The sequence below is a fragment of the Sphingobium cupriresistens genome (assembly GCF_004152865.1).
GTDB classification, from domain to species: Bacteria; Pseudomonadota; Alphaproteobacteria; order Sphingomonadales; family Sphingomonadaceae; genus Sphingobium; species Sphingobium cupriresistens.
In genome coordinates this window covers 1-57,421 of sequence record NZ_SEOO01000023.1, presented here as the reverse complement: position 1 = coordinate 57,421, position 57,421 = coordinate 1, and the positions used below count along the sequence as shown (strand labels likewise).

The following is a 57,421-nucleotide window of genomic DNA, read 5'->3' as shown; positions in this document are numbered from 1 at the left end:
CACCTCATCGACGGTCACGCCATGCAGCGATGTCAGCAGCGTCGCGGGCGTATCGATCACCACGCCGTCCTTGGAAACGCGCCCTTCCTCGATCATCCGCTCGATTTCGCGGCGGGAAGCGACCCCGGCGCGGGCCAGCAGCTTGGCGATGCGCTGCGGCTCGCCCTTGCCGTCGCTCGCCGCCGCGGCGCGGGCCGGGTGCGGATTGGCGGCATGGACCGGCGCAGCGCCCTTGACCCGCGGCTTGCGCGGCGGATAGGATTTGGCGGCGCCGAAGCGAGGCGCATCGCCCCCTGCGCGATCGGGTCGGGCGCGATCAGGCCGACCCCGATCCGTCCGGGGACGATCAGTCCGTTCGCCTTCGTTGCGGGGGGAGCGCGGCTTGTCGATGGTGTCGCGTGGCCCCGCGCTGCGTGCAGGGCGCGATGGTGCGCCGTCGGCCTTGGCCCGATCGGGGCGAGTCCTGCCGCCGCTCGGCCGATCCGTCCGGCTATCGTCCTTCTTCTCGAAACGCGGCTTGGCGTCGCCCCGGCGGCTCTCGCTCCGCCGCCCGTCATCCTGTCGCCCATCCCCCTGACGCGGCGCAGCGCCACGTCCAGTGGGCGCGCCGGGACGCCCGCCCGATCCGCTCCGGCCGGGGCCGGCGGGACGTTTCGGGCCGCCTGGTCCTGCCCTGCGGGGCGGTCCTGATTTTTTCGGCGGTTCCAAGGGCGGGTTCCTTTTCATGGGCACTGGCACTTCCCATATGGGTGCAAAGCCAGCAACAGGCTGAAATGTGCCGCTCCGGCGCTTGGGCGAGGGGGCTATGCCTCCCAGCAGGCAACCCGGTGCGGGGGCGCGGCGTTTCATCGGGTGCATGGCGGAATCAGGGCGGATCGGCAAATGTTTTTCGGGCTGGTGAAAGAGGGAGGCGCGCACCTGTCGCGCCGTAAGGCGATCCGCACCGTGCTGGTGGTGGAGGATGAGGCGCTGGTCGCCTTCGATAACGAACATGCGCTGGAGCAGGCGGGCTACCGGATAGCGGCGACGGTGGACGATCATGACCATGCGGTGCGGGTCATGGACAGCGGCGGCGTGGACCTGGTGATCGCCGACGTCGCCCTGCATGGCGAGAAGACCGGCATCGACGTCGCCCGTCACGCTGGAGCGCTGGGCCTGCCGGTCCTGTTCGTCACCGCCCGCTGCCCGATGGAGGCGCGCGCTCTGGCGGTGGGCTGCCTCGCCAAGCCCTATGCGCCGCGCGATCTGGTCGCGGCGATCGGCGTCGTCGATGCGCAGTTGCGCGGCGCAAGGCGGCCCAAGCTGCCGCCGGGGCTCAGCCTGTTCGCGCCCGCGGGCTGATCGGCGCACAGGACGCTTGCCTGGCGGCGATCAGGCCATATGGTGGCGCGCAATTCGACGCCACCGGGGACGCACGCCAAAATGACCGACGCCATAGAGGGCCGCAGCAGCTGGCTCGACGCCGTGAAACCCTATGTCGAAAAGGCGCCGCTGGCGGCCTTTTTCCTGGGCGTCTCGTCAGGCTTTCCTTATGCGATGATCGGCGCGACGCTGACCACGCGTCTGGCGCAGGACGGCATCGACAAGAAGGCCGTTACCGCCTTCACCCTGGCGTTCCTCGTCTATAATCTCAAATGGCTATGGGCCTGGGTGGTCGATGGCGTGCGGCTGCCGATCATCGGGCGGCTGGGGCAGCGCGTGTCCTGGCTGCTGCTGGCGGGCGCTCTGGTCATGGCGGCGGTCGCCAATCTGGCGCTGGTCGATCCGACGTCCAGTCTCTTGCAGACCGCCTATGCCGCCATTCTTGTCGGGGCGGCGGGCGCGACTTACGACATCGTCATCGACGCCTATCGCATCGAAACGCTCAAGCCCGAACAACTGGGCGTCGGATCGGGCATGTCGCAATATGGCTGGCGCATCGGATCGGTGGCGGCCGGTTCTCTAGCGCTGATTCTCGCGGCTCGGGTCGGCTGGCAAGGCGCCTATCTCGCCTGCGCCGCCTTTGCGTTGCCAGCGATGCTGACTGGCCTCATTCTCGGCGAACCGGAACGGCATCGCGATCCTGTCGTCCGGCGCGGCATGGGGGAGGTGATGGCGTCGATCACCGGGCCGCTGCTCGAATTTTTCCGGCGCAAGGGCGCGCTCCTAGTCCTGCTCTTCATCCTGCTGCACAAGATCGGCGACACGCTGGCGAACCTGACCTTTCGGCTTTTGTTCGACGATATGGGCTACACCAATGACGAGATCGTCATCTACGATGTCGGCATCGGCTTCTGGGCCTATCTGATCGGCATCTTCATCGGCGGCATCCTCTATGCCCGCATGGGCATGAAGCGATCCGTGCTGTTCAGCCTTATCCTGATGGGCGTGTCCAATTTCAGCTTCGCCGCGCTGGCCGCGTTGGGGAAGAGCAATTGGGGCATGGCCGGGGCGATCGGGTTCGAAAATATCGCCAGCGGCATCGGCGGCGTCACCGTGGTCGCCTATTTCTCGGCCCTGTGCGACCTGCGTTTCACCGCCGCGCAATATGCGCTGATCTCGGCGGCGGCGAGCATCGTCGGGCGCTTCCTGACCGGCACGACGGCGGGCGGCCTGATCGAGCGCTTCGGCTATGTCGATTTCTATCTGCTCACGACCGCGCTCGCGGTGCCGGGCATCCTGCTCTTCTGGCTGATGATGCGCGCCGGCCTGATCGACGCCAGCGTCGGCACCGCCGCGACCATCGACCCTGCCGATCAGCCCGCGGCGTAGAGATCCAGCGGCCGGCCCAGGTCGCTATGGGCCTGCGCCACCGCCTGCAGGCAGGTCAGCGCGCCCAGCGCATGATCGTTGCCCAGCAAGGCGCTCACCTGCCCAAAGGCAGCGTTGGGATCGCGCAGCGCGTCGCCCGTCGCCTGCATCATCAGCGCCTCGTCCGCGGTCATGCGCGCGCAGCAACAGGGGGCGACCAGGATCTTGCGGCTCGACGCGCGCGCCAGTTCCAGCATCATCGCGCGCATCAGCACCAGCGGGCGGCGATAGCTCCGGCCGAACGCGCCTAGCATCGCATTGGCGGCGTGGGCATCATTGACCCCAGCGGTCGCCATCCGTCGCATCACGAACAGGAACAGGCGATTGCCATAGCCGCCCGGAATGGGCCGGGGCAGGTCGAGGGGGGAAGTCTCTCCATAAGCCATAGAATCGCGCCTTCTGCATAGGTCAGAGGCTCATTCTACGCTATTGCGAGTCAGTCGCAAGTGTAATTAGTCGGGCAATTGCTCGTTCAGTCGCAAAATTTCCCCGGCCAGATAGAGCGAACCGCCGATCAGCAGCTTGGGCGCGGTATCGCCGGAGGCCCCGCACGTCGCGGCGATGCTGTCAATCGCCTGGCGCGCATCGTCATGGGCGGTGCAACCGACGCCCCATTGGGCGGCGATGGCCGCGAAGCGGGCGGGCGGGTGATGGTCGTGGCCCGGCACCGGCAGGGCATGGATATGGGCGATCTTACCTGCGAAGGGGGCGAGGAAGGCGTCCACTTCCTTGTTCGCCAACATGCCGATGACGAGCTGGAGCTTGTGCCCCTCCAGCCGATCTGCGGTGAAGAAAGCGCCGATCGCCTCGCCCGCGCCGGCATTATGCCCGCCATCGAGCCAGGCGGTGGCATCCTGCGGCAGGGCGTCCAGCAACGGCCCCCGATCCAGCCGCTGCAACCGCGCGGGCCAGTGCGCCCACAGCGGCGCGGCCTTCAGCGCAGCCTCGGACAAGGGCACCGCGCTTTGATGGCGCAGCATGGCGAAGGCGAGCGCGGCATTCTGCACCTGATGCGCGCCGGCCAGCCGTGGTATAGGCGTTTCCAGCCGACCCTGCTCGTCGCGATAATGCATCCGGTCGCGATAGATGGCCGCGTCCCAGCCATCGCCCTGTCCGATCCAGCGGGTGGACGCGCGGGCGGCGGCGTCCATCATCACCGGGAAGAGCGATTCGGCATAGCGCTGCGTCACCAGCGCTGCGCCGGCCTTGGCGATGCCGGCCTTTTCCGCGGCAATCTGCGTCAGCGTGTCGCCCAGAAACGCTTGATGGTCGATGCCGAGCTGGGCGATGCCGCATACCGCCGGGTCGACGATGACATTGGTCGCGTCGAGCCGGCCGCCCAGGCCCACTTCGATGATGCAGGCGTCCGCAGGATGTTCGGCGAAAGCCAGGAAGGCGGCGGCCGTCGTTACCTCGAAGAAGCTGGCGTTGACGCCTTCCGCGATATCAAGAACCCGTTCAAGATAACGCGCGAGCAGCGCGTCGGAAATGAGCTGGCCCGACACGCGGATGCGTTCGTTGAAGCGCACGAGATGCGGGGAGGTGAAGACATGGACCGTCTTGCCGTCCGCTTCCATCGCCGCGCGCAGGAAGGCGCAGGTCGATCCCTTGCCGTTGGTGCCCGCGACATGGAAGATCGGTGGCAGGGCGCGGTGCGGATCGCCCAGCCGCTCCAGCAGTCGGGTGATGCGTTCCAGCCCCAATATGTCCGCGCCGGGCGAGAGCGACCAGAGCCGGTCGAGTTGCGCTTGCACTTGTGCATCGTCCGAAACCGCATGGTCGGCCATGGCGCGCCCGTCCCCCTTTAGCGCGAGCGCTGCTTCAATCCGCCGCGCGAGGAGTCAGATAGCCGATCACCCGCGCCAGCGTGTCGCGCAGTTCGCCGCGATGGACGACCATGTCGATCATGCCGTGGTCCAGCAGATATTCGGCGCGCTGGAAGCCTTCGGGCAGCTTTTCGCGGATCGTGCTTTCGATCACGCGCTGGCCCGCGAAGCCGATCAGGGCATTGGGTTCGGAAATCTGGATATCGCCCAGCATGGCGTAGCTGGCCGTCACGCCGCCGGTGGTCGGATCGGTCAGCACGACGATATAGGGCAGGCCAGCCGCGTGCAGCTTCTGGATCGCCACGGTCGCGCGCGGCATCTGCATCAGGGAGAGAATACCCTCCTGCATCCGCGCGCCGCCGGCGGCGGTAAAGATGACATAGGGGCATTTATGGGCGATCGCATCGTTGACGCCCTGGATGAAGGCCGCGCCCACGCCCATGCCCATGGAGCCGCCCATGAAGGCGAAATTTTGTACGCCCATCACCAGCGGCACATCGTCGATCGCGCCGCGCGCGTTGATGAGCGCGTCCTGGTCCCCGGTCGCCGCGCGCGCAGCCTTGATCCGGTCGGGATAGCGTTTGGAATCCCGGAATTTAAGCGGGTCTTCCTGCACATGCGGCGTCGGCAGCAGGATGAAGCCGGCGTCCAATATATGTTCGAACCGTTCCGACGGGCCGATGCGGCCATGATGATCGCAGCGGGGGCATACGGACAGATTTTCTTCCCATTCCTTGATGAAGATCATCTCGTTGCAGGACGGGCATTTGTGCCACAGCGTTTCGGCGGTGGTTTCCTTCTTGGTGAAGGGCAGGGCGTTGCGAACGCGGTTGATCCAGCTCATGCGGCGGTCTCCCGAATATGAAGGGCGTCGCGCAGCGTGGCGACGAAGTCCTGGACGAAGGGCGCGGCGGCGTCGCCATGCGACCCGATGATATCGACGATGGCCGAGCCGACGACCACGCCGTCGGCGATCCGGCCGATGGCGGCAGCCTGTTCCGGCCCGCGTACGCCAAAGCCGACCGCGACCGGCAGGTCGGTGGCGGCCTTCAGCTTATCGACGGCGATTTCGATATTGGCCTGCGCCGCCGACTGCTTGCCGGTGATGCCCGCGACCGAGACATGGTAGAGGAAGCCGCTGGCGCCATCGAGCACCGCGGGCAGACGCGCCGCGTCGGTCGTGGGGGTAGCCAAGCGGATGAGGTGAACGCCGGCTGCGCGCAGGGCAGGGCCGATCTCGGCGTCTTCCTCCGGCGGGATATCGACGCAGATCACGCCATCGACGCCAGCCGCCTTGCACTGATCGGCGAACCAGTCGGCGCCGCGGATCAGCATCGGATTGGCATAGCCCATCAGGACGATCGGCGTGTCGGCATGACGCGCGCGGAAATCGGCGGCGAGGGCGAAGATATGCTTGGTCTTCGTGCCCGACCCCAGGCTGCGCAGGTTCGCCAGTTCGATCGCCGGACCATCAGCCATCGGATCGGTGAAGGGCATCCCCAGTTCGATGATGTCTGCGCCGCCCGCGACCAGCGCATCGAGGATGGCGGGGGTCGATGCGACATCAGGGTCGCCAGCGGTGACGAAGGTGATGAGCGCGGCGCGGCCCTGCGCCTTGCAAGCGGCGAAGCGGGAAGCCAGACGGTCCATATTCACATCTCCACTCCCAGCGCGTCGGCGACGGTGAAGATATCCTTGTCCCCCCGGCCCGACAGGTTGATGACGATGATCTTGTCGGCATTTAGCGTCGGTGCGATCTGTTCGGCGGCGGCAACCGCATGGGCGGATTCGAGCGCGGGGATGATTCCTTCCAGCTTGCTGAGCGTCTGGAAGCTCGTCAGCGCCTCTTCATCTTTGATCGGCATATATTGGACCCGGCCGATCTCGTGCAGCCAGCTATGTTCCGGCCCGATGCCGGGATAGTCTAGGCCAGCAGAAATGCTGTGCGCTTCCGTGATCTGGCCGTCTTCGTCCTGGAGCAGATAGGTGCGGTTGCCGTGCAAGATGCCCGACACGCCGCCGGCCAGCGAGGCGGCGTGTTTCCCGTCCAGCCCTTCGCCGGCCGCTTCCACGCCGATCATCGCAACTTCTGGGTCGTCCAGAAAGGGGTGGAACAGGCCGATGGCGTTGGAGCCGCCACCGACCGGCGCGATGAGCATGTCGGGCAGGCGACCTTCAGCCTCCATGATCTGCGCACGGGTTTCCTTGCCGATGATCGACTGGAAATCGCGGACCAGTTCGGGATAGGGGTGCGGGCCGGCCGCCGTGCCGATGATGTAGAAAGTATCATGCACGTTCGACACCCAGTAGCGCAGGGCGTCGTTCATCGAATCCTTGAGCGTGGACGACCCCGAATGAACCGGGATGACTTCCGCGCCCAGCAGCTTCATGCGGAAGACGTTGGGCTTCTGCCGCTCGACATCCTTCGCGCCCATGAAGATCTTGCATTCCATGCCGAACAGGGCGGCGACGGTCGCGGTCGCGACGCCGTGTTGGCCTGCACCGGTTTCGGCGATGACTTTCTTCTTGCCCATGCGGCGGGCGAGCAGCGCCTGGCCGATGCAATTGTTGATCTTGTGCGCGCCGGTATGGTTCAACTCTTCGCGCTTCAGGTAGATTTTCGCGCCCTTGCCTGCGGGAGCCTTGGCGCGGAGCGCCTCGGTCAGCCGCCCAGCATAATAAAGTGGGTTGGGGCGGCCGACATAGCTACGCAACAATTCGGCGAACTCGGCGTCGAAGGCGGGATCGGCCTTGGCGGTCTTGTAGACCTTCTCCAGTTCCAGGATCAGTGGCATCAGCGTTTCGGCGACGTAGCGGCCGCCGAACGCGCCGAAATGGCCGCTGGCGTCGGGCTGCGATCGCAGGCTGTTGGGCAAGCTCAGTGTGTCGGTCATGGTGTCAGTCTTTCCGGGACAAAATAGGGCGTTCGCTTCGATGAAAGGGAAGCGATCAGCGCCATCGTTGTCCAATGCGCATCACGAAGGATGTCTGCGTCAACATGCGGACACCGCTTTGCAGAAGGCCATGATCTTGTCCACACTCTTGATGCCCGGCGCGCTCTCGACGCCGGACGAAATATCGATCAGGCGCGCGCCGCTGATGCAGATCGCCTCGACGACATTGTCGCTCGAAAGCCCCCCTGAAAGCCCCCATGGCGCCGGGATGGCCAACCCGCGCAGCAGCGTCCAGTCGAAGCGAAGCCCCATGCCACCGGGCAGCGCCGCGCCGTCGGGCGTCTTGGCATCGAACAGCAACAGGTCGGCCGCGCCCACATAAGCGCTGGCGCTATCGATGTCGGCGCGGGTCTTTACCGCGATCGCCTTCCACACCGGCAGGCCGAACCGCGCGCGGATGGCGGCGACGCGCTGCGGGCTTTCCTTGCCATGCAATTGCAGCGCGGTGAGGGCGCCGGCGCCGACCAATTCGCCCAGCATCTCGTCGGTCGGATCGACGACGACCGCGACCCTTTCGATATGGGCCGGGGCATGGGCGGCCAGGCCGCGAATCTGGTCGGCCTCCACATGGCGCGGGCTTTTGGTGAAATGGACGAACCCGATATGGCTCGCCCCGGCGCTGACCGCCGCGCCCACCGTTTCGGGCGTGGACAGACCACAAATCTTGATCGCGAGTCGGGACATGCTGCGGGCTTTAGCGGGGAAGCGCGCGCAAGTCACATGGCGGTCGCGGTCAGGTCCATATCATGCAGCGCCAGCCATTGGTCGGCATGGGCGATGCAGGCTGCGCCCAGGAAACGGTCGAGCGTCGCGACGATATCCGCGTCGCTCATGTCGCGAGGATCGAGCGGCGGATGCCAATGCAGCGCAAAATGCGGGCCTTTTGTGCGCACCAGATAAAAGGGCAGGAAGCGCGCGCCGACCTTGCGCGCCAGGCGCAGCGCGATCGACAGGTTGCCCGACGGCTCGATCGACCGGCCGAAGGTGGGGAACCAGACCTGACGCTCGCGTCGTTCGTCGGCCAATATATAGAGGGTCGCCCGGTCCTTTTGGGTCAGGTGCTTAAGGACGCCGCGTGCCGCGCCGCCGCCGCCGATCGCTTCGCCCATATAGCTGGAGCGCGCCCTTTTGAGTTGGGCGGCGATCCTGGGGTCTTCGGGGTCTTCATAGACGCCAAGGCCGGGTCGGTCGGTCGACCATTTGATATAGGCGGCCAGCAGATCCCAATTGCCCAGATGGCAGGTGAAGGCGACCATGGGACCGGGACCTTCCAAAACCGCCTGGTACCCGACCCGGTCGATTACGGTGACATGAGCGTCGTTCACCAGCCGATCGATATTGGCGAGTTCGGCCATGGTGCGTCCGATATTCGTCCAGCGGCGTGTCAATATGGCTTCCCGATCGGCATCGGGTAGGTCGGGGCGCAAAAGGGCGAGGTTGGCGCGCGCGCGCGCGTCGCGCAATTTCATATTGCGGCGTGCGACATGGGCCGACAGCCAGCCCCCGAACCAGGAGGCCAGGCGGGCGGGCAGCAACCGCATCACGATGAAGAGAAAGGGGTTGGAGAGCATCGCCCAAGCGTCATACAGCAGCGTGCATGACGGTAAAGAGGCGTGGGCGTTGTGATGATGTTGTGGGTCTGGTTCTTGTTACAGGCGCTGACTGTGTTGGGCGTCGTCAATTATGGGCGCAACCTGCCCAAGGACCGGAAAGAGGAAGCGCCCGATGGCGTCGTGCTGATCCTCAGCGTCCGTGACGATTGGGATGGCGGCGATGAATTGATCGCGCGGTTGAAGGCGCAAAGCGCGCCGTTCCGCCTGTTGCTGGCGACGTCGGGCGCCTGCCCGGCGGCCGAGGCATTGCGAGCGCGGGAGGGCGACTGGGTGCAACTCGTCGCAGCGGGGATGGCGCAGGATGAAGGACGCAAGGTCCACAAGTTGCGCGCGGCCCTGCGAGCGTTGCGTGCCGACGATCGCTACCTGGTCTTCATCGACGCCGATATCGAGCCGCCGACGCGGCTGGTCGGGCGGCTGCTTTTCCCGCTGGTGCGGGGAAAAGCCGACATCGTCACTGGCTATCGCCTGCTGCTGCCGGAAAGCGGAGCGGTGGCGACCTTGGTCGGCGCGGTCGAGTTGCAGTTGGCGACGCTGCCGCGGTTCGCCAGCGCGACCATGCCCTGGGGCGGGGCCATGGCCTTGACGCGGGCGGTGGCGGATCGGCTGGACCTGGGCGCGGCGCTGGCCGGTCGCCTGTCCGACGACATGACGATCGGGCTGGCGGGCTGGCGCGCGCAATTGCGGCTGCGGCCGGTGCGCGACCTGCTGGTGGCGAGTCCGCTGGAAGGGCGCATCGCCGACCTGCTGGATTTCGGCGTTCGCCAGTACCGTCATATCGCCACCAACAGCATCGGCATGTGGGGCCTGGCAACCGGCGTGGTCGCGGTGCAGGCGGCCGCTTGGGCCTGGGCGCTGGGCTGGGGCGGCTGGATCGCGGTCGCGATCGGCTATGGCGCTGCGTGGAGCCGGGCGCTGGTGCGGCGATCGATCATCGGCGCGGTGCTGGAGCCGAAACAGGCGGTGAAGGCGCGGCGATCGCTGCTATGGGATATGGTGGCGCCCTTCGCGGTGACATGGGCGCATCTGGCGGTGCAGGCGATGGCCGTCATGTCCAACCATATCCGCTGGGGCGGCTGGGACTATCGGGTCAGTCGCGGCCGCGTAACGGGGATGCAGCGCGTTCCCTGATCAACACATGCCGGCGGATCAAAATCCTGCCGGAAACTGGTGCCGCCCATCGTCGCCGATGCGCAGCACGACCTTGCCCGCAACCGCGCTGATCGGCAGGTCGGCATAGAGATGGGGGAATAGCGCGCCGCCGCGCGATTCCTCCCATTTGATCGTATCGCCGAACGGCGCCAGATCGATCATCAGCATGACCAGCCGGTCCTGCCCGGCAAAATGCTTGGCCACCGTCTCGGCCGCCTGGTCGCGGGTCGACATATGGATATAACCGTCCGTCAGGTCGATCGGCGCGCCTTTGAACACGCCGTCGGCCTTGAACTGTTCATATTGCTCCGCCGTCAGCACCTTGTAGGCGAACAGGTCGCTCATGCTACCGGCGTAGCCTCGGTCGGTTCGGCCTCCTCGCTTTCCTCGATCTTGGCGGCGCTCACGACATGTTCGTCCTTGGCCACATCGAACAGGCGGACGCCCGCCGAATTGCGGCCGATGACGCGCAGGCTGTCGAGGCCCATACGGATCAACTTCGCCTGGTCGGTGACCAGCATCAACTGATCGGCCTGGGTAGCGGCGAAGCTGGCGACCACGGGGCCGTTGCGGCCGATATTGTCGATATTGGTGATGCCCTGACCACCGCGCCCGGTGCGGCGATAGTCATAGGCGGACGACAGCTTGCCATAGCCATTGGCGCAGACGGTCAGAATGAACTGCTCATTTTCCCGCATATGGACGAACATGGCCTGATCGGCCATTTCGCCCTCCTTTTCCGGCTTCCACGGGGCGAAACGCAGATAATCCTCGCGCTGTTCCTGCTCCGCGCCGGACCGATGCAGGATCGACAACGAGATCACCTCGTCATCATTTTTGAGCGTCATGCCACGCACGCCGGTGGAAGTGCGGCTCTGGAATTCGCGCACGTCGGTCGCGGCGAAGCGGATCGCCTTGCCCTGGCGGGTAGCGAGCAGAACGTCATCCTCTTCGGTCAGCAGCGCCACGCCGATCAGGCGATCTTCGCTACCCTCATCGAAGCGCATCGCCAGCTTGCCGTTGCTTGGCACATTGGCGAAGGCGTCCATGCTGTTGCGTCGAACTGTCCCGTTCGCTGTCGCGAACATGACGTGCAGATCCTTCCAGCTATCCTCGTCTTCGGGCAGCGGCAGCACGGTGCGGATGGTTTCGCCGGGGCCGAGCGGCAGCAGGTTGACCATCGGCCGACCGCGCGTCGCCGGGCCGCCTTCGGGCAAGCGCCACACCTTCATGCGATAGACCTTGCCGGCGGTTGAGAAGAACAGCACCGGCGTATGGGTCGACGTCACGAACATTTCGGTGACGGCGTCCTCATCTTTGGTCGCCATGCCGGACCGGCCTTTGCCGCCGCGCGCCTGAGCGCGGAAGCTTTCGAGCGGGGTGCGCTTGATATAGCCCTGCACGGTGACGGTGACGACCATCTCCTCGCGCTCGATCAGATCCTCGTCCTCGATACCGTCGGCGGCGGCGGTGATCTCCGACAGGCGCGGGGTCGCAAATTCCTTTTCGATCGCCTCCAACTCTTCGCGCATCACCGCATAGAGTTTCACCCGGTCGCCCAATATGGCGAGATATTCGGCGATCGCCTCGGCCAGTTCGGCCAGTTCCTTGCCGATTTCGTCGCGGCCCAGAGCGGTCAGGCGATGCAGGCGCAGGTCCAGGATCGCGCGGACCTGAATGTCGCTCAACTTGTAGATGTCGCCATGGACATCCGTCTCGATCGCTTCGACCAGGCGCAGATAGGGGGCGATCTCGCCGATCGGCCATTCGCGCGCCAGTAGCCTTTCGCGGGCTTCGGCCGGGCTGGACGATCCGCGGATGATCTTGACCATTTCGTCAAGATTGCTGACCGCGACGACCAGGCCCAGCAAGATATGCGCCCGGTCGCGCGCCTTGTTCAGTTCGAACTTGGTGCGGCGGGTGATGACCTCTTCACGGAACTTGACGAAGGCTTCGATAATTTCGCGCAGGCCCAGCAATTCGGGGCGGCCGCCACGGATCGCCAGCATGTTGGCCGGGAAACTCGACTGGGCCGGCGTGTTGCGCCACAACTGGTTCAGCACGACTTCGGGGGTCGCGTCGCGCTTCAGGTCCATGACGATCCGCACGCCTTCACGGCTGGACTCGTCGCGAATGTCGCTGATGCCTTCGATCCGCTTGTCCTTGGCGGCTTCGGCGATCTTTTCAACCAGGCCGTTCTTGCCGACCTGATAGGGGATGGCGGTCAGGACGATCGACTGGCGGTCGCCGCGCCCTTCCTCGACCACATGGCGCGAGCGCATCATGATGGAGCCGCGGCCGGTATGATAGGCGCTGCGCGCGCCCGACTGGCCCAGGATCAGCGGCGCGGTGGGGAAATCGGGACCGGGGACGATGGCGATCAGTTCGTCGGTCGTGATGCCGGGATTGTCGATATAGGCGAGGCAGGCGCGCAGCACTTCGCCCAGATTATGCGGCGGGATGTTGGTCGCCATGCCGACCGCGATGCCACCCGCGCCATTGACCAGCAGGTTGGGGAAGCGCGCGGGCAGAACCTGCGGCTCGCTTTCCGATGCATCATAGTTGGGCGTGAAGTCGACCGTGTCCTTGTCGAGATCGTCCAGCAGCGCCGTCGCGACCTTCGCCAGGCGCGCTTCGGTGTAGCGCATGGCCGCTGGCGGATCGGGGTCCATGGAACCGAAATTCCCCTGACCGTCGATCAGCGGAACCCGCATCGACCAGTCCTGAGTCATGCGCGCCAAGGCGTCGTAGATCGAACTGTCGCCATGCGGGTGATATTTACCCATCACCTCGCCGACCAGGCGCGCAGACTTGCGATAGGGGCGGTTGTAGACGAAGCCCGATTCCTGGGCGGAGAACAGAATGCGGCGATGGACCGGCTTCAAACCGTCGCGCACGTCCGGCAGGGCGCGCGCCACGATGACGGACATGGCATAGTCGAGATAGCTGGCCTTCATCTCGTCCACGATGGAGATGGGGCTGATGTCCGAAGGGTCGGCGAGGACAGTCTCGTCGGTCAATGCGATTCTCTTTTTTCAGGATGGATTCTGTTGCCCAACCCCTAGCCGAGCGAAACAAATCTGTCACCCCTTGGCCAAGCCTGCGCGCCGGTATGTGTAGCCGAGGCGTTATGGGGAGGCGATATGTTCGCAAGTGGAACGAAGCGGCTGTATAACGGTTGCAAAATCCGACGATATCGGCTTGTTCAATGGCCGTTCACGCGCCGTCCCCTAATCGGCGCCCAACCGCGAAAGGTCGCCTGCTGTTCCCCCATCAGGCGCGCAAGAGGAGATGATGATCATGCGTTTTGTTACCCCGGTGGCGCTCGCGCTGGCTTTGGCTATGACCGGTGGCGCGATCAGCGCCCCTGCCTTCGCCGCGAAGAAGGAAGAGAAGAAGGCCGGCCCGAAGCTCAACGTGTCGCCTGACGTCATCAAGGCGCTGCAAACCGCGCAAAAGGCTTCCGAAGCGCAGGATTTTGCGGGCGCCAAAGCCGCGCTGGCCGAAGCGGACAGCAAGGCCACGTCGAATGACGACAAATATCAGATCGGCGCGATCAAGCTGAACACCTCGATCGCCGCCAAGGACACGGCCTTGCAGAGCGAAGCGCTCAACCAGATGCTCGATAGCGGCCTGACCCCGCCTGAACAGGCAGGCCAGTTCAATGCGATCGCCGCCGATCAGGCGATGGCCGCGAAGAATTACGACGTGGCGATCCAGCGCGGCCAGGCGGCGCTTGCCGCCGGATACAAAGCGGAATCGGTGCAGCCCACCATCGCCCAGGCCTATTTCGGCAAGGCGGGCACCGGCAATGGTTCGGTCGAGCCGGCGCGCGGCTTCAATCAGCAGGGTCTGACGGCGCTGAAGGCCGCGGCTGATGCGATGAAGGCGGCGGGCCAGCAGGTTCCGGCCCAATGGTATCAGATCGGCGTCAGCCGGGCCGAGGCGGCCAAGCTGCCGGACGTGACCGAATGGGCGAAGATGGCCTATCAGGCTGAACCGAGCGGTCAGAATCTGCGGACACTGGTGCGCCTGTTCCAGCGCGCCAACCCCAATATTTCGAACCGCGAAAATCTTGACGTTCTGCGTCTTCTGTCGGTTTCGGGCGGCCTGGTCATTGCGGCCGACTATACCGAATATGCCGAAATGGCCTCGAAGACCGGCATTTATGGCGAGGTCAAGACCGCCATTGACGCTGGCCGGTCCAAGGGCGTGCTGAACGCGACCCAAGGCGCTGACGTCTATCAGACCGCCGTGCCGAAGATCGCAGGCGACAAGAGCACGCTGGGTGCGGCCGAAGCCGACGCGCAGAAGGCTGCCAACGGCAAGATCGCAGCCGCCACCGGCGACGCTTATCTTGGCTATGGCGATTACGCCAAGGCTGCGGCCATGTTCGAACTCGCCAAGCAGAAGGGCGGCGTGGAAGCGGACGAGATTAATTCGCGACTTGGCATCGCCAAGACGCTGGGCGGCGACACGGCTGGCGCCAAGGCCGCGTTTGAAGCGGTGCAGGCCGGTTCGCGCAAGCAGGTCGCTGGCCTGTGGCTTGCCTATCTGGGCACCAAGGGGGCCTGATGATTATCCATGGGCGCGTGCTGGCCGCGCGCCCATGGGCTTTGAAGACTATATTTTTGGGGGAGCCGGGGCGGCCCATGCGCATCGATATCAAGATTTCCCGCCTGCCGCTGGCGGCGCTGGCGGCCGCCATTGCGGTCGTCGCAACGCCTGTGGCAGCAAAGAAGAAAGCGCCGGTCGTGGTCGGCCCGCCGATCGAAATGTCCGACGGTTTTCGCGCTGGCGCGCAAGCGGCCGAAGCGGCGCTCAAGGCGCGTGATGTGGCGACGGCGAGCGCCCGCATCGCATCGCTCATCCCCACCAATGATTTTGAATCTTATGTGGCGGCAGGCATGCGCTTCCAACTCGCTGCGCAACGCCGCGACGTGCAGGCCGAACGTATCGCCCTGACCGACCTGTTCAAGACCGCGGCCCTGCCGCGCAGCGAAGCGCCGCGGTTGCGCTATGTAGCGGCCTATCTGTCCTACATGGTCGGCAATTATACGGACGCCACCGCGCAGCTCGATTACGCCAAGACGCTGGGGTATGACGGCATCGACGCAACCATGTTGCGCGCCGATATCGCTTTGCGCCGCAACAAGCCCAAGGACGCCCGCCCCTTCGTGCAGGAAGCCATAGCCCGCCACAAAGCGTCGGGTCAGCCGGTGCCGCTGGCCTGGATCGATCGGGCGATCTCCATGGCCTATCAGGCCGGTGACTGGACTGAAGTCGGGCAACTCTACCGCGACCGGCTGAACCAGCGGGATGGCAAGGAAGAATGGCGATCCGCGCTGGTTAATTACCAATCGGCCGCTGAACTGGAGCCGCAACTGCAGCTCGATCTTTACCGTCTGCAGGCGGCCAATGGCGCGATGGCGAGCGAGCGCGACTATCAGGCCTATGCGCAGGCGGCGGAGAAATCAGGCTATTATTCCGAAGCCAAGGCGATCATCGAATCCGGCCGCAAGGCGGGCAAGTTGACTCCGACCCAGAGCGTGACCAGCCAGTTGCTCAAGAGCGTTACACCCAAGGCGACGAAGGAAATCGTCGCTCTGCCCGCAATGGCGAAAAAAGCGGCGGTGGCAGGCAATGGCAAGGATGCGCTGGCCGTCGCGGACAGCTATTTCTCGCTAGGCCAATTCCCGCAGGCGGTCGAACAATATCGGCTGGCGCTGAGCAAGGGCGGGATCGACGAAGGGCGCGCCAATGCGCGGCTGGGCGTGGCGCTGGCCCGGTCCGGCGACCTGCCCAGCGCCCAGGCGACCCTGGCGCGGGTCAGTGGTCCCTGGACCGCAATCGCGGGTTTCTGGACCGCCTGGGCGCAGCATCAGGATCGCAAGGTCGGCTGACGCGCCGGACCCCCTGCGCCGTCCGGGTTCAGACGGGCAGGGGGACGCCGGGCTGGTTCTTTGATGTGCGGATGGTGAGCGACGTCTTGACGCTGACCACATTGGGCGCTGGCGTCAATTTCGACGTCAGGAACTGCTGGAAGCTTTGCAAGTCGCGCGCCACCACTTTCAGGATGAAGTCGATTTCGCCGTTCAGCATGTGACATTCGCGCACTTCGGGCAGCGATGCGACATGGTCCTGAAACGCTTTCAGATCGGCCTCCGCCTGGCTTTTCAGGCTGACCATGGCGAATACGGTGATGGTGTAGCCAAGCATCGCCGGATCGACGACGGCATGGTAGGATTTGATCGCGCCAGCTTCCTCCAGCGCTCGCACGCGACGCAGGCAGGGCGGCGCCGTCAGACCGACTTTGCGCGCCAACTCCACATTGGTCATCCTGCCGTCCTGTTGCAGTTCGCCCAGGATCTGCATGTCGATATCGTCGATATTGGGGCCGGCCATTATTTCGCTTATTTCCTGTCCTGTTTATGCGACCCATCATAATAATGTTTCAGGGCAATGCAATTGTCCCACTATGCGACGGTCGCTTTCGTTCGCGGCATCGGGGCCTTTTCCTTTACTCGTGGAGCGCCTATCGATGACCGGGGCCGTATCCGTGCGCGGCGGGGCACAGGCTGATAACTCGCATGATTTGGGGATTTTGGTGCGTTTCGACGATCTCATGCAGACAGTGCTGGCGGCGCAGGACCGTAGCGGGCTGGGCGCGGTGACGTTGTGGCGCCAATGTGTCGACCTCCTTGCCCAGCGCGATAGGCCGGATCGGCCCGCCATGGCCGCGTCGGCGCGTGGCGCGCTGCTCGACCGGCTGTCCGCGCTACGGCCGCAACTGACTGAAACGCAACGAATCGCGACGGTCGTGGAATTGGGCGGTCGCCTGCGCTCGCCCAGCCTGGTCGCCTTCTTCGCCAATGATCGGCCCTCGATCGCCGCTGCCGCCACTGCGCGGGCACAGTTGCCGGAAACGGCCTGGATCGACCTGCTGCCGCATCTGACGCCCACGGCGCGCGGCGTGCTGCGCGGTCGGCGCGATATCGGTCCGGCAACGCGGCAGGCGCTCGAAGCCTTCGGCGCGCATGATCTGGTCCTGTCCACCGCGCGTCAGGACATGATCGGCGACAGCGACATGATCCTGACGCCGGAGATGCTGGCGAAACCTGATCCCTCGCCCGTCGAGCCAAGGGCATCCGCGAAGGTGACGCCGCTTCGCCCGCAACCGGGCGACGAAGGTCAGATCCGCAACCTGGTCGATCGGATTGCGCGCTTCACAAGCGCGCGCAAGCCGCCCGAAGCCGCCAATGGCGACGCTTTTCCCGACAGAGAGGCCGCGCCCCGCGACTTCACGTTCGAAACCGATGCAGAGGGCATCATCCTGTGGATCGATCAGGGACCGCGCGCGGCGTTGATCGGGCTGATGCTGGGCGATGTCGCGCTCGAAGGCGGCAGCGGACCCGACGCCCATGTCGCCGGCGCTTTCGCGCGCCGCAGCGGCTTCCAGAATGGGCGCTATACTATCGTCGGCGGGGCCATGGCGGGCGAGTGGCGTCTGTCCGCAACGCCCTTTTTCGACACCCGCTCAGGCCGTTTCCAGGGCTATCGCGGACAGGCGCGCCGTCCTTTCCTGCATGAAGTCGCCAGCGAACCCAAGCCCGCAGCCATGGCCATTGCCGGACTGTCGGCCGACTCGTTGCGGCAATTGGTCCATGAATTGCGCACGCCCCTGAACGCCATATTGGGCTTTGCCGAGATCATCGAACAGGAATTGTTCGGCGCGGCCGGCATCCAATATCGCGACATGGCGGGCAAGATCGCGGTTGATGCGCGCCACCTGCTCGCGGCGTTCGACGATCTGGATCTGGCGGCCAGGGTGTCGCGCGGCGACGGCGAGACCATGCCCCAGCTTATCGACCCGGCGCTGTTGGTGACGCAGATCTCGACGCGCTTTGCCGATCAGGGCGCCGTCGGCATCGACATCGCCATCGCACCAGGCCTGCCGCAGGTGCGGATCGATCCGGTGCAGGGCGAACGGATGGTGCAGCATCTGCTGCGCACCGCCATTTCGGTCGCGCCGGTCGCCGAACCGGTGACTGGCGCCTGCTGGTTTCAGCCGGACGGCGCGGCCGGGCGGGTTGTCTTCGCGATCGACCGCCCCTCCACCCTGGTCGGCATGGACGAGGCGCAACTGCTAGATCCGGGCTATGACGCCAGCGGCGATTGGGTCGATGGTCCGTTGCTGGGCCTGGGCTTTTCGCTGCGGCTGATCCGCGGCTTGGCCGCCACGTGCGGCGGCGGACTGACGATTGAGCCGGGACGGCTGCTACTGACCATCCCCGCGGTCGCGGTCGCCAGCGGTCTGGCCGATCACGCCTGAAGGGCTAGGCATGAGGCCAAGTCTGAAGGGGGCAGGGAAACCCTATCGCAACCATTGAGCGATAGAGATGCGACATGACTGCTCAACTTCATGATGGCAATCTGCTCCGGCCGCCGCTGGCGCAGGACATGATCGCCCTCGATCCCGCCTTCGGCGCCCGTTTCATGCTGTTCGTCGATACCGAGGAAGAGTTTGACTGGAATGCGCCGTTCAGCCGCGCCAGCAATCGCGTCACGGCCCTGCCGGGCATGGCGCGCGGTCAGGCCTATTTCGCCGCCGCTGGGGTCAAGCCTATCTATGTCACCGATTATCCAGTGATCGACAGCGATGCGGCGGCCGCAATGATGGGACAATGGGTTAATGATGGCGCGGCCGATATCGGCGCGCACCTCCACCCCTGGGTCAATCCGCCCCATGTGGAGGATGTGAACGCGGCCAACAGCTATGTCGGCTTCCTCCCCGAAGCGATCGAGCGCGCCAAGCTGGAGGCGCTCTGCCAGCGCATCGAGGAACGGTTCGGCCGTCGCCCCATCGCCTATCGCGCCGGGCGCTATGGCGTTGGCGCCAGCAGCGCACGCTTGCTGGAGGAGGCGGGCTTTCGCCTCGACAGTTCGGTCCGCAGCCGGTTCGACTATAGCCACCAGAATGGCCCCGATTTCCATGGCCTGCCACAACATCCTTATTGGGCGGGACCGACCCGGTCGCTGATCGAATTGCCGCTGTCCACGGCCTTTGCCGGGCTGCTGCGCGGCGGCGGCGAGCGCCTGTATCGCGCGGCGCAGGCGATGGGGCCGCTGGCGGGAGCCCTGTCGCGCGTCAGGATGCTCAGCCGCATCCCGCTGACGCCTGAAGGTGTGCCGCTGCATGAGGCGATATCGGCGATCGACGCGCTGATCGATGAAGGCGTGCGCGTGCTGAATTTCAGCTTCCATTCGCCCACGCTGGAGCCTGGACATACGCCTTATGTCCGTAATGAAGGCGATCGGACGACCTTTTACCGCTGGTGGGACGGCGTGCTGACCCATCTGGAGCGCCGCGGCGTTACCGCCGCCAGCCTGGATCAATTCATTGCCGCAGTCCCTATGCGCGGACGGGCTTGCCAAGCGGCGTGATGCTGCCTATCGGCAGCGCAGGTGGGGCCTGTAGCTCAATTGGTTAGAGCTGTCCGCTCATAACGGATAGGTTGCGGGTTCAAGTCCTGCCGGGCCCACCAAAACTACCATCCAGACTATGCCATGCTATCAATAATCCCTTGTAAAACAAAGGATTATACGGCCATTAGCGTTCAGAATGGTCCATAGCAGTTTGAAACTGTTCACGAATGGGGGGGTAGATTTGGGGGTGTCGGAGCTCCGATTTTGGGGTATTTTCCCGATGGCACTCACACATAATCAGATTGCAAACGCCAAGCCCGCATCACTGGATTATAAATTGTTTGATTCGCAAGGCTTGTTCCTGATCGTCTCGCCGGCGGGATACTGGCCTGCTGCCGGTTTGGCGGACACCAAGATAGGCTCATTCAAGCTACACCAGCTTGTGTTTCGAAATCGATGGGGCTGACATACCCCAAGGTCGAGTGTCGGCGTGTCGGATTGTAAAATCTCTCGATATAATCGAACATATCGGCTCTGGCCCGATCTCGCGGCCGGTAGACCTTCCTCCTGATCCGCCCGGTTTTGAGAGAGAAGAAGCTTTCCATCGCGGCATTGTCCTTCATCAAGCGCTGGAACTGCTCGCTGGTATATTGGCTACCCTGGTCCGAGTGGTGCAGCAGGGTATCGGCTTACCACGGCGCCAGATCGCCATGATCAGGACATCCGTCACCAACTGGGCCGTCATGGTGGCGCTCATCGTCCAGCCCACCACCCGGCGGGAGAACAGGTCGATGACGGCGGCGACATAGAGCCAGCCCTCGGCTGTCCAGCTCCGGCATATATTTCGGTGGCTCCATGCCGCGTCAATCGCTGGTTCCTGCGCATGGATGATTGCGTCCAAGAAACGAAGCGATCAAGTCGGCGACTTGTCCGGGGCGCTCCATTTGGACGAAATGCCCTACGCCTTCCAATATGACCGGCGGCGCAGCTTGAGGGAGCATCGAGGTCATTTGTTCGACCATCGATTTCATTCCGGGGAAATGGAGGACTATGTCGCGATCACCGCTGATATAGAAAGCTGGAACATCAACCGCGATGTCGGCCCATCCGGCGAGCAGTTCCCAGTTGCGATGTAGGCTGCGATAGGTATTGAGCGCGCCACGAAAGCCCGTCCTGGCAAAGGATGACGCATAGATATCCAGTTCCTGCTCGGTCAGCAGATTGGCCGATGTCGGGGGTTCGTCCAAGCCGTCGATCAGGCGTCCGTTCGCCCCCAGCCGCATGATGGGAACATCCGTGCCGGGCCGTCCGCCCCAATTGGTATAGAACAGCCTGCGTAGAAAGGCTTTCGGATCGCTATCCAGCTCCCGCTCGGCGACGCCCTCCTGCAGAAAGTAGAGCATATAAAAGTCGGGCGGCGCATTGGCCGCGAGTAACTGAGGCAGGCTTGCGTCACCGCGCGGCGTAAAGGGGATGGACAGCGAAACGATAGCGCCAAACCGATCCGGGCGCAGCCGCACGATCGTCCAGCCGACTTCAGCACCCCAGTCATGCCCGACCACCGCCACCTGCACATGGCCAAGATGATCGAGCAACGCGATCAGATCGCCCAAAAGGTCGAACCCGCTCGCTTGGTCTGGGCCTGGGGCGGCCTGGCTGTCGCCAAAACCGCGCAGATCGGGTGCTATGACGCTGTAGCCTGCGGCCACCAAATGCTCCATCACCGGGCGCCAACCGATCCAAAGGTCGGGAAATCCGTGCAGCAGCAATATCGCCGGCCCTTGGCCAGCGGTGACGAAATGATAGCTGAGACCGTTAAGTTCAGCTTTATGGTGGACAAATTCGACCATGATTTCAACGCGCCGACAGAAAGGCGTTGAAAAATTCTGTTAGTTCGCCGCGCGCTGTCAATGGCAGCACATTGGCGACATATTGGTCCGGCCTGACGATCACCATGCAACCGCTATCCCGATCAATCCCGCGCATGGCGTAAATATCTTCGCCTGATTCAATGTCGGGGCAGAAGATCTTTTCCCGATCCCTGAGAGCGAATTTCCCTTTTTCAGGCAACAGGAAGGCATGGATGGATTCCAGGGCGAGATCGTGATGCGGCTGCTGGAAAACCGCCCTGACATCGATAACATTGTCCTTGTCCGCCTGCGTCGGCGTGCAGCGGCGGATCGGCGAGGGATCGGTTTCGAGGAAATTGCAAAGTTGCCATAAGGCCGAATTGCGATCCGTCGGAGCTGCACGATCGGCAAAGAGGAATATCCGCCATCGGCCGTCCGCCAGGATGGTGTGCCCAAGATGCATCGGTTTGGCATCCGCCAGACGAATGACAGGCGCAGAATGAAAGCGCATACCGATCGGAAATCCGGTTGCAAGCGGTTGGTACGTGGGCGCGCCGGTCAAGAGCGAGGGTGCGTAGCGGGTCGCCGTGCCCGCAGTGTAACAGCCCTGCCGGACGAAATAATCCTGTATGTCCTCTGGTGCAACGCCATCCCCGTGTGGATCGTCGGGATTTTTGAGCGGCGCACTGAGCATCCCAGCCCATTCCCGGTCGAAATCGATCAGTTCCTTGGCGATCGCCCGGCGTTCGGCCGAATAGGTCGTAAGGATGTGGCCGGGCGACTGGCCACGCAATACGGCGGCAAGTTTCCAACCAAGATTAAAGGCATCCTGCATGGATACATTCATGCCCTGTCCTGCCTTTGGGCTATGTGTATGGCAGGCATCGCCAGCGATGAAAACGCGCGGTATCCGCTCTTCACCGTCTTCCGTTGCGACATCGTCGAAGCGGGCGCACAGACGCTGGCCGATTTCGTAGATCGACCACCAGGGCGTGTTCCTGACTTCGAAAGAGTAGGGATGCAATATCTGACGTGCTGCGTCGATCATCTGGTCAAGCCCGATATTGCGGTGTGCCGCACGCTCGTCCGCCTCCAGCTTGTCAAGTTCGACGTAGAAGCGCGACAAATAGCCCCCCTCACGGGGTATGAGGACAATGCTGCCGCCCCCCGGCGAACGAACCAGTGCCTTCTTGCGCAAATCGGGAAAGTTGGTTTCCACCAGCACGTCCATGACGCCCCATGCCTGATTCGCCGAATCCCCCTCCAGCGACAGGCCAAGGGAGCGCCTCACTTCGCTTCGTGCGCCATCGCACCCGACGGCGAAGCGGGCCTTTACGATATGCTTCTCGCTATCTTCGCCGCTAGTGCGCACAAATGTTGCCGACACCGGATGGGACGCAGTTTCGTCCTTGTCGATATGAAGATCGGCAAGGCGCCAGCCATAGCAAGGCTCCAGTCGATTGGCGGATTTCCGCATATTTTCAAGATAGAAGCCATGCACGCGCGCCTGGTTCAATATGACGTGGGGAAATTCCGAAAGGCCTGGCTCGGTATCCTTCACCCAGCCTCCACGCACGATACCCTGCGATGGATCGGTCGCCGGTCGCCAGAATGTCGTTTCATTGACCCAGTGCGCTTCGCGCAAAACCTGTTCGGCAAAGCCGAATGCGTTGAACATTTCTACCGTTCGACAGGCGATGCCGTCGGCCTGGCCTAATTCGAGGGGACCGTCCTTTTGATCGACGATGCAGGTGTTGATTTCCGGGAAGGCCGCCAGTTGCGCCGCCAGGGTCAGGCCCGCGGGGCCGCAGCCGACGATCAGAACATCGACCTGGGCCGGAAGGGCGTGACCCTCGCCTTCCTTCGCTGCGCCGGCAGGCGATAGGGGCATCAGGTCAGGGTCGCCCACCTTGAAACCGTCATAATGAAATTGCATGATTTTTGGCTCCTGAATATTCTGAGTTTGTGAATCTGGGGCGCCTTGGGCGCGTTGAAGGCAGCGATGGGTGCTGTTATTCCGGGTGAGTGGGCGCGCAATCATGCCGGTGCGGAGGCTTGGTTTCCCGGACGAAAGGCGCGATGCCGGTCGCGATCAGCGCCAGCCCCGCCGCCAGCATAAGCGGCGTATCGTCACCGATTCGGTCGGCAAGCCAGCCTGCCAGGATGGGGCCGATGGCCCCTCCGCCCAGCTGCGCTACTGCAATCACCAGTCCCGTGGCCGTCGCAGCGTCGGCAGGCTGGACGCTTTCTTGCGGCACAGTCGCCATTATCAACGGAAATGTGCCCAGCATCAGGCAACCAATCAGCAGCGTGGCGCCGATGACCCAGGGATTTGCGCCCGCATAAAGCGCGCCCAGCGGGGCAATCGCGCCGATGGCGCTGAAGATCATGATCGCCGTGCGTCGACCATGACGGTCCGAAATAGCGGGAACGATGACGGCGGATATGACGCCAGCTACGCCGATCAGGCTCATGACAAGGCTCATCTGGCTCGACGAAAACTGCAGATTTCGTATCAGGTAGAGCGGCAAAAAGGTAAGCATGACGAAGAACCAAGCGACCGCCGCCAACGCAATAAGCGTGCACAGAACAAGGTTGCGATTACCCAGCAAATGACGCCAGGCATGTGCGCCGTTTCGTTGCGATTGACCATTTTCTGAAGGTGGTGAAGGCGCGGCCTGCGCTGCGATGGCAGGCTCGCGAATGAACCGCAGGATCAGCAAAGCGATGATGAGGCCGGGAATACCGGCGACCAGAAACGCCCAGCGCCACCCAGCGTTTTGAGCGACCGCGATCAGGATGATCGGTCCCAGTAGCGTGCCCAGCAATTGTGCGCCGAAATTCTGCACGATCCCCATGTTGAAACCGCGCCGCGACGGGGTGGACTCGACCATGACGATGGCCTGCTTGATCGGAATGACCGGACCTTCCGCAAGGCCGATGAGAATCCGCGCGATCAGCAAGGTCGCAAAGCCCATTGCCGCTGCACTCAAACCGGAAAGCAGGGCGAAACAGGCAAAGGCGGCTACCAGGAAAGGTTTGCGCTTTCCCAGACGATCGGATGCGCGCGCCATCAGAAGGCCGCCAATGGCCCAGCCGACCAGTACCGCCGAACCGATCATGCCGATCTGGCTGCTGCCCAGCGCAAAGTCCGTCGCGATAAAAGGCATGAGGTAAAAGACTGCCTGGGCATCCAGCGCCGCCACGCCGCCTGCCGCAGTCAATATCATAACCATTTTATCTTCGTACCGTAACGACCGACCGCCTGATGACTCCGGTTCTCGGCGGCGATGTTCCTGCCCGAACAGTACAGTTTCATTCTCTCGATACCGATCCTGCACCGATTCGTCCCTCCCACATGCGCTGTCATATCCGTGGCGCTTGAACCTTATATAGCAGATAATAGTCGTAATATGAGAAAAATGATAATCTATTTATCCCGTAAAACGAAAAATAATTGACCTTTGTGTTGAATTGGCCTAATTCGAGTGCGACACGCCGACAGGGCGGGAACATTGAGGAGGGGAAGATATGATCCGGGCTAAATCGCATTTGGGCGCAGGCGCGCGCGGGCGGGTGCATAGGGCGACGCTGGTTTGCACTACCGCTCTTGCGCTATCTATGACATCGGCGGCCTTCGCGCAGGATGCTGCGCCCGTCGCGCAGGCCCAGCGCCCGGAATCCTCGGACCAAGGCGATGCGAGCGCACAATCGCCAAGTGCCGACATCGTCGTTACAGCGCGTTTCCGGTCGGAGACCGTGCAGCAGACGCCAATTTCCATCACCGCGCTGAGCGGTGATGCTCTAACGCAGCGCGGGGTTCAGGGGGTTGAAGGCATCGCCAGGTCCGCGCCTAATGTCACCCTGGAAAAAAACACGGCCGGCTATGGCAAGTCGGTGATCGCCTATATTCGCGGCGTGGGGCAAAGTGATTTCCTGCCCGCATTTGAACCGGGCGTCGGCATCTATATTGATGATGTCTATCAGGGCACGCTCTTTGGTTCCTTGTTTGATTTTGCCGATGTGGCGCAAGTCGAAGTGTTGCGCGGTCCGCAAGGAACATTGTTCGGCAAGAATAACGAAGGTGGTGCGATCCGCGTCAGCACGCGCAAGGCGCGCGGCGACAATAGCGGTTATATCGAAGCCGGCCTGGGCAGCTACAACCGGATGACGATGAAGGGGGCGTTCGACTTCTCGATCGTTCCGGACAAGATGTTCCTGCGCATCGCGGGGGGCTTCAACAAGGTCGATGGTTATATGGACACGATTGATTTCGCGTGCGCCAACCCGACCTTTGCGGGCGCCATTCCGCGCCAGGTTCCGCAAAATGCGGAAGGCAACTGCAAAACCGGGACTTTGGGTGGGCAGCAGACCTATGTCCTGCGCGGCAATTTGCGTATCCTTCCCACCGATGATCTTGAAATCAACATCAACGGCGATTTGCTGGAAGATACCGGCGAGCCTGCGGCAGAAAAGCTGATCGACGTGAATACGGAGGGCACCTCTCCTCTCGCGCTTTATCAGAATGGATCACCCCTCGGCCCCAATCCGACCGGCTATGGCATACCGTTCGACAAGCGCTTCATCACGGCCGACAAATATAGCAGCTATGTCAATTTTACGGATACGCGCAACAATCTCGCTTTTCCACGAGTCAGCAATGTTCGGTCATGGGGCGTGTCCGGCAAAGTCGATTGGTCGATCAACCCGGATCTGAAACTAACCAGCATATCGGCCTATCGCGCTTACAAGGGCGAATATGTGGAAAATTGGGCCGGCGCCCCGATCCATATCAACACCAATTATTTCAATCCGACGCATTGGCAGTTCAGCCAGGAATTGCGGCTGAGCGGCAAAGTGTCCGACATCGCCGAATGGACGGTCGGGGGATATTATTATGACGCCAAGACGGAATTGAACGACTATATTTACATCCCGCTCGTCAATTTTGCTTTTTATGGTGTCGATCCGGTCAAGGACCGCGACAAATCGGCCTTTGCCCATGTCGTCCTTCACCCGATCGAAAAGCTGGCGATCGAGGGTGGTCTTCGCTATTCCGACGTGACCAAGACATATACGTTCAATCGCTATATCCCCAATTCCGGTAACCCGCCCGCAACGCTGCCGGGGTTTGAAAATAACCCCAGCGTGCGATCCGGCACCAAGCGTGTCGATTATCGACTGTCGGCGCAATATACGATCAGCCGCGATGTGATGGCGTTTGCCGTGTTTTCGACCGGCTTCAAGGGACCTGGCGTCAATCCGCGCCCATCGAGCGCCGCTGAACTTCTGCCCTTTGGCGAGGAAGACCTCAAATCCTATGAAATCGGGCTGAAGACCGAATTGTTCGACCGGCGGGTGCGCGCGAATATCGGCGCCTATCGCAGCGACTACAAAAATCTGCAGTTGACGGTTACGCGTACATTGCCCAGCGGCGTGCCAGGTTCCATCACCGCCAACGCCGGCAGTGCTCGTATTCAGGGGCTGGAGGGCGAATTCACGATCGAACCCGTCGATGGTCTCAACATCAATGCATCTGTCGGCTATCTCGACTTCAAATATCTCGACCTTGGGGATGCCGCCAATCAGGTCGGGGGTCCGTGCGCCACGTGCACGACGCCCTTCGTCCCCAAATGGTCCATAGGCGCGGGCGCGCAATATCAGTTCGATTTGGGCGGCCATGGCACGTTGACGCCCCGGATCGACTATTCCTACAAATCCAAGACCTATAATGACGTATCCAACTTCGAGCCTGGCGCTATTCCGGGATATGGATTGTGGAATGGCAGGATCAGCTACGTTTCCCAGGACAAGGGATGGGAAGTTGCGCTGCAGATATATAATGCTGCCGATAAACATTATTTCGTGAACAAGTTTCAGGGATATAATGCCTTGGGCACTTTGCTCGGCCAGCCTGGACTGCCCAGAACATATCTTCTGTCGCTGAAACACAATTTCCAGTGATCATGCTTTGCCCCGGTGTCAGCATCGTAGCTGCGCCGGGGTGAACACTACGCACACATTCGACTTTACTCATGCGGAGAGGTGACAAGATGCACAGGCTTTTGATCGACGGCAAGCTCGTCGATGGCGCCCGGACGATGGAGGTTGTCAACCCGGCGACCGGCAAGGCCTTCGCATCCTGCGCCCGCGCGGATGCGCAACAACTTGATGACGCTGTAGCGGCGGCGAAGGCGGCCTTTCCCGCATGGGCGGCGCGGCCTTTCGCCGAACGCAGACAATTGCTGGAAAGCTATGCTGATGCGATCGACGCGCGGAAGGATGAATTTGCACGCCTGCTGACGCGCGAACAGGGCAAGCCTCTGCCGCAGGCTGCCTACGAGATGGAAGGGGCTATCGCTCTGTTGCGGACATTTGCGGCGATGGAACTGGGTCTGGAGGAGATCCGCGACGATGGCGCGACGAGATTGATCCGGCAATGGTCGCCACTGGGCGTCGTCGCGGCCATCACTCCCTGGAACTTTCCCATGCTGCTGCTGATGATGAAGCTGGCGCCTGCGCTTTCGGCAGGTAATACGATGGTCGCCAAGCCTGCGCCCACTACGCCGCTCACCACGTTGTTGCTGGGCGAAGTCGCCGCGACCATTTTGCCGCCTGGCGTCCTGAACATCATTGTCGATGATAATGATCTGGGTGGTCAACTGACGACGCACCCGGACGTTGCCAAAGTGTCGTTCACAGGATCGACGGCCACAGGCAAGAAGGTGATGCACAGCGTTGCAGACACGCTCAAACGCCTCACCTTGGAACTTGGCGGCAATGATGCCGCCATCGTGCTGGACGATGCCGACGTCGATGTCGTCGCCCCGGCGATCTTCCAGGCGGCCACGCTCAATGCAGGACAAATCTGTCTGGCCGCCAAGCGCGTCTATGCGCCAGCGTCGCTGTACGACGCATTATGTGATGCGCTGGCCAAACTTGCAGCGGACGCCGTCGTTGATGATGGTGACAAGCAAGGGACGCAGATCGGCCCCATCCAGAACCGCGCGCAGTTTGAAAAGCTCAAGGAATTTCTCGATGATGCCCATAGCAGCGGGTCGGTGATCGCAGGCGGCGCCCCGCTCGATCGCGACGGATATTTCATTGCGCCGACGATTGTGAAGGACATAGGCGACGATGCCCGGCTGGTGCGCGACGAACAGTTCGGGCCGATCCTGCCGATTCTGGCCTATGACACAATAGAGGATGCGATCGTCCGCGCCAACGACAGTGAATATGGCCTGGGCGGCACAATCTGGACGTCCAATCCCGAACGCGCCATCGCTGTCGCCTTGCAGATCGACAGTGGAACCGTCTGGATCAACAAGCATCTGGACTTGCCCTTCGACGTCCCCTTTGGTGGCGCAAAACAGTCCGGTTTCGGGGCGGAGCTTGGCCGTGAAGGGCTGGAGGAGTTCACGCAATCCAAGATCGTGAATGTCGCGCTTTGAAGATGGAGCAGCTCCAATGGCAATGATAACCGGGGGCGAACTGGTCGTTCGCACGCTCCGCAAGGCCGGGGTCGAAACGATGTTTGGGCTGCATGGCGCACATATCGATACGGTCTTTCAGGCCTGTCTCGATCATGACCTGCCGATCGTCGACACGCGGCATGAAGCGGCGGCCGGTCACGCAGCTGAGGGCTATGCCCGCGCCAGCGGACGCCTTGGCGTTGCGCTTGTGACCGCAGGCGGTGGATTTACCAATGTCGTCACGCCGATCGCCAACGCGCATCTCGATCGCACGCCCTTGCTTGTCATCACAGGATCGGGCGCCTTGCGGGACGATGAGACGAATACGTTACAGGCCGGCATCGATCAGGTCGCCATCGCGTCGCCCATCACCAAATGGGCGCATCGGGTCATGGCCACCGAGCATATTCCGCGCCTGATGATGCAGGCGATCCATATCGCCATGACGGGACCGCGTGGTCCGGTGCTGATCGACATTCCCTGGGACATTCTCATGAACCAGGTCGATGAAGATAGCGTGGCGATCCCGCCTCTCGTCCTGCCGGTACAGGGGGCAAGACCCCATCCGGCGGACATTGAACAGGCGCTGGATATTCTGGAAATGGCCGAGCGACCGATCATCATAGTCGGCTCCGAAGTTTCCCGCACAGGGCGCAGCGCGGCGCTGGCGGCGCTGGCGCAGGCAACCGCTGTTCCCGTGTTCGCCGACTATGAAGGGTTCAATCAACTGGCGGATCTGCCCGATGCCCTGCGCGGCGGGCTGATCCAGAATCTCTATGGCTTCGCCAAGCAGGACAGCGCGCCCGACGCTGTGCTGATGCTCGGCACACGCTTCGGCCTCAACACGGTGCATGGGTCGGGCCAGCTAATCCCCCAATCGGCCAAAATCGTGCAGATTGACCCCGATGCGCGTGAACTCGGCCGGCTGCAAGCCATCGTACAGGGAATGGTCGCCGATGTGGGCGGTGCGATAGATGCATTGGCCGAGGCGGCTGCAAGCCGTGAAGCGCGCGATCGATCCTCTTGGACATCGCGCGTCCGGCAACTGACCGATAAACGCTATGACAGCATCGACCGGCAATCGAGCGAGGGTCATCTGTTTCACCCGTTCCGCGCTTCGCAAGTGATTGCGCGTCATGTTGATCGCAATGTAACGGTGGTAGCGGACGGGGCGTTGACCTATCTTTGGTTGTCGGAAGTCATGAGCCGGGTCACACCGGGCGGTTTCCTGTGCCATGGCTATCTGGGATCGATGGGGGTGGGCTTTGGCATGGCGCTGGGCGCGCAGGCCGCAGACCTCAAGGCTGGCAAACGCACCATACTCGTCACGGGTGATGGATCGGTTGGTTATAGCATCGGCGAATTCGATACGCTGGTTCGCAAGCAACTGCCGTTGATCGTCATCATCATGAACAATCAGAGTTGGGGGGCGACGCTCCATTTTCAGCAGCTTGCGGTCGGGCCCAACCGGGTTACGGGCACCCGGTTGGAAAACGGCGCCTATGAAAGCGTGGCGTCAGCTTTTGGAGCGGATGCTTACAGGGCCGATAGCGCGGAAAGCCTCGATGCGGCCTTGACGCAAGCATTGTCCAGCGCGCGACCGGCCTGCATCAACGTGACTGTCGCGCTGGATCCCATCCCGCCCGAAGAATTGATCCTGATCGGCATGGATCCTTTTGCATGAGCGGCGCCATATTCCGCGCCACCGATCAAAGGAGGCCCGCTTGACCTTGCTGACGTTCGGACAGCCCGATGATGGCATTATCCAGATGGCCTATACCGTGCCGGACCTGGACGCCGCGATGCAATCTTTCACCGCGGATCTTCGCGTGGGTCCATGGTTCGTTTTTCGGCAGCTTTCAGGGCCTAATCCGCTCTATCGCGGTGTCCAGTCGCACGCGCGCAACGATATCGCCTTGGGTTTTGCAGGACATATGCAGATCGAGCTGATCCAGCCGCTCGATGACAAGCCATCGGTCTATCAGGAGACGATCGCGGTCAAGGGCCATGGCTTTCACCATTTCGGCGTTGCGACCCGAACATTCGACCGGGCCTGCGCAGCGCACAGCGCCAAGGGATATGATCTCGCCTTTACCGATGCCGTGGAGGGTGTAGGCCGCATCGCTTATTTCGACACCAGAGGCGTGTTACCCGGTATGCTCGAACTTATCGAGGCGTCGAGCGAACTCGAAGCGCTGTTCGGAATGATCCACGCAGCGTCGGTAGACTGGGACGGGCGCTGCCCGGTCCGCGAAATACCGTCTGGAGACAGGATATGACAGCTATGCTCGAAGGAAAAGTCGTTGCCGTGACCGGCGGCGCAAGCGGGATCGGTCGGGGAATTGCGCTGGCTGCTGCCCGGCATGGGGCAAAGGCCGTCATCATCGGCGATCTTCACGATCAGCCGCGCGAAGGCGGTGAGACAACCCACGCCTTGATTGCGTCATCGGGTGGCACAGCGTCGTTCCGCAAGGCCGATGTCACTTCGCGCGCCGACATGGACGCCCTCGTCGCCGAGGCCGAGGCATTTGGCGGCATTGACCTGATGGTCTGCAATGCCGGTATAGCCGTTCCGGACGACGGGCCGGAAATTGCGCCGGACGTGTTTCGCAAGCTCATCGCCATCAATCAGGAAGGCGCGCTGCTGAGCGCGCAGGCAGCCATTGCCGCGATGATAGCGCGCGGCAATGGCGGTAGCGTGGTGATGATTTCCAGCATGGGCGGTTTGCGCGGGGCCGGCTTTACGACCGGGTACAGCGCGACCAAAGGCGCGGTGAACATGATGACGGCGGCTTTGGCCGATGCCCATGGTCCCCAGAATATCCGCGTGAACGCTGTTTGTCCCGGCCTCATCCACACGGCGCTGATTGAATCGTCTCCCGCTGTCGCCGCTGCGATCGAACCCATGTGCCAGCGGATGCCGTTGCGACGCCTGGGTCAGCCTTCGGAAGTAGGTGATGTGGTCGCCTGGTTAGGTTCACCATTCTCGTCCTTCGTCACCGGGGTCACTTTGCCGGTGGATGGTGGGCAGACGGCGATATTGTAGGGAAGGAACGACCATGGATGCGTTGGCAAAAAAGGCGGCGATCGTCACCGGGGCCGGTTCGGGCATAGGCCGGGCCAGCGCCTGTGCAATGGCGCGATCGGGTGCGCATGTCATGGTGTCCGACATCGACGAACGGTCGGCAATGGAAACCGTGCAGATCATTCGGGACGCCGGTGGCATGGCGCAGGCCTGCTGTGGCGATGTGACGCAGGCGGAATTTGCCGAACGGCTGGTGGCGGCGACCATCGCAGCGTTCGGAACTCTGGACATCGCGCACAATAATGCGGGCGTTGAAGCCGCGATGGCTCCGGTTGGGGATGCGCTGGAAGCTGATTTCGACCGGGTCATCGCAGTAAACCTAAAAGGGGTTTGGCTGTGCATGCGTGCTCAAATTCGGCAGATGTCCGTTCGGGGCAAGGGGGCCATCGTCAACACAGCTTCCGTTGGGGGGCTTGTGGGTGTTCCGGGCAATGCCGCCTATAGCGCGGCCAAGCATGGCGTGGTTGGATTGTCTAAATCGGCGGCGGTGGAATATGCAACGGCGGGTATTCGGATAAACGCCCTTTGCCCTGGTCTGACCAGGTCGGGCATGACTGACCGCCTGTTTGCCGCCCGTCCAGAATTGAAGCAGCAAATCATGCCGCCGATGCAGCGTTTGGCAGATCCGGCCGAAATAGCGGCGACCGTCGTCTTCCTGCTGTCCGACGTGGCGTCGTACATGACTGGACAGGCGATCGCGGTCGATGGGGCCGCCACAGCGATCTAAACATAGTGATTACAGGAGCATGGCAATGCGAGCATATATTGACATGAAGCCAGGCAGCGAACCGCTTTATTGGGAAGATGGCGCACATTTTCAGGCATGGTATCCGGTATCCGAAGCAAAGGCGCTTCAGGCAGGCAAGATCATCGGCCGCCAGTTTCTCGGCTCCAAAATCATCCTTTACCGCGATGCGCAGGGACGCCCGGTGGCGCAGACGGCCTATTGCGCACATCTGGGCGCGGATCTGTCGGACGGCGATATGGTCGATGGACAGGTGCGTTGCCCCTATCATCATTGGCGCTATGGTCCTGATGGTCATTGCACTCACATCGCGTCCGGCCACCGCCCGCCGCGTTCGGCACGCCTGTTCAACTATCCTGTCGCGGAAAAATGGGGGCTTATCTGGGTTTTCAACGGGACAGAGCCGCTTTACGAAGTGCCCAGTTTCGACGGTGACGAGAGCGATTATCTGTTCACTGCGCGTGAGCGGCCCGATGTCATCCTGACCGATAGCTGGATACAGGGAACCAACGGGCTTGACTTTCAACACCTCACCGCCGTTCACAATATGCCTGAAACGGCAAAGCCGGGCGAAGTCACCTTTAACGAATTCACGATCGAATATCCGCTGACATTCATGTCGCCTGACGGGTTTAATCGCATGTATGCCGCCAATTGCCTGGTGTCACACTGGACATTGCCGCTGCCCACCAATTGCTATGTCATTTTCTGCACAAACGCACCGGAGCCGGGCCGTTCGGAATCCTTTTGGGTTGCCGCGGTAAAGCAAATGCCCGATGAAACCCGCGCGCAGGCAGAGGAACGGCTCGCCGCACTCGACCAGTTTCTCTTCGGATTTTTCGGGGAGGACGAATATGTCCTCAACGGGCTGCGACTGCGGCTGCCGGGCAAGGCGAAGTTGATAAAAGACGATTTCTATCTAGGAAAATTCTTTACCTGGCTGGATCGCTTTCCAAGAGCGGCTCCGCTGGACTGACGAGCGCAAGGCCCGGTGCGCCGTCCCCACCAGCGTCCTGGACCGCGTTCTACCCATGACAACCTTACTGGAAAGCCAACGGATTTGGCCGACATCATGCACCACTCCATTGCCTGATGTCGGCAGTTGCGGCATGGTCGTTCGGATGATTGGAGAGAAAGTCGATATGGCTTGGATCGCGAAGGCCATGATGCGGGGCATGGCATAATGGCGGCGACTGCCGATCGAGTCTTGGGCGTGCTCGACCTTTTCAGCGGCGATCAGGCGGAATGGACGGTGGAAGAGGCGGCAGATGCTTTGCAACTCCCGGTCAGTACTGCCTATCGTTATTTTCGCAGCCTGTCTAAGTCCGAACTCATCGTCGCCTATGCTGCTGGCCGATACGTCCTTGGGCCGGCCATTATCCAGCTGGATCGCCAGTTGCGACTGAACGATCCCTTCATTACGGCTGCTCAGCCGGAAATGGCGCGGCTGGCCGCCGTTATCGGTGGCAACGCAGTCGTCATGCTCGCTCGGCTCTACCATGATAAGGTCATCTGCGTTCACCAGGAAGAAGTCGGGACATTGGGTGGCGTCAGTTATCAAAGGGGCCGCCCCATGCCTCTGGATCGCGGCGCCGCATCGAAAGTGATCCTGGCCAACATCAATGCGAAAATGATGCGGGGGCTTCCCGGTTTGACGCAGGGGCAGGCCAGCTCGGATCAGCGACCTGTGGACCCGGATCTTCGCGCCAGATTGCGTCAAATCCGCCAGCAGGGCTTCGCCGTCACGGAAGGCGAGATTGACGAAGGGAAAAGAGGTATCGCCGTGCCGGTATTTCGCGCCGATCAGTCGCTTGAAGGCAGCCTGTCCCTTGTCATGGAACAGTCGCGGCCTGATCAGGCGGCAACAATCGAAGCGCTGATAAATGCGCGTAAAGCGATCGAGGCTACTATCGCGATCCGGGCGACGATCATTCCGGCAGACACATGCGAATATGAGCAGGGTTCCTGAATAATCGGGTCTGCAACCTATTGTAATCAATCAAAATCATGTATCGCTGTGGGGCGCGCATATCCCCACTCCGCATATTTCCTGGCGACGACTTCCGTCAGAACGGCAATTTCTGGTGAGTGGTCGCCAAAGCGATGGCTCATGATAATGGGCGATGTGACGGGCTCGACCAATTCTCGATAGGCGACATCGTGGCTGCGCGCGCGGCGGACGGACTCCGGCACGATTGCCATTCCTTCCTCGGCGGCGACGAGACCGATCGCAATCTGCAACTCGCGCGCTTCATGCGCGATCCGGGGTTCGACGGCATGGTCGCGGAACAGCGAGATCACCTGGTCTGCATAACTGGGCCTTGGTTGGCGCGGATAGATGATTTGCGGTTCGCGGGCCAGTTCGCGAATGGATACCGGGCCGCTCTGCCTGGCAAGCGGATGGTCGATCGGAAAGGCGGCGATCAATTGCTCATTGCGCAAGACGATCCGTCGGACGGCAGGATCGTCAAAGCGAATTCGCCCGAACCCTACGTCGATCCGCCCTTCCTTCAATGCTGTAATCTGTTCCAGCGTCGTGCTTTCCACCATGACCAGCTCGACATTTTCGGCTGCCTTGCGATATTCGCGGATCAGTTCGGGCAGGCGGGCATAGATGGTCGATGCCACGAAGCCGATAACAAGTTGTCGGCGCTTGCTCGTCGCAGCAGCCTTCATCATCATTTCCATGTCTTCCATCCGGGACAGCATCTGCAATGCCTGGACATAAAGCAGTTTGCCCGCGGCGGTCAGCCGCAAGGGCCGGGTTGATCGGTCCAGTAGGGTGGATCCCAAATGGCTTTCCAGTTGCTGAATGGCGCGGGAAAGGGGTGGCTGCGCGATATGGAGCCGGGCCGCAGCACGGTTGAAATTTCCTTCATCCGCGATGGCGACAAAATAACGAAGAAGGCGCAAATCCAGCATCGATCATACCTCCAGGGTATGAACATAGTACCGCATTGATCTTTGAACTTGCAAGGCGAAAGCGGTAGGCAAAGTGTCGGAAACCCAGACAAGCGGGTCTGAATATGCGGGAGAGTGACCGTCATGGCGATGCTGGATCATGCCGATACCTTCATTGTTGATGTACCGACGATCCGACCACATGTGCTGGCGATGGCGACCATGCACGCACAGACGATGGTGATTGTGCGCCTGGTGGACGCCGATGGGGTCGACGGCGTAGGCGAAGGCACAACGATCGGCGGTCTGAGCTATGGCGAAGAAAGCCCGGAAAGTATCAAGTCCGCGATAGACACCTATATCCTGCCTATCTTGAGACACTGCGACATCGCCTGCGTCGCCGCAACGATGGCCAAGGTCGAAAAATCGGTGAGGGGTAACCATTTCGCCAAATGCGCGGTCGAAACGGCACTGCTCGACATGGCCGGCAAACGACTGGGCGTTCCCGTGTCAGAGTTGATCGGTGGTGGCCGGGTGCGCGACAGCCTGCCCGTCGCCTGGACACTGGCCAGCGGCGACACCGCGCGCGACATTGCCGAGGGCGAGGAGATGCTCGATCGCCGGCGCCATCGCATCTTCAAGCTGAAGATCGGAAAGCGCGAAGTGCGCGACGACGTCGCCCATGTTGGCGCCATCTGCAAGGCGCTGGGCGACCGCGCCAGCGTGCGCGTCGATGTCAACCAGAACTGGACGGAGGCGCAGGCCAGGATCGGCATGGCCATGCTGCATGATGTCGGCTGCGATCTGGTCGAACAGCCTATCGCTGGCGACGCGATCGCCGCCATGGCGCGCCTGTCCAAAGGGCAGCCGATACCGCTGATGGCGGACGAGGCATTGAATGGCCCGCGCAGTGCGATGCGGATCGCTTCTGCCCATGCCGCCAGCGTCTTCGCGCTCAAGATCGCCCAGTCGGGAGGCCTGTTCGCTACGGCCGACGTAGCCGCGATCGGTACGGCGGCGGGTATCGGTCTTTATGGCGGTACGATGCTGGAGGGCGGGGTCGGCACGGTTGCGTCGGCGCATGTCTTTGCGACGCTGCCCGACCTGGCATGGGGCACCGAATTATTCGGCCCGCTGCTCCAGACCGAGGACATATTGCGCGAACCGCTTGGCTATGCCGATTTCTCGCTCGCGGTTCCGACCGGGGCGGGTCTGGGCATCGCATTTGACGAGGACAAGCTCGCCTTCTTCCGGCGCGACCGCACGTCGCCCATTCTGCACGCCGTTACCGCAGGAGCCTGAAACCCATGCTGTTCATGGTCGAAATGGACGTCAATATCCCGCTGGATTTCGATGCGGCGGAAGCCGCCCGGATCAAGGCGGCGGAAAAGGCCTATTTTCAGACGCTGCAGGCCGCCGGCACCTGGCGCCATATCTGGCGCAAGGTCGGCCTCTATTCCAACGTCTCGATCTTCGATGTCGAGAGCAATGCCGCCCTGCACGACACGCTGATGGCGCTGCCGCTCTACCCCTTCATGACGATGAAGATCACGCCGCTCTGCCGCCATCCTTCCTCGATCCATGAGGATGATCGCTGATCGTCCCACACAGACCGCATAGCTTAGGAGAGAAGAATATGGGTATCAGCTTCGTAAAAACACCGGAAATCCAGAACCTGCTCGACCGTGTCGCGGGCCTGGAGTCGGACAGCGGCGACGCCCGCATGAAAGGCATCATGCGCGATCTGATCGAATCCTGCATGACTATCATCGCCCGCTATGATGTCAGCGAGGACGAGGTGTGGAACGCTGTCAGCTTCCTGCAGGGCGCGGCCGGCGCTGGCGAACTGGGCCTGTTGATGCCTGGCGTTGGCCTGGAGCATTTCATTGATCTCTACATGGACGCCAAGGATGCCGAAGCGGGCAAGTCGGGTGGCACGCCGCGCACGATCGAAGGGCCACTCTATGTCGAGGGTGCGCCGATCGTCGAGAGCGGCGCTTATCTGACCGATGATGCCGACGATACTGATACGCTCTACATGACCGGCCGCATCATCGGCCCGGATGGCGAGGCGGTGACCGACGGGCTGGTTCATGTCTGGCATGCGGACTCGCACGGCTTCTATTCGCATTTCGACCCGACCCACATGCAGACGCCGTTCAACAACCGGCGCCGGTTGAAGATCGCGGCTGACGGCACCTATGCCTTCTCGTCGAAGATGCCGAGCGGCTATTCGGTGCCGCCGGGCGGCGCATCCGACACGCTGATGAAGGCGCTCGGCCGGCACGGCAATCGCCCCGCCCATGTGCATTTCTTCATCGAGGCACCGGGCTATCGCCGCCTGACCACGCAGATCAATTTCGGCGATGATCCATTCGCCGCCGACGATTTCGCCTTCGGCACCCGCGAAGGGCTGCTGCCGGTGCCCAACCGTCAGGGCGACAGCGCGCATATCGCCTTCGATTTCCATCTGCAGCGTGCGGACGATGACGGCGATGAGGCCTTCTCGACCCGCAAGCGCCTGGTGGTGGATAGTGTCGAACCTGTCGCAGAACCGGCCTGAGAGGAGAGAGGATGATGACCAGCCCCATGGCGTTCCTGCGCGACCGTGTTGAAACCGCGGTCGTGGACGATCCGGAAACCGGCATTTTCCGCTGCCGCCGCGACGTCTTCACCGACCCCGAACTGTTCGATCTTGAGATGAAATATATCTTCGAGAGCAACTGGGTCTATCTGGCCCATGAAAGCCAGGTCGAGAAGAAGAACGACTATTTCACCACCTGGATCGGTCACACCCCGGTGATCCTGACGCGGGCCAAGGATGGCGGCCTCAATTGCGTGGTCAACGCCTGCGCGCATCGCGGGGCAAAGCTGTGCCGCCGGAAGCGGGGCAACCAGCCCCTGTTCGTGTGCCCCTTCCACGGCTGGAGCTTCAAGACCGACGGTAAGCTGCTCAAGGCCAAGGACGCCAGCACCGGGGCTTATCCTGACAGTTTCGACCATGAGGGGTCGCACGACCTGACCAAGGTGCGGGTGGAAAGCTATCGCGGCTTCATCTTCGGGTCGCTCAATCATGATGTCCTGCCGCTGGATGATCATCTGGGCGAGGCCAAGGTCATCATCGACCAGATGGTCGACCAGGCGCCCGAAGGGCTGGAGGTGCTGACCGGCAATTCGACCTACACCTTCCATGGCAACTGGAAGATGCAGATGGAAAATGGCTGCGACGGCTATCATGTCAGCTCGGTCCATGAAAATTACCAGTCGACCATGGGCCGCCGCGCCGAAGGCGGTACCAAGGCGGTCGACGCGAATGGCTGGTCGAAGGCGCCGACGAGTGGTGTCTATGGCTTCGAACATGGCCATATCCTGCTCTGGACGCAGGTGCTGAACCCTGAAGTGCGCCCGGTCTGGGATCTCAAGGACGATCTCGTCGATCGCCTGGGCGCGGACAAGGCGAAATTCATCCTGGAACAGACGCGCAACCTGGCGCTCTATCCCAATGTATTCCTGATGGACCAGTTTTCCACGCAGATCCGCGTGGTGCGGCCGATCGACGTACATACCACCGAAGTCACCATCTATTGCTACGCGCCCAAGGGTGAAAGCGCGCAGGTGCGGGCGCATCGCATCCGCCAATATGAGGATTTCTTCAACGTCACCGGCATGGGCACGCCCGACGATCTGGAGGAATTTCGCAGCTGTCAGTCGGCCTATGAGGGTGCGGGCGAATTGTGGAACGACCTGAGCCGCGGCGCGACCCGCTGGATCGCGGGGCCGGACGCCAATGCGACCGCGATGGGCATGAACCCGCTGCTGTCGAGCGAACGCAGCGAAGATGAAGGCCTGTTCGTGCGCCAGCATGAATTCTGGGCGCAGATCATGCTCGACGGCATGGCCAAGGATGAAGGTGCGGCACCGATGATGGAGGCAGCGGAATGACACTGGTTCTCGACAAGGAGCGCGCTGCGCTGTCCTATCAGGACATCTGCGCCTTCCTGTATCGCGAGGCACGATTGCTCGACGATCGCGAGCTTGATGAATGGCTGGACTGCTATTCGGAGCAGTGCGAATATTGGATGCCTGCCTGGACCGACGACGATACGCTGACCACCGACCCGCACAGCGAAATATCGCTGATCTATTATGGCAATCGCAAGGGACTGGAAGACCGCGTATATCGGTTGAAGACCGAGCGGTCGTCGGCCAGCACGCCCGAAGCGCGCACTTCGCATTTCATCGCCAATATCGAGGTCATGGAAACGCGCGCGGATGCGATCGACCTGCGCTACAACTGGCATACGTTGAGCCACCGCTACCAGCAGACGCAGCAGTTTTTCGGGACGACGTTCGTAACGCTCGATACCGCTGCCGGAACGCCGAAAATCCTGAAGAAAAAGATCGTCTTGAAGGATGATTATATTCACCAGGTGATCGACGTCTATCATGTCTGAGGGCCGATCGATGATTTTCCACGGACGTTTCGCGAACAAGGTGATGGTCGTGACCGGCGCGGCGCAGGGCATCGGCGCGGGCGTGGCGACCCGCGCGGCGGCGGAAGGCGCCCATGTCGTGCTGGCCGACCGGGCCGAATTCGTGACCGAGGTCGCCCAGGCCATCGTCGTTGGGGGTGGCAAGGCGGTTGCGGTTCAATGCGACCTTGAAACCTATGCGGGTGCGGCGCAGGCTATGGCGGGTGCGATCGACGCTTTCGGGCGCATCGACATACTGATCAACAATGTCGGCGGGGCGATCCGTATGCGGCCCTATGCCGCTTTCGCGCCGGAACAAATTGACGCGGAAATTCGCCGGTCGCTGATGCCTACGCTCTATTGCTGTCATGCGGCATTACCTACCATGCTGGATCAGGGCGCCGGCACCATCGTCAACCTCTCCTCCAACGCCACGCGCGGCATTCGCCGGGTGCCCTATTCGGCGGCGAAGGGCGGCATTAATGGCCTGACCCAGGCGCTGGCGATGGAATATGCGCAAAGCGGGATCCGCGTCGTCGCCACGGCGCCGGGCGGGACGCAGGCGCCGCCGCGTCGCGTGCCGCGCAATGCGCAGGGCGACACCGCGCAGGAGCAGGCGTGGATGGCCGAGGCGGTGGATCAGGTGACGGCGTCGGCGTTCATGAAGCGCTACGGCACGCTGGACGAGCAGATCGCACCCATCCTGTTCCTCGCATCGGCCGAGGCCAGCTACATCACCGGATCGGTTCTGCCCGTCGCCGGAGGCGACATAGGGTAAAAATCCGCGGGTGGGGATATCGGTTGAAGGACCAGTAACATGCAGAAAATATATGACAGTCCCATGGCGGCCCTGGACGGCCTGCTGTTCGACGGCATGACGATCATGTCGGGGGGCTTTGGCCTGTCGGGCAATCCCGAAAGCCTGATCCCGGAAATCCGCGCCAGCGGCGTGAAGGGCCTGACCGTCATTTCCAACAATGCGGGCGCGGACGGATTTGGTCTGTGGATGCTGCTGGAAAGCCGCCAGGTTAAAAAGATGATCTCCTCCTATGTGGGGGAGAATAAGCTGTTCGAAAGCCAGTATCTGTCGGGCGAACTGGACCTGGAATTGAACCCGCAGGGCACGCTGGCCGAGCGTATCCGGGCGGGTGGCGCGGGCATCCCGGCCTTCTACACCAAGACCGGCGTGGGCACGGTCGTCGCAGAGGGGAAGCCGGTCGAGACTTTCGAGGGCGAGGATTATGTGCGCGAAACCTGGCTGCGCGCGGATCTTTCGATTATCAAGGCATGGCGGGCCGACCCGGCGGGGAACCTGATGTTCCGCAAGACCGCGCGCAATTTCAACCCGAACATGGCGACCGCTGGCAAGGTGACGGTGGTCGAGGTCGAGGAAATCGTGCCCGCTGGCAGCTTCGATCCAGACGCCGTCCACACGCCTGGCATCTATGTGGACCGTATCGTGCTGAGCACGATCAACGAGAAGCGGATCGAGAAGTTGACCCTGCGCGAAAGGGAGGCCGCATAATGGGCTGGACCCGCGACCAGATGGCGGCGCGCGCGGCGCAGGAACTGCGCGACGGCTATTATGTCAACCTGGGCATCGGAATCCCTACGCTCTTGGCCAATCATGTGCCCGATGGCGTCAACGTCACGCTGCAGAGCGAGAATGGCATGTTGGGGATCGGGCCGTTTCCCTATGCGGATGAGGCCGATCCCGACCTGATCAATGCGGGCAAGCAGACCATTACCGCGCTGCCGACATCCAGCTTCTTCTCCTCCGCCGACAGTTTCGCGATGATCCGCGGCGGCCATATCGACATGGCGGTGCTGGGCGCGATGGAAGTGGCCGCCAATGGTGACCTGGCCAACTGGACCATACCGGGCAAGATGGTGAAGGGCATGGGCGGTGCGATGGATCTTGTCGCGGGGGTCAAGCGCGTGGTCGTGGTGATGGACCATGTGTCGAAAAATGGCAGCCCCAAGATCCTGCCGACCTGCTCGTTGCCGCTGACCGGCAAGGCGGTGGTCGACCTGATCATCACCGACCTTGCCGTGATCGCGGTCGATCGTGCGCGGGGCGGGCTGACGCTTGTCGAACTCGCGCCCGGCGTCAGTAAAGCCGAAGTGATCGCAAAGACCGGCGCCCCGCTCGTGGCGCTTGAAGCCGCCTAAGACAGGATTTTTGACGTGCCAAAGCTGATCGTCGTCGACCGTTCGGGAGACGAAAAGACTATCGATGCGGGCGAGGGCATTTCCGTAATGGAAGCCATCCGCGACAATGGTGTCGATGAATTGCTTGCTCTGTGCGGGGGCTGTTGTTCCTGCGCGACCTGCCATGTTTTCGTGGAGGAGGACTGGCGCGGCCCGGTCGGCGCGGCGATCGGGGACGAGGATGACCTGCTCGATTCCTCCGACCATCGTGCGGCAGGGTCGCGCCTGTCCTGCCAGATCATGATGACCGCCAACCTCGACGGCCTGCGCGTCGCCATCGCGCCGGAGGATTGACTATGGCATTCACCCAGCGTCCCGGCGCCAGTCTCTACTGGAAGCGCGACGGGCGGGATGATGCCCCCGCGCTGGTCCTGCTCAATTCCATCGGCACCGGCATGGATTTGTGGGACGCGCTGCTGCCCCGCCTGCGCGCACATTTCGCCGTGTTGCGCCTCGACACGCGCGGTCATGGCGCCTCGACCGCCGATCCGGGCGACTATGCGATGGCGATGCTGGCCGACGATGTGCTGGCGGTCGCGGACGCCGCCGGGATCGAGCGATTCTCGATCGCTGGCGTCTCGCTGGGCGGGATGATCGGCATGGAAGCGGCGTTGCGTGCACCCGCGCGGGTCGAAAGGCTGCTACCCATCTGCACCTCCGCGACGATGGACGCAGCGTCGTGGAACGACCGCATCGCCAAGGTGCGGACTGAGGGTATGGCGGCCATTGCCGACCTCGCCATGGGACGTTTCCTGTCCGACGCCGCCGAACCCGCCATCTATGACGCCGTTCGCCGCCAGCTTTTGACCATGAACGCGCAGGGCTATGCCGGTTGCGGCGCGGCGATCCGCGACATGGACCTGGCCGACCGGATCGGCGGTATCACCTGCCCGACATTGATCGTCACGGGCGCCCGCGACACATCGACGCCCTTTACGGGGCATGGCGAGCATCTGCTCGCACGCATCCCCGGCGCGACGCATGTCGCGCTGGAAGCCGCACATCTGGCCCCGCTCGAAGCGCCTGACGCGCTGGCGGGCGCCATCCTCTCTTTCCTGGAAAGCTGACATATATGGCCCACGCCTTCATCTGCGACGCCATCCGCACGCCGATCGGCAAGCTCAATGGATCGCTCGCCACCGTGCGGGCCGACGATCTGGCCGCGCTGCCGCTTAAGGCGTTGATGGAGCGCAATGCCGGGGCCGACTGGTCGGCGCTCGACGACGTCATTCTGGGCTGCGCCAATCAGGCGGGCGAGGATAATCGCAACGTCGCGCGCATGGCGGTCCTGCTGGCGGGAATGCCCGATGGCGCGCCGGCCGTTACCGTCAACCGCCTGTGCAGTTCCGGCCTCAATGCCCTGGGCATGGCGGCGCAGGCGATCCGCAGCGGCGACGCCGACTTCATGATTGCCGGCGGGGTGGAGAGCATGACGCGCGCACCCTATGTTCTGGGCAAGGCCGGCAGCGCCTTTGGCCGCGACCAGAAGATCGAGGATACGACGCTGGGCTGGCGCTTCGTCAATCCCGCGATGAAGGCCGCCTATGGTGTCGACACCATGCCGCAGACGGGCGAAAATGTCGCCGAACAATGGCAGGTGAGCCGCGAGGAGCAGGATCGTTTCGCGCTGGCCAGCCAGGAAAAGGCGGCGCGCGCGCAGGCGAGCGGCCGCTTCAGCGCTGAAATCGTCTCGGTTTCCATTCCCCAGCGCAAGGGTGATCCGCTCCTGTTCGACGCGGACGAGCATTTGCGCGCGACCAGCCTGGAGGCGCTGGCGAAGCTCAAGCCGGTGGTGAAGCCGGACGGTACGGTGACGGCGGGCAATGCGTCGGGCCTGAACGACGGCGCTGCGGCGATGCTGGTCGCATCGGAAGCGGCAGCGGCTGCGCACGGACTGACGCCGCGCGCCCGCGTCATCGGCATGGCGGCGGCCGGTATCGCGCCCCGGATCATGGGCGCTGGCCCGATCGAGGCGGCGCGCAAGCTGCTGACGCGCACCGGCCTTGCCATCGACCAGATCGACGTGATCGAACTCAACGAAGCCTTCGCCAGCCAGGCGATCGCCACGCTGCGCGACCTGGGCGTCGATCCATTCGACCCGCGCGTCAATCCCAATGGCGGCGCCATCGCGCTCGGTCATCCGCTGGGCATGTCGGGCGCGCGCGTCGCTCTGTCGGCGGTGGAGGAATTGCAGCGGACCGGCGGGCGCTATGCCCTGGCCTTCATGTGCATCGGCGTGGGGCAGGGCCTCGCGCTGTTGGTTGAAAATATGAGGTGAACGACATGGTCGGTTTTGAACGTCTCACTTTCTTGCCTGGCCTCCTGTGCGATGGCCGGATATTTTCGCCGCAACAGGCCCGTTTCGACGGCGCGCTGGTGATCGATGGATTTGGCGCGCGGCGCTCGATCGAGGAAATGGCCAGGCACGTCATCGACGTTGCGCCACCGCGCATGGCGCTAATTGGTCATTCGATGGGGGCGCGGGTCGCGCTGGAAGTCTATCGCGCCGTGCCTGAACGGGTGGAACGGCTCGCGTTGGTCAGCACGGGTATTCACGGGGTGCAGCCGGGCGAAGCAGCCAAGCGTCATGCCTTGCTTGAGCTGGGGCGAAGTGCGGGAATGGCAGCGTTGGTGGATCGCTGGCTCCCACCGATGGTAGCGTCGGGGCGCGTCACCGATCAGGCACTTATGACGCCACTTCGTACGATGGCGATCGACCAGGGCGTGCCGGTTTTCGATGCCCAGATCCAGGCGCTGCTCGCACGCCCGGAGGTCGAATCTCTCCTGCCAACGATACACTGCCCGGTGCTCGTTGCGGTCGGCAGCGACGATGTGTGGAGCCCGCCCACCCAACATCGCGATATTGCAGGCAAGATATCGGGATCGACTCTCCGCATTGTCGCGGGCGCAGGCCATATGCTTCCCGTGGAGGCTGGGGACGCGCTGAACCTGGCTATCGAGGAATGGCTCGCATTGCCTATGTGAATCCTGCCGCTAACGCGATCGTGAACGATTGGAAAACTGATGGTGCATATTTTGGAAAATGGGCGGGGCTATGGCGCTGACGATCTGCGCGATATTCCGGGAACGCAACATTTTCTGGCAACTCGCGAGGATTTGGCATTTTGAATGTCGAGCCTGCCGTTATGCTTGGTCCGCAATTTCACATGCGCCAGTCTTTGATCCCTCATCGTGGGGGGCTACATAGGATATTCTATTTGGGATATGCAGTTAGATAATTACCTTCTCACCCGATCCAATAAGGCACGATCTGGCGGTTGTCCGGGTCCACATGGATCGGTCGGTCCGCAGGCGGGAAGGCGCGCTGGTCGCAGCTTTGGCGGGGGCAGAGGCGGCAGGTGATGCCGATGGGGGTGGCGGCGCCTTCCTCCTGTAAATGCAGGCCGTCGGCATAGACGAAGTTGGCGGCGTGGGCGACTTCGCAGCCCAGCACCACGGCGTAGCGGCGCGGGGTGCGCTTGTAGCTACCCGAAGGCTTCACCAGCCCCTTCGCCATCGATACGTAGCGCACGCCGTCCGGGGTCTCGCCCAGTTGCACGTTGATGCGATCCGGCACGGCCACGGCTTCATGCACGTTCCATAGGGGGCAGGCGCCGCCGAAGCGGGCGAATTGCAGGCGGGTGGCGCTGTGCCGTTTGGTGATGTTGCCAGCCATGTCGACGCGGCAGAAGAAGAAGGGGATGCCGCGCAGGCCGGGTCGTTGCAGGGTGGACAGGCGATGGCAGGCCTGTTCGAAGCTGACGCCGAAGGTGCGGGCGAGCCGATCTATATCGTGGCGCATCGTCCGCGCCGCTTCCCGAAAGGGGGCGTAGGGCATGAGCAGCGCGCCCGCAGCGTAATTGCCCAGGCCGATCGCCAGCAGGCGGTCGGCGCCGGGAACAGGCAGCGCGGCCTTGTTGACGACATCGGCGATCACCGCCTGCCCCTCCAGCATCAGCAACTGGTGGGAGAGCATGAATTTGCGGCTTTCGGTCGGCAGCGCGGCGTTGACGAATAGGCGCTTGTCTGCGCGGGTGTAGCTGCGCAGCGAGGAGCCGGGAGTGTCGGCGATCAGCGTTTCGATGCCGTGGCGGCGGGCCAGCGCCTCCACCAACATGCCTTCGTCCAGGGATTGCCCGGCGGTGAAGCTTTCGGCCATGTCTTCGGCCAGGCAGTCGATGCTGTGGACATAGTTTCCGGCTTCGTGAAACCAGTCGCGCGCGGCTTCCCAGGGGAGGCGGGCCTGCACCTCGTGATCGTTGGCGATCGCCTCCTCGATCATGTTGATGCGTTCGTTGGCGCGCATATGGGCATTGTAGAGATCGACGTAGCGGGCGGCGAATTCGGGGAATTGCAGGTGCAGCTTCTCGATCCGCTCCGGCTCCATCTGGTTGCCGGGCAGTTCGGGATGGCCGAGCGCATATGTGAATGCGCCCAAGAGCTGCTCATCCTCGCGGCTGTCGAAACTGGCCCAGTCGGTGGGGAAGGCGCTGGCGAGCGCGGCTTTGACCTTGGCGGTCAGGGGGCGATCGTCATTTTCCATCTGCGAAAGATAGGATACGGATATGCCCAGCGCCTGCGCCATCATCGCCTGGTCCATCCGATGGTCCAGGCGCAGTTGGCGCAGGCGCGGGCCTGCGAAGATACGGTTGCCGCGTGCCATAAACCGCACCGTAATTTGCGAAGTCGTGATTTGCAATTTAGCAAATTTGCATTTGCGAAAAAAGGGAAAGCCCGCTTAGGGGTGGTTCAAGGCGGTTATTGCCGCAAATCTGGAGAGATGCCCGCATGTCGAAGCTCGCCATTATCGAACAGTTGGAAGCCAAGCGCGAAGGCGCGCGCATGGGCGGCGGCCAGCGCCGCATCGACGCGCAGCATGGGAAAGGCAAGCTGACCGCGCGCGAACGGCTGGACGTGCTGCTGGACGAGGACAGCTTCGAAGAGCTGGACATGTATGTCGAGCATAATTGCGTCGATTTCGGCATGAACGAACAGCATATTCCGGGCGATGGCGTTGTCACTGGATCGGGCACGATCAACGGCCGGCTGGTGTTTGTGTTCAGCCAGGACTTCACCGTCTATGGCGGCGCGGTGTCCGAACGGCACGCGATGAAAATCTGCAAGATCATGGACATGGCGCTAAAGGTCGGCGCGCCGGTGATTGGCCTGAACGACAGCGGCGGCGCGCGGATTCAGGAAGGCGTCGCTTCGCTCGCCGGTTATGCCGAGATTTTTCAGCGCAATGTGTTGGCCAGCGGCGTGGTGCCGCAGATCAGCGTCATTATGGGGCCATGCGCGGGCGGGGCGGTCTATTCGCCCGCGATGACCGACTTCATCTTCATGGTGAAGGACAGCAGCTTCATGTTCGTGACCGGACCCGATGTGGTCAAGACGGTGACGAACGAAGTCGTGACGCAGGAGGAGTTGGGCGGCGCGGTGACGCATACGACCAAGTCCGGCGTGGCGGACGTGGCGTTCGAGAATGATATCGAGGCGCTGCTGGCGGTGCGCGATTTCGTGGACTTCCTGCCCGCGTCCAATCGCGAGCCAGTGCCGGAGCGGCCGAGCGCGGACGCATGGGACCGGATCGAGCCGAGCCTGGATACGCTGATCCCGACCAACGCCAACCAGCCCTATGACATGCACGAGTTGATCCGCAAGGTGGTGGACGAGGGTGATTTCTTCGAAGTGCAACCCGCGCATGCCGGGAATATCCTGTGCGGGTTCGGCCGGGTCGAGGGCAAGACGGTGGGCATCATCGCCAACCAGCCGATGGTGCTGGCGGGCGTGCTGGACATTAATTCATCGAAGAAGGCGGCGCGTTTCGTGCGCTTCTGCGATGCGTTCGAAATTCCGATCGTGACCTTTGTCGATGTGCCAGGCTTCCTGCCGGGCACCGCGCAGGAACATAGCGGCATCATCAAGCATGGCGCGAAACTGCTGTTCGCCTATGCCGAGGCGACGGTGCCCAAGATCACGCTGATTACCCGCAAGGCCTATGGCGGGGCCTATGACGTCATGTCGTCCAAGCATCTGCGCGGCGATTTGAACTATGCCTGGCCGACAGCCGAGATCGCGGTGATGGGCGCGAAGGGGGCAGTGGAAATCATCTTTCGGGGCAAAACCGCGGACGAGATCGCCGAGCGGACGGCGGAATATGAAGGGCGTTTCGCCAACCCGTTCGTGGCGGCGAACAAGGGCTTCATCGATGAGGTGATCCAGCCGCATTCGACGCGGAAGAGGATTGCGCTGGGCCTGCGGAAGCTCAAGAACAAGAGCCTGGAGAATCCGTGGAAGAAGCATGACAATATTCCGCTTTAACTAAGATCCGTTATTCCCGCGAAGGCGGGGATTCATATCCGGGCCTCGCGTCTTGGGATGGGGCGGGAGATAGATTCCTGCCTTCGCGGGAATGACGAAGTTTAGGAACGCTAGATGAAACTCGGTCGTCTCAATCATATCGGTGTCGCCACGCCGTCGCTTGAAAAGAGCATCGCTTATTATCGTGACGTGATGGGCGCGACGATCGCGCATGAACCGTTCGATTTGCCCGCGCAGGGGGTGAAGGTGTGTTTTGTCGATACGCCGGGTGAGAATGGGACCGCGGGGACGCAGATCGAGTTGATCGAGCCGTTCGACGCAAGCTCTCCGATCACCGCCTTCATCGCCAAGAACCCGGCCGGGGGGCAGCATCATATGTGCTATGAAGTGGCCGATATCCATGAGGCAAAGGCGTGGTTCGAAGGCCTGGGTAAACGGGTGCTGGGCGAGCCGCGCATCGGGGCGCACGGCACGCCGATCTTCTTCGTGCATCCCAAGGATATGAACGGGGTGCTGACCGAGATTATGGAGACGCCCAAGGAGGCGCATTAGTCGTCTCGCCCCTTTGTGGGGATGCAGCAAGACTGGGGGCTGCGCAGCAGATCCTTAGTCGCAGCGGAGAGAGAGGCTCTCCAACTTCGGCTAGGCGGACAAGCCGCCAAGCCTGCGTATCCTCTCCCCCCACGGGGGGAGACAGTTGGGATGGAATATGACCGAGAAGCCGACGCTGGACCAATGGACCGCCGCTGCCGAGAAGGAAGTGAAGGGCAAGGATTTGACATGGGCGACGCCGGAAGGGATCGCCGTCAAGCCGCTCTATACCGCCGAGGACGTGACGGTCGATCCTGGCCTTCCCGGTTTTGCGCCATTCACGCGCGGGGTGAAGGCGAGCATGTATGCGGGGCGCCCCTGGACCATCCGCCAATATGCGGGCTTTTCGACGGCGGAAGCCTCCAACGCCTTTTACCATCGCAATCTGAAAGCGGGGCAGAAGGGGCTGTCGGTCGCGTTCGACCTGGCGACCCATCGCGGTTATGACAGCGACCATCCGCGCGTGACCGGCGACGTCGGCAAGGCGGGCGTGGCGATCGACACGCTGGACGACATGAAAATCCTGTTCGACGGCATTCCGCTCGATAAGATGAGCGTGTCGATGACGATGAATGGTGCGGTGATCCCGATTCTGGCCTTCTTCATCGTCGCGGGCGAGGAGCAAGGCGTCGATCGCAAGTTGCTCGACGGGACCATCCAGAACGACATCCTCAAGGAGTTCATGGTCCGCAACACCTATATCTACCCGCCCGAACCCTCAATGCGGATCATCAGCGACATTTTCGGCTATACCAGTCGCGAGATGCCCAAATTCAACAGTATCTCCATTTCCGGCTATCATATGCAGGAAGCAGGCGCGACGCAGGTGCAGGAATTGGCCTTCACCATCGCCGACGGCATGGAATATGTGAAATATGGCGTGGCGTCGGGCCTCGACATCGATAAGTTCGCAGGCCGCCTGAGCTTCTTCTTCGCGATCGGCATGAACTTCTTCATGGAGATCGCCAAACTGCGCGCCGCGCGCGTGCTGTGGCACCGGGCGATGACGGAGTTGGGCGCGAAGGACGAGCGGTCCAAGATGCTGCGCACCCATTGCCAGACGTCAGGCGTGTCGCTGACCGAGCAAGACCCGTATAATAACGTCATGCGCACCACGATCGAGGCGATGGCCGCGATGCTGGGCGGCACACAATCGTTGCACACCAACGCGCTGGATGAAGCCATTGCGCTGCCGACCGATTTTTCCGCCCGGATCGCGCGCAACACGCAGATCGTGATCCAGGAAGAAACCGGCATGACCAAGGTGGTCGATCCGCTGGGCGGCTCCTATTATGTCGAGGCGCTGACGCAGCAGTTGGTCGATGAAGCTTGGGCGATCATCGAGAAGGTCCAGGCCGATGGCGGCATGGCCAAGGCGGTCGCGGCCGGTTGGCCTAAGGCGATGATCGAGACGGCGGCGGCGGCGCGGCAGGCGCGGGTCGATCGCGGTGACGATGTGATCGTGGGCGTGAACAAATATCGCCTAGCCGCCGAAGACCTGCTCGAAACGCTCGACATCGACAATGCGGCGGTGCGCGAGGGGCAGATCGCGCGGATCAACAAGGTGAAGGCGGAGCGCGACAGCGCCCAATGCGAGGCAGCGTTGCAGGCGCTGCGCGATGGGGCAGCGGCGCCCGCGAGCCTGGAGAACAATCTCCTCGCGCTCGCCGTGGAATGCGCCCGCGCCCGCGCGACGCTGGGCGAAATTTCCGCCGCGATGGAAGAAAGCTTCCAGCGCTATGGCACGCAGCCGACGCCGGTGAAGGGCGTCTATGCCGCGCCTTACGAAGGCGACAGCCGCTGGCAACAGGTACTTGATGGCGTGCAGGCCGTCGAGCGGCGCCTCGGTCGCAAGCCCAAACTCCTCGTCGCCAAGATGGGGCAGGATGGGCACGACCGGGGCGCCAACGTCATTGCGTCGGCCTTTGGCGATCTGGGGTTCGACGTGGTGTCCGGGCCGTTGTTCCAGACGCCCGACGAAACCGTGGTGCTGGCGTTGCAGAGCGATGTCGATGTGGTGGGCGCATCGTCGCTGGCGGCGGGCCACAAGACGCTGATCCCCGAACTGATCGGCAAGCTGCGTGAGCAGGGGCGCAGCGACATCAAGGTGATCGCGGGCGGGGTCATCCCGCCGCAGGATTATGACTTCCTTCGTGACGCGGGCGTCCAGGGCATTTATGGGCCGGGTTCCAACGTCGTGGAGTGCGCGGCCGACGTGCTGCGCCTGCTCGGCCATAACATGCCCCCTGCGGGGATCGAGGAAGCCGCGTAATGAACACCCCCTCTACCCTTACTGCCCGCACCGACTGGACTCGCGCCGAAATCGCCGCGCTGTTCGACCTGCCGTTCAACGATTTGATGTTCGAGGCGCAGGCGATCCATCGCGCGAATTTTCCGCGTAACGAGGTGCAGCTTTCGACTCTGCTGTCGATCAAGACCGGCGGTTGCCCGGAGGATTGCGGCTATTGTAACCAGTCGGCGTCGGCGGAAAGCGGTTTGAAGGCCGAAAAGCTGATGAGCGTGCAGGCGGTGATGCAGGCGGCGGCGCAGGCGAAGGATGCGGGCAGCTCGCGCTTTTGCATGGGCGCTGCCTGGCGCAACCCCAAGGAGCGGGACATGCCCGCCATCGTCCAGATGGTGCAGGGCGTGCGCCAGATGGGCATGGAAACCTGCATGACGCTGGGGATGCTCAGCGAAGGGCAGGCGAAGGTGCTGGCCGACGCTGGCCTGGATTATTACAACCACAATATCGACACGTCGCCTGAACATTATGAGAAGGTGATTACCACGCGGACGTTCGATGACCGGCTGGAAACGCTGGAAAATGTCCGCAATTCGGGAATCAACGTCTGTTCCGGCGGGATCGTTGGCATGGGCGAGACGCGCGAGGACCGCGTCGGCTTCCTCCACGCGCTGGCGGTGCTGCCGGCCCATCCGCAGAGCGTGCCTATCAACGCGCTGGTGCCGGTCAAGGGCACGGTGTTGGGCGACATGCTGGCCGACACGCCGCTCGCCAAGATTGATGAGATCGAGTTTGTGCGGACGGTGGCGGTCGCGCGGATCGTGATGCCGGAGAGCATGGTGCGCCTGTCGGCTGGGCGTGAGAGCATGTCCGATAGCTGTCAGGCGCTCTGTTTCATGGCCGGCGCGAACAGCATCTTCACCGGCGACAAGCTGCTGACCACTGCCAATGCTGGCGACAATGCCGACGCGGCGCTGTTCGCCAAGCTGGGCGTCGTACCGATGCAGGCTGAAATGAAGGTCGACTTGGAGGCGGCTGAATAAGTTGATCCGCTATTTGGGGTGTTTGGCGATCGCCATCGCAATTCTGGCAGCGGTTTTTTGGATCATCGTCGAAACGGGCATGTTCATGCACGGCGACTGAAATCATCTGTTCGCTTCGAGCAAAGTCGAGAAGAAGTTCTCGACGCGATCGAACCGAACGGAGTTTAGAACTAGGACTGGGACAGGGAATAAAATGGCAATCACCAAGATCCTGATCGCGAACCGTGGCGAAATTGCGTGTCGTGTCATGCGTACGGCCAAGAAGATGGGCATCAAGACCGTCGCGGTCTATTCCGATGCCGATGCGCGCGCGCCGCATGTGCTGATGGCAGATGAAGCCGTGCATATCGGCCCGTCGCCCGCCGCGCAGTCTTATCTGATCGCCGACAAGATCATCGCGGCGTGCAAGGCGACTGGCGCGGACGCGGTCCACCCCGGCTACGGCTTCCTCTCGGAGCGCGAGAGCTTCCGCAAGGCGCTGGACGCGGAAGGCATCATCTTCGTCGGGCCGCCCGCCAATGCGATCGCGGCGATGGGCGACAAGATCGAGTCCAAGAAGCTCGCGCTTGAAGCGGGCGTGAATGTCGTTCCCGGCTACGTCGGCGTGATCGACGATACCGAACATGCCGTGCGCATCTCCAACGAGATCGGCTATCCAGTGATGATGAAGGCATCGGCTGGCGGCGGCGGCAAGGGGATGCGGCTGGCCTATAGCGAACAGGACGTGCGCGAAGGCTTTGAAGCGACCAAGCGCGAGGGGCTGAACAGCTTTGGCGACGATCGCGTGTTCATCGAAAAATTCATCGAAAGCCCGCGCCATATCGAAATTCAGGTGCTGGGCGACCAGCATGGCAATATCGTCTATCTGAACGAGCGCGAATGTTCGATCCAGCGCCGCCATCAGAAGGTGGTCGAGGAAGCGCCTTCGCCCTTCGTCAGCCCCGAAATGCGCAGGAAGATGGGCGAACAGTGCGTCGCGCTGGCCCGCGCGGTTGGCTATTTCAGCGCGGGGACGGTCGAACTGATCGTCAGCGGTGAGGACAAGACCGGGGACGGCTTCTACTTCCTGGAAATGAACACCCGGTTGCAGGTCGAGCATCCCGTTACCGAGGAGATCACCGGCGTCGATCTGGTCGAGCAGATGATCCGCGTCGCCAATGGCGAGGCGCTGTCGTTCGGGCAGGCGGACGTCAAGATCAACGGCTGGGCAATCGAGAACCGCGTCTATGCCGAAGATCCCTATCGCGGCTTCCTCCCGTCTACCGGTCGTCTGATCCGTTATAATCCGCCCGAAACCGGCGCGGACGAGAGTGGCGCGCTGATCCGTGTCGATGACGGCGTGGAGGAGGGCGGCGAAGTCTCCATGTTCTACGATCCCATGATCGCCAAGCTGATCACCTGGGCGCCGACACGGCTGGAGGCGATCGACAAGCAGATCGAGGCGCTCGACAAGTTCGAGATCGAGGGGCCAGGGCATAATATCGATTTCGTGTCGGCGTTGATGCAGCATGAGCGATTCCGGTCGGGCAATATCACCACCGGTTTCATCGCGGAGGAATATCCCGACGGATTCCAGGGCGCGCCCGCGTCGCCCGAATTGCTGGTGCGGTTGTCGGCGATCGGCGCCTTCGCGGCGATGGCGCAGGCGGATCGGGCGCGGCGGATCGACGGGCAGTTGGGCAAGCGGCTCAGCCCGCCGACCGGATGGCAAGTCAAGATCGGGGACGCGATCCATGACGTCATGATCGACGGCGACGAGGTCAGTGTGGATGGCGAAGAAATCGACATGGCGCTGGAATATACGCCTGGCGACCGGCTAATCGAGGCGGAGTTTGGCGAAGACGATCTGGCGGTGCGGATCGCGCCGGTGCGGTCTGGCTTTATGCTCACCGCGCACGGGGCCAGTCATAAGCTGCGCATCCTCCCCGCCCATGCTGCGCCCCATGCTAGCCATATGATCGAAAAGATTCCGCCAGACCTGTCGCGCTTCCTGATCTGCCCGATGCCGGGCCTACTGGTCGCGCTCCATGTGGGGGCGGGCGACAAGGTCGAGGCCGGGCAGCCGCTCGCCGTGATTGAGGCGATGAAGATGGAGAATATCCTGCGCGCGCAGAAGGCGGGGACGGTCAAGAGCGTGTCGGCCGCGCAGGGCGAAAGCCTGGCGGTGGACGCGGTGATATTGGAGATGGAATAAGGGCGCTGCGTTTTCCCGCGAAGCCGGGAATCCAGTTAACCTTTCGGACTGGATTCCCGGCTTCGCGGGAACAAGTGGCTCTGTTATGCAGCGGTCATGCATCTAACCCATGATCCCGCCGCGCCCGCCGCCGATATGATCAACTTCGAGGATTTCCTGAAGGTCGATATCCGGGTCGGCACGATCGTTTCGGCGGAGCCTTATCCCGAAGCGCGCAAGCCCGCCTTCAAGCTGTTGATCGATTTCGGTCCGGCGATCGGGCAAAAGCGGTCCAGCGCGCAGATTACCGAAAACCACGCATGGGAGGATTTGCCGGGACGGCAGGTCGCGGCCGTGGTCAACTTCCCACCGCGCCAGATCGGCAAGTTCATGTCGGAAGTGCTGACGCTGGGCTTTGCCGACGAAGCAGGCGCGGTCATGCTGTTCGCGCCGGACAGGACGGTGCCGAACGGATCGCGGCTGTTTTAATTTTCGCCGCTGGTCATACTGCGCTTGTCGAGCGGCCACACCTTTCCGCATAGAGGAGACGAATGGCGGGCGAGGGCGGGATGAGCGAAGCGGTCAGTAGCGATTATGTGATGGATGCCAAGCGGGATCGGCTGGTCATTACCGCGTCTGCGCTGGGCACCGTGTTCGAATGGTATGATTTCTATATCTACGGCGTGCTGGCGCCGATCATCGGGCGGACCTTCTTTCCCACCGACAATCCCACCGTCGAACTGCTCTATACGCTCGCGGGGTTCGCGATCGGTTTCGCCTTCCGGCCGATCGGGGCGGTGCTGTTTGGCTATCTGGGCGACCGACTGGGACGGAAATATACGTTTCTGGCGACCATCGTCCTGATGGGCCTGGCGACCGCCGGGGTCGGTTTGACGCCGTCCGCCGCGAGTATCGGCATAGCGGCGCCCATCATTCTCATTGGTTTGCGGATCGCGCAGGGGCTGGCGCTGGGCGGCGAATATGGCGGGGCGGCCATCTATGTCGCGGAACATGCGCCGCCGGGGAAGCGCGGTTTTTACACCAGCTTCATCCAGGCGGGGGTGATCGGCGGGTTCATCCTGTCGCTGATCGTCGTGGTGGGGACGCAGGCGATCGTGGGCGAGGCGGTGTGGGAGGCATGGGGCTGGCGCATTCCCTTCATCCTGTCGCTGGCGCTGCTGGCGATTTCGCTCTGGATGCGGCTGATGCTGCGCGAAAGCCCGGTGTTCCTGGCGATGAAGCAGGCGGGCGCGCAGGCGAAGAACCCGGTCAAGGAGGCCTTCACCGCGCCGGGGAACAAGAAACGGATGTTCGTCGCGATGATCGGCATCGCGGCGGGCTTTACCGTCATCGCCTATACGGTGATGTTCCAGGCGCTCTATTTCCTGCAGAACGGCCTGCATGTAGCGGCGGGGGTGGCGCAATTGCTGGTGGGCGGCAGCGCCTTCATCGGCATGGGCGCGTTCATCTTCTTTGGCTGGCTGTCCGACCGGATCGGGCGAAAGAAGCCGATCGTGATCGGCTATGCGCTGGTGCTGCTGCTGGCGGTGCCGCTCTATCAGTTCATGGGCGCTACCGCGAACCCGGCGCTTACGCAGGCGGCGCAGCGCGCGCCGGTGGTGGTGAGCGGTCCCGATTGCCGGTTCGATCCCTTTGCCAAGGTGCAGCCGACCGCGTGCGGCAAGCTGCTCGACCATTTTTCCAAGCGCGGCATTCCCTATGACAAGCGGGATGGCGCGACGCCCGCGGTGGCGATCGGCGGCGTGGCGGTGGCCGACCTGAGCGCTGAAGGGCTGGACGCGGCGCTGGGCGCGCGGGGCTATGATTTCGGCGCGGTGACGCCGGACTGGCCGCGCGCGATGACGGTGTTCGCGGCGTTGCTGCTGCTGTGGACGCTGTCGGGAGCGACCTATGGGCCGGTGGCGGCTTTGCTGTCGGAATATTTTCCGGCTCGCATACGCTATAGTTCGTTGTCGATCCCCTATCATATCGGGACCGGCTATTTCGGCGGCTTCCTGCCGCTGGTCAGCCAATATATCGTCGCGCGGACGGGGAATCCCTATGCCGGACTATGGTATACGCTGGCGATCGTGGCGCTGGCGCTGGTGACTTGCCTGGTCGCCTTGCCGGAGACGAAGGGTCGATCGCTCGACGCTTAGGCGCTGTCTGCATTGAGCGTATCCAGATCATGGCGCATGTGAGATGGACGAAGCCCATGATGCGGCGATGGTTTTTCTCGCATCGCAGGGCGATCCTGCGTTCGAGTTTGTTGAAGAAGCATTCGAGTTGATGGCGCTCCTTGCAGAGCTTCCAATCGATGGGCGGCACACGTCTCCACGATCTCTGCGCCTCCGCGCGAGAGTCCTCCATAATGATAAACTCCTCCGACTTCAGTCGGATACAGACTTCAGCCCTGGACTCGGCTATGGTCGCGTCCGTCAATGTGGTGTAAAATCGGGTGTGGCCACTGGGCTGCATTTTCAGGCGGCCTTGGGTGTAATCTGTAGCGGCTGTGCCTCCTCGATCATTGGTGTGGCAAGGGCGGCCATGCCCT

At 62.4% G+C, this 57,421-nt stretch carries 50 protein-coding genes, 1 tRNA gene and 2 pseudogenes (1 of these 53 cut by a window edge); 35 read left to right on the top strand and 18 right to left on the bottom strand.

The features are described 5' to 3' along the window. Window positions 1-390 carry the beginning of a pseudouridine synthase gene (locus tag EWH12_RS14235; protein WP_129927023.1) on the bottom strand. Its footprint begins 564 nt before the window's first position, so only the first 390 of its 954 coding nucleotides appear in the window; its start codon is at window positions 388-390; its stop codon lies off the left edge, out of view. A 492-nt stretch (window positions 391-882) separates the two neighbouring features. Between EWH12_RS14235 and EWH12_RS14225 the strand changes: the two genes are divergently transcribed. Both EWH12_RS14225 and EWH12_RS14220 read left to right on the top strand, forming a co-directional pair. Then, window positions 883-1,341, top strand: coding sequence for a response regulator (locus EWH12_RS14225; RefSeq protein WP_129927002.1), 459 nt, complete (start codon window positions 883-885; stop codon window positions 1,339-1,341). Between the two features lie 81 nt (window positions 1,342-1,422). After that, window positions 1,423-2,751 carry an AmpG family muropeptide MFS transporter gene (locus tag EWH12_RS14220; protein WP_129927001.1) on the top strand — a complete coding sequence of 443 codons (1,329 nt, stop codon included), beginning with the start codon at window positions 1,423-1,425 and terminating at the stop codon, window positions 2,749-2,751. Here EWH12_RS14220 and EWH12_RS14215 read toward each other — a convergent pair. From EWH12_RS14215 to EWH12_RS14185, 7 genes are all read right to left on the bottom strand, one after another. Further along, window positions 2,736-3,176 (bottom strand): DUF6628 family protein, encoded by a 441-nt coding sequence (locus EWH12_RS14215; RefSeq protein ID WP_129927000.1) that lies wholly within the window; start codon window positions 3,174-3,176, stop codon window positions 2,736-2,738. The genes EWH12_RS14220 and EWH12_RS14215 overlap by 16 nt on opposite strands. A gap of 66 nt (window positions 3,177-3,242) precedes the next feature. Beyond that, window positions 3,243-4,577 carry a bifunctional folylpolyglutamate synthase/dihydrofolate synthase gene (locus EWH12_RS14210; RefSeq protein ID WP_129926999.1) on the bottom strand — a complete coding sequence of 445 codons (1,335 nt, stop codon included), beginning with the start codon at window positions 4,575-4,577 and terminating at the stop codon, window positions 3,243-3,245. A gap of 34 nt (window positions 4,578-4,611) precedes the next feature. After that, window positions 4,612-5,460, bottom strand: coding sequence for an acetyl-CoA carboxylase, carboxyltransferase subunit beta (accD, locus tag EWH12_RS14205; RefSeq protein ID WP_066602911.1), 849 nt, complete (start codon window positions 5,458-5,460; stop codon window positions 4,612-4,614). Beyond that, entirely contained in the window at window positions 5,457-6,266 is an 810-nt protein-coding gene (gene trpA, locus EWH12_RS14200; protein WP_066602910.1) for a tryptophan synthase subunit alpha, read from the bottom strand. The genes accD and trpA overlap by 4 nt, the downstream gene beginning before the upstream one ends. A 2-nt stretch (window positions 6,267-6,268) precedes the next feature. Then, window positions 6,269-7,510 carry a tryptophan synthase subunit beta gene (gene trpB / locus EWH12_RS14195; RefSeq protein ID WP_066605409.1) on the bottom strand — a complete coding sequence of 414 codons (1,242 nt, stop codon included), beginning with the start codon at window positions 7,508-7,510 and terminating at the stop codon, window positions 6,269-6,271. A gap of 99 nt (window positions 7,511-7,609) precedes the next feature. Beyond that, entirely contained in the window at window positions 7,610-8,254 is a 645-nt protein-coding gene (locus tag EWH12_RS14190) for a phosphoribosylanthranilate isomerase (protein ID WP_129926998.1), read from the bottom strand. Between the two features lie 32 nt (window positions 8,255-8,286). Further along, window positions 8,287-9,141: a lysophospholipid acyltransferase family protein gene (locus tag EWH12_RS14185; RefSeq protein ID WP_066602907.1), complete on the bottom strand. Its 855-nt coding sequence runs from the start codon at window positions 9,139-9,141 to the stop codon at window positions 8,287-8,289. Window positions 9,142-9,195: 54 nt separating this feature from the next. Between EWH12_RS14185 and EWH12_RS14180 the strand changes: the two genes are divergently transcribed. Then, window positions 9,196-10,314 carry a glycosyltransferase gene (locus tag EWH12_RS14180; RefSeq protein WP_408021492.1) on the top strand — a complete coding sequence of 373 codons (1,119 nt, stop codon included), beginning with the start codon at window positions 9,196-9,198 and terminating at the stop codon, window positions 10,312-10,314. An 18-nt stretch (window positions 10,315-10,332) separates the two neighbouring features. On the opposite strand, the gene EWH12_RS14175 is transcribed toward EWH12_RS14180, so the two are convergent. Together EWH12_RS14175 and gyrA are read right to left on the bottom strand one after the other, a co-directional pair. Further along, window positions 10,333-10,680 carry a DUF952 domain-containing protein gene (locus EWH12_RS14175; RefSeq protein WP_066602904.1) on the bottom strand — a complete coding sequence of 116 codons (348 nt, stop codon included), beginning with the start codon at window positions 10,678-10,680 and terminating at the stop codon, window positions 10,333-10,335. Then, window positions 10,677-13,355 (bottom strand): DNA gyrase subunit A, encoded by a 2,679-nt coding sequence (gene gyrA, locus EWH12_RS14170; RefSeq protein ID WP_066602901.1) that lies wholly within the window; start codon window positions 13,353-13,355, stop codon window positions 10,677-10,679. Before gyrA ends, EWH12_RS14175 begins: the two co-directional genes overlap by 4 nt. 280 nt (window positions 13,356-13,635) lie before the next feature. Here gyrA and EWH12_RS14165 point away from each other — a divergent pair, with 280 nt between their 5' ends. Together EWH12_RS14165 and EWH12_RS14160 are read left to right on the top strand one after the other, a co-directional pair. Next, a complete protein-coding gene (locus EWH12_RS14165; RefSeq protein WP_066605405.1) occupies window positions 13,636-14,910 on the top strand; it encodes a hypothetical protein in 1,275 nt (424 codons plus the stop codon). Window positions 14,911-14,987: 77 nt separating this feature from the next. Beyond that, window positions 14,988-16,238, top strand: a complete 1,251-nt coding sequence (locus EWH12_RS14160; protein ID WP_129926997.1) for a tetratricopeptide repeat protein — start codon at window positions 14,988-14,990, stop codon at window positions 16,236-16,238. 28 nt (window positions 16,239-16,266) lie between these two features. On the opposite strand, the gene EWH12_RS14155 is transcribed toward EWH12_RS14160, so the two are convergent. Beyond that, the gene (locus tag EWH12_RS14155) at window positions 16,267-16,740 is read right to left on the bottom strand and encodes an Lrp/AsnC family transcriptional regulator (RefSeq protein ID WP_066602894.1); all 474 of its coding nucleotides are present in this window, start codon (window positions 16,738-16,740) and stop codon (window positions 16,267-16,269) included. A gap of 220 nt (window positions 16,741-16,960) precedes the next feature. On the opposite strand from EWH12_RS14155, the gene EWH12_RS14150 reads away from it, so the two are divergent. The 3 genes from EWH12_RS14150 to EWH12_RS14140 all read left to right on the top strand — a co-directional run bounded on the left by EWH12_RS14150 (window position 16,961) and on the right by EWH12_RS14140 (window position 19,880). Next, window positions 16,961-18,667: a sensor histidine kinase gene (locus tag EWH12_RS14150; RefSeq protein WP_242496065.1), complete on the top strand. Its 1,707-nt coding sequence runs from the start codon at window positions 16,961-16,963 to the stop codon at window positions 18,665-18,667. A gap of 74 nt (window positions 18,668-18,741) precedes the next feature. Next, the gene (locus EWH12_RS14145) at window positions 18,742-19,779 is read left to right on the top strand and encodes a polysaccharide deacetylase family protein (protein ID WP_129926996.1); all 1,038 of its coding nucleotides are present in this window, start codon (window positions 18,742-18,744) and stop codon (window positions 19,777-19,779) included. Between the two features lie 24 nt (window positions 19,780-19,803). Beyond that, window positions 19,804-19,880 (top strand) — tRNA-Ile (locus EWH12_RS14140). A 306-nt stretch (window positions 19,881-20,186) separates the two neighbouring features. Here the strand turns inward: EWH12_RS14140 and EWH12_RS14135 are convergent. From EWH12_RS14135 to EWH12_RS14120, 4 genes and pseudogenes are all read right to left on the bottom strand, one after another. Then, a pseudogene (locus EWH12_RS14135) lies at window positions 20,187-20,590 on the bottom strand (DDE-type integrase/transposase/recombinase); the annotation flags it as partial. A 34-nt stretch (window positions 20,591-20,624) separates the two neighbouring features. Continuing rightward, a complete protein-coding gene (locus EWH12_RS14130) occupies window positions 20,625-21,530 on the bottom strand; it encodes an alpha/beta fold hydrolase (protein ID WP_165363633.1) in 906 nt (301 codons plus the stop codon). 85 nt (window positions 21,531-21,615) lie between these two features. Continuing rightward, entirely contained in the window at window positions 21,616-23,502 is a 1,887-nt protein-coding gene (locus EWH12_RS14125) for an FAD-dependent monooxygenase (protein WP_242496064.1), read from the bottom strand. A gap of 121 nt (window positions 23,503-23,623) precedes the next feature. After that, the gene (locus EWH12_RS14120; RefSeq protein ID WP_207212409.1) at window positions 23,624-24,835 is read right to left on the bottom strand and encodes an MFS transporter; all 1,212 of its coding nucleotides are present in this window, start codon (window positions 24,833-24,835) and stop codon (window positions 23,624-23,626) included. A gap of 397 nt (window positions 24,836-25,232) precedes the next feature. Between EWH12_RS14120 and EWH12_RS14115 the strand changes: the two genes are divergently transcribed. The 8 genes from EWH12_RS14115 to EWH12_RS14080 all read left to right on the top strand — a co-directional run bounded on the left by EWH12_RS14115 (window position 25,233) and on the right by EWH12_RS14080 (window position 34,882). After that, window positions 25,233-27,575, top strand: coding sequence for a TonB-dependent receptor (locus tag EWH12_RS14115; protein WP_165363631.1), 2,343 nt, complete (start codon window positions 25,233-25,235; stop codon window positions 27,573-27,575). An 89-nt stretch (window positions 27,576-27,664) separates the two neighbouring features. Further along, window positions 27,665-29,062, top strand: a complete 1,398-nt coding sequence (locus tag EWH12_RS14110; RefSeq protein ID WP_242496061.1) for an aldehyde dehydrogenase family protein — start codon at window positions 27,665-27,667, stop codon at window positions 29,060-29,062. A gap of 16 nt (window positions 29,063-29,078) precedes the next feature. Then, window positions 29,079-30,767 carry a thiamine pyrophosphate-binding protein gene (locus EWH12_RS14105; RefSeq protein WP_207212408.1) on the top strand — a complete coding sequence of 563 codons (1,689 nt, stop codon included), beginning with the start codon at window positions 29,079-29,081 and terminating at the stop codon, window positions 30,765-30,767. Window positions 30,768-30,807: 40 nt separating this feature from the next. Continuing rightward, window positions 30,808-31,362: a VOC family protein gene (locus EWH12_RS14100; RefSeq protein ID WP_207212407.1), complete on the top strand. Its 555-nt coding sequence runs from the start codon at window positions 30,808-30,810 to the stop codon at window positions 31,360-31,362. Next, window positions 31,359-32,129: an SDR family oxidoreductase gene (locus tag EWH12_RS14095; RefSeq protein WP_129926991.1), complete on the top strand. Its 771-nt coding sequence runs from the start codon at window positions 31,359-31,361 to the stop codon at window positions 32,127-32,129. Before EWH12_RS14100 ends, EWH12_RS14095 begins: the two co-directional genes overlap by 4 nt. A 13-nt stretch (window positions 32,130-32,142) precedes the next feature. Further along, on the top strand, window positions 32,143-32,895 hold the full coding sequence (locus EWH12_RS14090; RefSeq protein ID WP_129926990.1) for a glucose 1-dehydrogenase: 753 nt from the start codon (window positions 32,143-32,145) through the stop codon (window positions 32,893-32,895). Beyond that, window positions 32,873-33,889 (top strand): Rieske (2Fe-2S) protein, encoded by a 1,017-nt coding sequence (locus tag EWH12_RS14085; protein WP_082679018.1) that lies wholly within the window; start codon window positions 32,873-32,875, stop codon window positions 33,887-33,889. The genes EWH12_RS14090 and EWH12_RS14085 overlap by 23 nt, the downstream gene beginning before the upstream one ends. Before the next feature lie 207 nt (window positions 33,890-34,096). Further along, on the top strand, window positions 34,097-34,882 hold the full coding sequence (locus EWH12_RS14080) for an IclR family transcriptional regulator (protein ID WP_129926989.1): 786 nt from the start codon (window positions 34,097-34,099) through the stop codon (window positions 34,880-34,882). 26 nt (window positions 34,883-34,908) lie between these two features. Here EWH12_RS14080 and EWH12_RS14075 read toward each other — a convergent pair whose 3' ends face one another. Next, a complete protein-coding gene (locus tag EWH12_RS14075) occupies window positions 34,909-35,832 on the bottom strand; it encodes a LysR family transcriptional regulator (protein ID WP_129927017.1) in 924 nt (307 codons plus the stop codon). 126 nt (window positions 35,833-35,958) lie between these two features. Here EWH12_RS14075 and EWH12_RS14070 point away from each other — a divergent pair, with 126 nt between their 5' ends. Genes EWH12_RS14070 through EWH12_RS14015 form a run of 12 tightly spaced genes read left to right on the top strand, consistent with a single transcriptional unit; the run spans window position 35,959 to window position 45,482 of the window. Then, window positions 35,959-37,116 carry a muconate/chloromuconate family cycloisomerase gene (locus EWH12_RS14070; RefSeq protein ID WP_066602541.1) on the top strand — a complete coding sequence of 386 codons (1,158 nt, stop codon included), beginning with the start codon at window positions 35,959-35,961 and terminating at the stop codon, window positions 37,114-37,116. Window positions 37,117-37,121: 5 nt separating this feature from the next. Then, window positions 37,122-37,412, top strand: a complete 291-nt coding sequence (gene catC / locus EWH12_RS14065) for a muconolactone Delta-isomerase (RefSeq protein ID WP_037511893.1) — start codon at window positions 37,122-37,124, stop codon at window positions 37,410-37,412. A gap of 38 nt (window positions 37,413-37,450) precedes the next feature. Then, window positions 37,451-38,377, top strand: coding sequence for a dioxygenase family protein (locus EWH12_RS14060; RefSeq protein ID WP_129926988.1), 927 nt, complete (start codon window positions 37,451-37,453; stop codon window positions 38,375-38,377). A gap of 26 nt (window positions 38,378-38,403) precedes the next feature. Further along, on the top strand, window positions 38,404-39,756 hold the full coding sequence (locus EWH12_RS14055; protein WP_129927016.1) for an SRPBCC family protein: 1,353 nt from the start codon (window positions 38,404-38,406) through the stop codon (window positions 39,754-39,756). Continuing rightward, the gene (gene benB, locus EWH12_RS14050; RefSeq protein WP_129926987.1) at window positions 39,753-40,268 is read left to right on the top strand and encodes a benzoate 1,2-dioxygenase small subunit; all 516 of its coding nucleotides are present in this window, start codon (window positions 39,753-39,755) and stop codon (window positions 40,266-40,268) included. The genes EWH12_RS14055 and benB overlap by 4 nt, the downstream gene beginning before the upstream one ends. Window positions 40,269-40,278: 10 nt before the next feature. Further along, on the top strand, window positions 40,279-41,064 hold the full coding sequence (gene benD, locus EWH12_RS14045) for a benzoate diol dehydrogenase BenD (RefSeq protein ID WP_129927015.1): 786 nt from the start codon (window positions 40,279-40,281) through the stop codon (window positions 41,062-41,064). 39 nt (window positions 41,065-41,103) lie between these two features. After that, the gene (locus EWH12_RS14040) at window positions 41,104-41,811 is read left to right on the top strand and encodes a CoA transferase subunit A (RefSeq protein ID WP_129926986.1); all 708 of its coding nucleotides are present in this window, start codon (window positions 41,104-41,106) and stop codon (window positions 41,809-41,811) included. Continuing rightward, a complete protein-coding gene (locus EWH12_RS14035) occupies window positions 41,811-42,458 on the top strand; it encodes a 3-oxoacid CoA-transferase subunit B (RefSeq protein WP_129926985.1) in 648 nt (215 codons plus the stop codon). Before EWH12_RS14040 ends, EWH12_RS14035 begins: the two co-directional genes overlap by 1 nt. Window positions 42,459-42,473: 15 nt before the next feature. After that, a complete protein-coding gene (locus EWH12_RS14030; RefSeq protein WP_066602518.1) occupies window positions 42,474-42,791 on the top strand; it encodes a 2Fe-2S iron-sulfur cluster-binding protein in 318 nt (105 codons plus the stop codon). Window positions 42,792-42,793: 2 nt separating this feature from the next. Continuing rightward, on the top strand, window positions 42,794-43,564 hold the full coding sequence (gene pcaD / locus EWH12_RS14025; protein ID WP_129926984.1) for a 3-oxoadipate enol-lactonase: 771 nt from the start codon (window positions 42,794-42,796) through the stop codon (window positions 43,562-43,564). Window positions 43,565-43,569: 5 nt separating this feature from the next. Then, a complete protein-coding gene (gene pcaF, locus EWH12_RS14020) occupies window positions 43,570-44,775 on the top strand; it encodes a 3-oxoadipyl-CoA thiolase (protein WP_129926983.1) in 1,206 nt (401 codons plus the stop codon). Window positions 44,776-44,780: 5 nt separating this feature from the next. Continuing rightward, window positions 44,781-45,482 carry an alpha/beta fold hydrolase gene (locus EWH12_RS14015; protein WP_129926982.1) on the top strand — a complete coding sequence of 234 codons (702 nt, stop codon included), beginning with the start codon at window positions 44,781-44,783 and terminating at the stop codon, window positions 45,480-45,482. 262 nt (window positions 45,483-45,744) lie between these two features. Here EWH12_RS14015 and EWH12_RS14010 read toward each other — a convergent pair whose 3' ends face one another. Continuing rightward, entirely contained in the window at window positions 45,745-47,160 is a 1,416-nt protein-coding gene (locus EWH12_RS14010) for a helix-turn-helix domain-containing protein (RefSeq protein WP_066602508.1), read from the bottom strand. A 125-nt stretch (window positions 47,161-47,285) separates the two neighbouring features. On the opposite strand from EWH12_RS14010, the gene EWH12_RS14005 reads away from it, so the two are divergent. From EWH12_RS14005 to EWH12_RS13975, 7 genes are all read left to right on the top strand, one after another. Next, on the top strand, window positions 47,286-48,818 hold the full coding sequence (locus EWH12_RS14005; protein ID WP_129926981.1) for an acyl-CoA carboxylase subunit beta: 1,533 nt from the start codon (window positions 47,286-47,288) through the stop codon (window positions 48,816-48,818). Window positions 48,819-48,932: 114 nt separating this feature from the next. After that, complete coding sequence (mce, locus tag EWH12_RS14000) at window positions 48,933-49,370, top strand: methylmalonyl-CoA epimerase (RefSeq protein ID WP_066602502.1); 438 nt, start codon at window positions 48,933-48,935, stop codon at window positions 49,368-49,370. A 157-nt stretch (window positions 49,371-49,527) separates the two neighbouring features. Further along, window positions 49,528-51,681, top strand: coding sequence for a methylmalonyl-CoA mutase (gene scpA, locus EWH12_RS13995; RefSeq protein WP_066602499.1), 2,154 nt, complete (start codon window positions 49,528-49,530; stop codon window positions 51,679-51,681). Continuing rightward, entirely contained in the window at window positions 51,681-52,694 is a 1,014-nt protein-coding gene (gene bioB / locus EWH12_RS13990; RefSeq protein WP_066602496.1) for a biotin synthase BioB, read from the top strand. The genes scpA and bioB overlap by 1 nt, the downstream gene beginning before the upstream one ends. Window positions 52,695-52,887: 193 nt before the next feature. Further along, complete coding sequence (locus EWH12_RS13985) at window positions 52,888-54,888, top strand: acetyl-CoA carboxylase biotin carboxylase subunit (RefSeq protein WP_066602493.1); 2,001 nt, start codon at window positions 52,888-52,890, stop codon at window positions 54,886-54,888. 96 nt (window positions 54,889-54,984) lie between these two features. After that, window positions 54,985-55,356 carry a tRNA-binding protein gene (locus EWH12_RS13980; RefSeq protein ID WP_129926980.1) on the top strand — a complete coding sequence of 124 codons (372 nt, stop codon included), beginning with the start codon at window positions 54,985-54,987 and terminating at the stop codon, window positions 55,354-55,356. Window positions 55,357-55,436: 80 nt separating this feature from the next. Then, the gene (locus EWH12_RS13975) at window positions 55,437-57,026 is read left to right on the top strand and encodes an MFS transporter (protein WP_066605331.1); all 1,590 of its coding nucleotides are present in this window, start codon (window positions 55,437-55,439) and stop codon (window positions 57,024-57,026) included. Window positions 57,027-57,042: 16 nt separating this feature from the next. Here EWH12_RS13975 and EWH12_RS13970 read toward each other — a convergent pair. Further along, window positions 57,043-57,195 (bottom strand): annotated as a pseudogene (locus tag EWH12_RS13970) (IS5-like element IS711 family transposase); the annotation flags it as partial. Window positions 57,196-57,421: the final 226 nt, after the last annotated feature.

Excerpts from the sequence above, each read along its gene's own strand:
- EWH12_RS14145 (WP_129926996.1), top strand. The coding sequence starts at position 18,742 with ATGACTGCTCAACTTCATGATGGCAATCTGCTCCGGCCGCCGCTGGCG.
- accD (WP_066602911.1), bottom strand. The coding sequence starts at position 5,460 with ATGAGCTGGATCAACCGCGTTCGCAACGCCCTGCCCTTCACCAAGAAG.
- EWH12_RS14185 (WP_066602907.1), bottom strand. The coding sequence starts at position 9,141 with ATGCTCTCCAACCCCTTTCTCTTCATCGTGATGCGGTTGCTGCCCGCC.
- EWH12_RS14095 (WP_129926991.1), top strand. The coding sequence starts at position 31,359 with ATGACAGCTATGCTCGAAGGAAAAGTCGTTGCCGTGACCGGCGGCGCA.
- EWH12_RS14180 (WP_408021492.1), top strand. The coding sequence starts at position 9,196 with ATGATGTTGTGGGTCTGGTTCTTGTTACAGGCGCTGACTGTGTTGGGC.
- trpB (WP_066605409.1), bottom strand. The coding sequence starts at position 7,510 with ATGACCGACACACTGAGCTTGCCCAACAGCCTGCGATCGCAGCCCGAC.
- EWH12_RS14040 (WP_129926986.1), top strand. The coding sequence starts at position 41,104 with ATGCAGAAAATATATGACAGTCCCATGGCGGCCCTGGACGGCCTGCTG.
- bioB (WP_066602496.1), top strand. The coding sequence starts at position 51,681 with ATGAACACCCCCTCTACCCTTACTGCCCGCACCGACTGGACTCGCGCC.
- trpA (WP_066602910.1), bottom strand. The coding sequence starts at position 6,266 with ATGGACCGTCTGGCTTCCCGCTTCGCCGCTTGCAAGGCGCAGGGCCGC.
- EWH12_RS14070 (WP_066602541.1), top strand. The coding sequence starts at position 35,959 with ATGGCGATGCTGGATCATGCCGATACCTTCATTGTTGATGTACCGACG.
- EWH12_RS14005 (WP_129926981.1), top strand. The coding sequence starts at position 47,286 with ATGTCGAAGCTCGCCATTATCGAACAGTTGGAAGCCAAGCGCGAAGGC.
- EWH12_RS14090 (WP_129926990.1), top strand. The coding sequence starts at position 32,143 with ATGGATGCGTTGGCAAAAAAGGCGGCGATCGTCACCGGGGCCGGTTCG.
- EWH12_RS14190 (WP_129926998.1), bottom strand. The coding sequence starts at position 8,254 with ATGTCCCGACTCGCGATCAAGATTTGTGGTCTGTCCACGCCCGAAACG.
- pcaD (WP_129926984.1), top strand. The coding sequence starts at position 42,794 with ATGGCATTCACCCAGCGTCCCGGCGCCAGTCTCTACTGGAAGCGCGAC.
- EWH12_RS14175 (WP_066602904.1), bottom strand. The coding sequence starts at position 10,680 with ATGAGCGACCTGTTCGCCTACAAGGTGCTGACGGCGGAGCAATATGAA.
- EWH12_RS14215 (WP_129927000.1), bottom strand. The coding sequence starts at position 3,176 with ATGGCTTATGGAGAGACTTCCCCCCTCGACCTGCCCCGGCCCATTCCG.
- EWH12_RS14165 (WP_066605405.1), top strand. The coding sequence starts at position 13,636 with ATGCGTTTTGTTACCCCGGTGGCGCTCGCGCTGGCTTTGGCTATGACC.
- EWH12_RS14155 (WP_066602894.1), bottom strand. The coding sequence starts at position 16,740 with ATGGCCGGCCCCAATATCGACGATATCGACATGCAGATCCTGGGCGAA.
- pcaF (WP_129926983.1), top strand. The coding sequence starts at position 43,570 with ATGGCCCACGCCTTCATCTGCGACGCCATCCGCACGCCGATCGGCAAG.
- catC (WP_037511893.1), top strand. The coding sequence starts at position 37,122 with ATGCTGTTCATGGTCGAAATGGACGTCAATATCCCGCTGGATTTCGAT.
- EWH12_RS14125 (WP_242496064.1), bottom strand. The coding sequence starts at position 23,502 with ATGCCCCTATCGCCTGCCGGCGCAGCGAAGGAAGGCGAGGGTCACGCC.
- EWH12_RS13975 (WP_066605331.1), top strand. The coding sequence starts at position 55,437 with ATGAGCGAAGCGGTCAGTAGCGATTATGTGATGGATGCCAAGCGGGAT.
- EWH12_RS14060 (WP_129926988.1), top strand. The coding sequence starts at position 37,451 with ATGGGTATCAGCTTCGTAAAAACACCGGAAATCCAGAACCTGCTCGAC.
- EWH12_RS14160 (WP_129926997.1), top strand. The coding sequence starts at position 14,988 with ATGCGCATCGATATCAAGATTTCCCGCCTGCCGCTGGCGGCGCTGGCG.
- scpA (WP_066602499.1), top strand. The coding sequence starts at position 49,528 with ATGACCGAGAAGCCGACGCTGGACCAATGGACCGCCGCTGCCGAGAAG.
- EWH12_RS14035 (WP_129926985.1), top strand. The coding sequence starts at position 41,811 with ATGGGCTGGACCCGCGACCAGATGGCGGCGCGCGCGGCGCAGGAACTG.
- EWH12_RS14055 (WP_129927016.1), top strand. The coding sequence starts at position 38,404 with ATGGCGTTCCTGCGCGACCGTGTTGAAACCGCGGTCGTGGACGATCCG.
- EWH12_RS14110 (WP_242496061.1), top strand. The coding sequence starts at position 27,665 with ATGCACAGGCTTTTGATCGACGGCAAGCTCGTCGATGGCGCCCGGACG.
- EWH12_RS14085 (WP_082679018.1), top strand. The coding sequence starts at position 32,873 with ATGGGGCCGCCACAGCGATCTAAACATAGTGATTACAGGAGCATGGCA.
- EWH12_RS14010 (WP_066602508.1), bottom strand. The coding sequence starts at position 47,160 with ATGGCACGCGGCAACCGTATCTTCGCAGGCCCGCGCCTGCGCCAACTG.
- EWH12_RS14225 (WP_129927002.1), top strand. The coding sequence starts at position 883 with ATGTTTTTCGGGCTGGTGAAAGAGGGAGGCGCGCACCTGTCGCGCCGT.
- EWH12_RS14115 (WP_165363631.1), top strand. The coding sequence starts at position 25,233 with ATGACATCGGCGGCCTTCGCGCAGGATGCTGCGCCCGTCGCGCAGGCC.
- EWH12_RS14210 (WP_129926999.1), bottom strand. The coding sequence starts at position 4,577 with ATGGCCGACCATGCGGTTTCGGACGATGCACAAGTGCAAGCGCAACTC.
- EWH12_RS13985 (WP_066602493.1), top strand. The coding sequence starts at position 52,888 with ATGGCAATCACCAAGATCCTGATCGCGAACCGTGGCGAAATTGCGTGT.
- EWH12_RS14220 (WP_129927001.1), top strand. The coding sequence starts at position 1,423 with ATGACCGACGCCATAGAGGGCCGCAGCAGCTGGCTCGACGCCGTGAAA.
- mce (WP_066602502.1), top strand. The coding sequence starts at position 48,933 with ATGAAACTCGGTCGTCTCAATCATATCGGTGTCGCCACGCCGTCGCTT.
- EWH12_RS14150 (WP_242496065.1), top strand. The coding sequence starts at position 16,961 with ATGCAGACAGTGCTGGCGGCGCAGGACCGTAGCGGGCTGGGCGCGGTG.
- EWH12_RS14105 (WP_207212408.1), top strand. The coding sequence starts at position 29,079 with ATGGCAATGATAACCGGGGGCGAACTGGTCGTTCGCACGCTCCGCAAG.
- EWH12_RS13980 (WP_129926980.1), top strand. The coding sequence starts at position 54,985 with ATGCATCTAACCCATGATCCCGCCGCGCCCGCCGCCGATATGATCAAC.
- EWH12_RS14015 (WP_129926982.1), top strand. The coding sequence starts at position 44,781 with ATGGTCGGTTTTGAACGTCTCACTTTCTTGCCTGGCCTCCTGTGCGAT.
- benB (WP_129926987.1), top strand. The coding sequence starts at position 39,753 with ATGACACTGGTTCTCGACAAGGAGCGCGCTGCGCTGTCCTATCAGGAC.
- EWH12_RS14080 (WP_129926989.1), top strand. The coding sequence starts at position 34,097 with ATGGCGGCGACTGCCGATCGAGTCTTGGGCGTGCTCGACCTTTTCAGC.
- benD (WP_129927015.1), top strand. The coding sequence starts at position 40,279 with ATGATTTTCCACGGACGTTTCGCGAACAAGGTGATGGTCGTGACCGGC.